At 61.5% G+C, this 57,671-nt stretch carries 39 protein-coding genes, 2 tRNA genes and 2 pseudogenes (2 of these 43 only partly in view); 13 read left to right on the forward strand and 30 right to left on the reverse strand.

Annotated features, from left to right (window positions below):
- From H3U90_RS01170 to H3U90_RS01210, 9 genes are all read right to left on the reverse strand, one after another.
- On the reverse strand, positions 1 to 131 hold the 5' end (the start) of the coding sequence (locus H3U90_RS01170; protein WP_198176714.1) for an MFS transporter. 1,066 nt of this gene lie to the left of the window's left edge; the window shows 131 of its 1,197 coding nt (coding positions 1-131); its start codon is at positions 129 to 131; the stop codon falls past the left edge of the window.
- Positions 132 to 218: 87 nt separating this feature from the next.
- The gene (locus H3U90_RS01175) at positions 219 to 1,649 is read right to left on the reverse strand and encodes an amidohydrolase (RefSeq protein ID WP_198176715.1); all 1,431 of its coding nucleotides are present in this window, start codon (positions 1,647 to 1,649) and stop codon (positions 219 to 221) included.
- Between the two features lie 166 nt (positions 1,650 to 1,815).
- Positions 1,816 to 2,610 carry an isoprenyl transferase gene (locus tag H3U90_RS01180; protein ID WP_198176716.1) on the reverse strand — a complete coding sequence of 265 codons (795 nt, stop codon included), beginning with the start codon at positions 2,608 to 2,610 and terminating at the stop codon, positions 1,816 to 1,818.
- Between the two features lie 3 nt (positions 2,611 to 2,613).
- Positions 2,614 to 3,336: a DNA repair protein RecO gene (gene recO, locus H3U90_RS01185; protein WP_198176717.1), complete on the reverse strand. Its 723-nt coding sequence runs from the start codon at positions 3,334 to 3,336 to the stop codon at positions 2,614 to 2,616.
- 15 nt (positions 3,337 to 3,351) lie between these two features.
- On the reverse strand, positions 3,352 to 5,004 hold the full coding sequence (locus H3U90_RS01190) for an alpha/beta hydrolase (protein ID WP_198177563.1): 1,653 nt from the start codon (positions 5,002 to 5,004) through the stop codon (positions 3,352 to 3,354).
- Positions 5,005 to 5,105: 101 nt separating this feature from the next.
- Positions 5,106 to 6,335, reverse strand: a complete 1,230-nt coding sequence (gene ispG / locus H3U90_RS01195) for a flavodoxin-dependent (E)-4-hydroxy-3-methylbut-2-enyl-diphosphate synthase (RefSeq protein WP_198176718.1) — start codon at positions 6,333 to 6,335, stop codon at positions 5,106 to 5,108.
- Complete coding sequence (gene dxr, locus H3U90_RS01200; protein WP_232340536.1) at positions 6,332 to 7,615, reverse strand: 1-deoxy-D-xylulose-5-phosphate reductoisomerase; 1,284 nt, start codon at positions 7,613 to 7,615, stop codon at positions 6,332 to 6,334. Before dxr ends, ispG begins: the two co-directional genes overlap by 4 nt.
- Positions 7,612 to 9,354, reverse strand: a complete 1,743-nt coding sequence (locus H3U90_RS01205) for a DivIVA domain-containing protein (RefSeq protein WP_198176719.1) — start codon at positions 9,352 to 9,354, stop codon at positions 7,612 to 7,614. The genes dxr and H3U90_RS01205 overlap by 4 nt, the downstream gene beginning before the upstream one ends.
- Positions 9,355 to 9,454: 100 nt before the next feature.
- A tRNA-Val gene (locus H3U90_RS01210) sits at positions 9,455 to 9,528 on the reverse strand.
- A 130-nt stretch (positions 9,529 to 9,658) separates the two neighbouring features.
- Here H3U90_RS01210 and H3U90_RS01215 point away from each other — a divergent pair.
- The gene (locus tag H3U90_RS01215; protein WP_198176720.1) at positions 9,659 to 11,203 is read left to right on the forward strand and encodes an MDR family MFS transporter; all 1,545 of its coding nucleotides are present in this window, start codon (positions 9,659 to 9,661) and stop codon (positions 11,201 to 11,203) included.
- A gap of 120 nt (positions 11,204 to 11,323) precedes the next feature.
- Here H3U90_RS01215 and H3U90_RS01220 read toward each other — a convergent pair whose 3' ends face one another.
- Together H3U90_RS01220 and H3U90_RS01225 are read right to left on the reverse strand one after the other, a co-directional pair.
- Positions 11,324 to 11,740 carry a DUF3052 domain-containing protein gene (locus H3U90_RS01220; protein WP_198176721.1) on the reverse strand — a complete coding sequence of 139 codons (417 nt, stop codon included), beginning with the start codon at positions 11,738 to 11,740 and terminating at the stop codon, positions 11,324 to 11,326.
- Positions 11,741 to 11,791: 51 nt separating this feature from the next.
- Positions 11,792 to 12,658 carry a S16 family serine protease gene (locus H3U90_RS01225; RefSeq protein ID WP_198176722.1) on the reverse strand — a complete coding sequence of 289 codons (867 nt, stop codon included), beginning with the start codon at positions 12,656 to 12,658 and terminating at the stop codon, positions 11,792 to 11,794.
- Between the two features lie 94 nt (positions 12,659 to 12,752).
- Between H3U90_RS01225 and H3U90_RS01230 the strand changes: the two genes are divergently transcribed.
- Complete coding sequence (locus H3U90_RS01230; protein ID WP_198176723.1) at positions 12,753 to 14,375, forward strand: zinc-dependent metalloprotease; 1,623 nt, start codon at positions 12,753 to 12,755, stop codon at positions 14,373 to 14,375.
- 46 nt (positions 14,376 to 14,421) lie between these two features.
- Here H3U90_RS01230 and H3U90_RS01235 read toward each other — a convergent pair whose 3' ends face one another.
- Positions 14,422 to 15,912 carry an ATP-dependent helicase gene (locus H3U90_RS01235; RefSeq protein ID WP_332460569.1) on the reverse strand — a complete coding sequence of 497 codons (1,491 nt, stop codon included), beginning with the start codon at positions 15,910 to 15,912 and terminating at the stop codon, positions 14,422 to 14,424.
- A gap of 103 nt (positions 15,913 to 16,015) precedes the next feature.
- On the opposite strand from H3U90_RS01235, the gene H3U90_RS01240 reads away from it, so the two are divergent.
- Positions 16,016 to 17,656 (forward strand): phosphotransferase family protein, encoded by a 1,641-nt coding sequence (locus tag H3U90_RS01240; RefSeq protein WP_198176724.1) that lies wholly within the window; start codon positions 16,016 to 16,018, stop codon positions 17,654 to 17,656.
- An 89-nt stretch (positions 17,657 to 17,745) separates the two neighbouring features.
- The gene (locus H3U90_RS01245; protein WP_045935149.1) at positions 17,746 to 17,985 is read left to right on the forward strand and encodes a DUF3107 domain-containing protein; all 240 of its coding nucleotides are present in this window, start codon (positions 17,746 to 17,748) and stop codon (positions 17,983 to 17,985) included.
- 64 nt (positions 17,986 to 18,049) lie between these two features.
- Here H3U90_RS01245 and H3U90_RS01250 read toward each other — a convergent pair whose 3' ends face one another.
- A complete protein-coding gene (locus tag H3U90_RS01250; RefSeq protein WP_198176725.1) occupies positions 18,050 to 18,937 on the reverse strand; it encodes a PHP domain-containing protein in 888 nt (295 codons plus the stop codon).
- A gap of 71 nt (positions 18,938 to 19,008) precedes the next feature.
- On the opposite strand from H3U90_RS01250, the gene H3U90_RS01255 reads away from it, so the two are divergent.
- Positions 19,009 to 19,617, forward strand: coding sequence for a vitamin K epoxide reductase family protein (locus H3U90_RS01255; protein WP_198176726.1), 609 nt, complete (start codon positions 19,009 to 19,011; stop codon positions 19,615 to 19,617).
- Here the strand turns inward: H3U90_RS01255 and dapF are convergent, their stop codons facing one another.
- The gene (gene dapF, locus H3U90_RS01260) at positions 19,618 to 20,583 is read right to left on the reverse strand and encodes a diaminopimelate epimerase (protein WP_198176727.1); all 966 of its coding nucleotides are present in this window, start codon (positions 20,581 to 20,583) and stop codon (positions 19,618 to 19,620) included. It lies immediately after the preceding gene.
- 67 nt (positions 20,584 to 20,650) lie between these two features.
- On the opposite strand from dapF, the gene murI reads away from it, so the two are divergent.
- Both murI and H3U90_RS01270 read left to right on the forward strand, forming a co-directional pair.
- A complete protein-coding gene (gene murI, locus H3U90_RS01265) occupies positions 20,651 to 21,436 on the forward strand; it encodes a glutamate racemase (RefSeq protein WP_198176728.1) in 786 nt (261 codons plus the stop codon).
- A gap of 68 nt (positions 21,437 to 21,504) precedes the next feature.
- Positions 21,505 to 22,356 carry a patatin-like phospholipase family protein gene (locus tag H3U90_RS01270; RefSeq protein WP_198176729.1) on the forward strand — a complete coding sequence of 284 codons (852 nt, stop codon included), beginning with the start codon at positions 21,505 to 21,507 and terminating at the stop codon, positions 22,354 to 22,356.
- Between the two features lie 8 nt (positions 22,357 to 22,364).
- On the opposite strand, the gene H3U90_RS01275 is transcribed toward H3U90_RS01270, so the two are convergent.
- Positions 22,365 to 23,333 (reverse strand): SPFH domain-containing protein, encoded by a 969-nt coding sequence (locus H3U90_RS01275; protein WP_198176730.1) that lies wholly within the window; start codon positions 23,331 to 23,333, stop codon positions 22,365 to 22,367.
- Between the two features lie 166 nt (positions 23,334 to 23,499).
- Here H3U90_RS01275 and H3U90_RS01280 point away from each other — a divergent pair, with 166 nt between their 5' ends.
- The gene (locus H3U90_RS01280) at positions 23,500 to 24,447 is read left to right on the forward strand and encodes an aldo/keto reductase (RefSeq protein ID WP_198176731.1); all 948 of its coding nucleotides are present in this window, start codon (positions 23,500 to 23,502) and stop codon (positions 24,445 to 24,447) included.
- Positions 24,448 to 24,569: 122 nt separating this feature from the next.
- Here the strand turns inward: H3U90_RS01280 and ileS are convergent, their stop codons facing one another.
- From ileS to H3U90_RS01310, 6 genes are all read right to left on the reverse strand, one after another.
- The gene (ileS, locus tag H3U90_RS01285) at positions 24,570 to 27,914 is read right to left on the reverse strand and encodes a mupirocin-resistant isoleucine--tRNA ligase (RefSeq protein WP_198176732.1); all 3,345 of its coding nucleotides are present in this window, start codon (positions 27,912 to 27,914) and stop codon (positions 24,570 to 24,572) included.
- A gap of 275 nt (positions 27,915 to 28,189) precedes the next feature.
- A complete protein-coding gene (locus H3U90_RS01290) occupies positions 28,190 to 29,464 on the reverse strand; it encodes a glutamate-cysteine ligase family protein (RefSeq protein WP_198176733.1) in 1,275 nt (424 codons plus the stop codon).
- Between the two features lie 70 nt (positions 29,465 to 29,534).
- Positions 29,535 to 31,835, reverse strand: a complete 2,301-nt coding sequence (locus tag H3U90_RS01295; protein ID WP_198176734.1) for a glycoside hydrolase family 3 N-terminal domain-containing protein — start codon at positions 31,833 to 31,835, stop codon at positions 29,535 to 29,537.
- Between the two features lie 59 nt (positions 31,836 to 31,894).
- Positions 31,895 to 34,009 (reverse strand): beta-galactosidase, encoded by a 2,115-nt coding sequence (locus H3U90_RS01300; RefSeq protein WP_269748678.1) that lies wholly within the window; start codon positions 34,007 to 34,009, stop codon positions 31,895 to 31,897.
- Positions 34,010 to 34,059: 50 nt separating this feature from the next.
- The gene (locus tag H3U90_RS01305; protein ID WP_232340535.1) at positions 34,060 to 35,415 is read right to left on the reverse strand and encodes a glycoside hydrolase family 30 protein; all 1,356 of its coding nucleotides are present in this window, start codon (positions 35,413 to 35,415) and stop codon (positions 34,060 to 34,062) included.
- A gap of 51 nt (positions 35,416 to 35,466) precedes the next feature.
- Complete coding sequence (locus tag H3U90_RS01310; protein ID WP_198176736.1) at positions 35,467 to 36,801, reverse strand: MFS transporter; 1,335 nt, start codon at positions 36,799 to 36,801, stop codon at positions 35,467 to 35,469.
- A 297-nt stretch (positions 36,802 to 37,098) separates the two neighbouring features.
- On the opposite strand from H3U90_RS01310, the gene H3U90_RS01315 reads away from it, so the two are divergent.
- Positions 37,099 to 37,716: a TetR/AcrR family transcriptional regulator gene (locus H3U90_RS01315; protein ID WP_198176737.1), complete on the forward strand. Its 618-nt coding sequence runs from the start codon at positions 37,099 to 37,101 to the stop codon at positions 37,714 to 37,716.
- 60 nt (positions 37,717 to 37,776) lie between these two features.
- Here H3U90_RS01315 and H3U90_RS01320 read toward each other — a convergent pair whose 3' ends face one another.
- From H3U90_RS01320 to H3U90_RS08430, 3 genes and pseudogenes are all read right to left on the reverse strand, one after another.
- Positions 37,777 to 38,421, reverse strand: a complete 645-nt coding sequence (locus H3U90_RS01320; protein ID WP_198176738.1) for a sugar O-acetyltransferase — start codon at positions 38,419 to 38,421, stop codon at positions 37,777 to 37,779.
- A gap of 85 nt (positions 38,422 to 38,506) precedes the next feature.
- Positions 38,507 to 42,802: pseudogene (locus H3U90_RS01325) on the reverse strand (acyl-CoA dehydratase activase-related protein); the annotation flags it as partial.
- A 288-nt stretch (positions 42,803 to 43,090) separates the two neighbouring features.
- Positions 43,091 to 43,954: pseudogene (locus tag H3U90_RS08430) on the reverse strand (BadF/BadG/BcrA/BcrD ATPase family protein); the annotation flags it as partial.
- Positions 43,955 to 44,450: 496 nt separating this feature from the next.
- Between H3U90_RS08430 and xseA the strand changes: the two are divergent.
- Positions 44,451 to 45,725, forward strand: coding sequence for an exodeoxyribonuclease VII large subunit (xseA, locus tag H3U90_RS01330; protein ID WP_198177567.1), 1,275 nt, complete (start codon positions 44,451 to 44,453; stop codon positions 45,723 to 45,725).
- A gap of 95 nt (positions 45,726 to 45,820) precedes the next feature.
- The gene (locus H3U90_RS01335; RefSeq protein WP_198176740.1) at positions 45,821 to 46,144 is read left to right on the forward strand and encodes an exodeoxyribonuclease VII small subunit; all 324 of its coding nucleotides are present in this window, start codon (positions 45,821 to 45,823) and stop codon (positions 46,142 to 46,144) included.
- A gap of 23 nt (positions 46,145 to 46,167) precedes the next feature.
- Here H3U90_RS01335 and H3U90_RS01340 read toward each other — a convergent pair whose 3' ends face one another.
- Positions 46,168 to 47,193 carry an endonuclease/exonuclease/phosphatase family protein gene (locus H3U90_RS01340; protein ID WP_198176741.1) on the reverse strand — a complete coding sequence of 342 codons (1,026 nt, stop codon included), beginning with the start codon at positions 47,191 to 47,193 and terminating at the stop codon, positions 46,168 to 46,170.
- Positions 47,194 to 47,389: 196 nt separating this feature from the next.
- Between H3U90_RS01340 and H3U90_RS01345 the strand changes: the two genes are divergently transcribed.
- Both H3U90_RS01345 and H3U90_RS01350 read left to right on the forward strand, forming a co-directional pair.
- Positions 47,390 to 47,462: transfer RNA gene (locus tag H3U90_RS01345), tRNA-Arg, on the forward strand.
- 165 nt (positions 47,463 to 47,627) lie between these two features.
- On the forward strand, positions 47,628 to 48,497 hold the full coding sequence (locus H3U90_RS01350) for a class I SAM-dependent methyltransferase (RefSeq protein WP_232340631.1): 870 nt from the start codon (positions 47,628 to 47,630) through the stop codon (positions 48,495 to 48,497).
- Between the two features lie 289 nt (positions 48,498 to 48,786).
- Here H3U90_RS01350 and H3U90_RS01355 read toward each other — a convergent pair whose 3' ends face one another.
- The 5 genes from H3U90_RS01355 to H3U90_RS01375 all read right to left on the reverse strand — a co-directional run.
- On the reverse strand, positions 48,787 to 49,641 hold the full coding sequence (locus tag H3U90_RS01355; RefSeq protein ID WP_198176743.1) for an AraC family transcriptional regulator: 855 nt from the start codon (positions 49,639 to 49,641) through the stop codon (positions 48,787 to 48,789).
- Between the two features lie 244 nt (positions 49,642 to 49,885).
- Positions 49,886 to 51,223: an ABC transporter substrate-binding protein gene (locus tag H3U90_RS01360; RefSeq protein ID WP_198176744.1), complete on the reverse strand. Its 1,338-nt coding sequence runs from the start codon at positions 51,221 to 51,223 to the stop codon at positions 49,886 to 49,888.
- Positions 51,224 to 51,358: 135 nt separating this feature from the next.
- Positions 51,359 to 52,333: a carbohydrate ABC transporter permease gene (locus tag H3U90_RS01365; protein ID WP_198176745.1), complete on the reverse strand. Its 975-nt coding sequence runs from the start codon at positions 52,331 to 52,333 to the stop codon at positions 51,359 to 51,361.
- Complete coding sequence (locus H3U90_RS01370) at positions 52,330 to 53,268, reverse strand: carbohydrate ABC transporter permease (protein ID WP_029677855.1); 939 nt, start codon at positions 53,266 to 53,268, stop codon at positions 52,330 to 52,332. Before H3U90_RS01370 ends, H3U90_RS01365 begins: the two co-directional genes overlap by 4 nt.
- A gap of 444 nt (positions 53,269 to 53,712) precedes the next feature.
- Positions 53,713 to 57,671 carry the 3' portion of a discoidin domain-containing protein gene (locus H3U90_RS01375; protein ID WP_198176746.1) on the reverse strand. Its footprint extends 595 nt past the window's final position, so the window shows 3,959 of its 4,554 coding nt (coding positions 596-4,554); its start codon lies off the right edge, out of view — the gene reads right to left on this strand; its stop codon occupies positions 53,713 to 53,715.

A 57,671-nucleotide genomic window follows, 5' to 3' on the forward strand; every position in this document is an offset into this window, starting at 1 on the left:
TGGAACTGCTCGGAGATGGGGATGATGGCGGTCGAGATCATGTTCTTGTCCATGTACACGATCGAGTAACCGGCCATCAGGGAAAAGATCAGCGTTCCGCTCGCCGTTTTTGAGGATTGCTTGATTGCCATTGGTCTGTCATCCTTCAGTAGAAACCGGCCGCCGCCGGGTAAGGTGATCCGCAGGGATCCCGGAGCAGGCGGCAGCCGAACAGTATGTCAGTGGGGCATCACATCGTCGGGGATGACGACCTTGTACTCCTGGCCGGCGAAGGTCTTGTCGAAGTCCTCCTTGGCGGCCTTGACCAGATCCGGGTCGGTAAACGCATCGTAGGCGGTCAGGGCCAGGGTCTTGCCCGCAGCCAGCAGACCCTTGTGGGCCACCGAGGACTTGCCGTTGGCCGCCCACTGCCAGGAGTGAGCAGAGGTGCCCTGGGGCTCGAACCCGCCGCTGAACTGGGCGGTGGGCGTCTGCCAGCTGACATCGCCGACGTCGGTGGATCCCGATGCCGTATCGGTGAAGACCAGTGGATACTTCTTCAGGGCCATGGTCGACTCGGCCATCTTCCTGACTTCCTCATCCGTCAGATCAGGGAAGGCCTCCTTGGTGCGGCTGAGCACCCGCTGCTTGCCGGCCTCGGGGACTGTGTCGGTGTAGCGGCGCTCATAGTCCAGCTCCTGCTGGTCCAAGGGCAGGGGGCCGACGAGGTCCAGGTTCCTGTCTACGGCCTCGGTCAGCGGATGGTTGGGAATGAAGTTGTAGCAGGCCGCGTCGAACTCCTCCTTGACCTCGGTCTCGGTCATCAGGGCCGCACCCTGGGCGATCTTCTCCACACGCTTGAACAGATCCTGTGCCTGGTCCATCCTGGGGGCGCGCACGAAGTAGTAGAGCCGGGCATGGGACTGCACCACGTTGGCCGACTCACCGCCTGCGTCGATGAAGGCGTAGTGCACGCGGGCCGCATCGATCATGTGCTCGCGCAGGAACTGCACGCCCACATTCATGAGCTCCGCGGCATCCAGGGCGCTCCGGCCCAACTCGGGAGCCGCAGCCGCGTGCGCCGGCACACCGGTGAAGTCGAAGTAGGCCTGCAGGACCGCCAGGCTGGAGGAACCCCAGGCCTGGGTCACATCCGAGGGATGCCAGGACAGGGCCAGATCCAGCCCGTCGAAGACCCCATCCCTGGCCATGAAGGCCTTGCCATAGCCCGACTCCTCAGCCGGGCAGCCGAAGACCTTGATGGTCCCCTTGAGGCCCTTCTCCTCCATGAAAGTCTTGATGCCCACGCCTGCCGCGACGGCCGCCATGCCCAGAATGTTGTGGCCGCAGCCTTGCCCGTTGCCGCCTTCGACCAAGGGCTTGTGCTCGCCCAGGTCGGCCACCTGGCTGAGACCTCCCAGTGCGTCGTATTCGCCGGTGATGCCGATCACCGGACGGCCCGAACCCCAGGTCGCCACGTAGGCATAGTCCATGTGGCCCACGCCCTTTTCGACCTCGAAGCCCTCCTGCTCCAGCACCTTGTAGTGCTGCTGGACCGACTCCTTCACGGCAAATCGGGTCTCGGGGGTACCCCAAATATGGTCGGCGGCCTCGATGAACTCCTGTGACTTGTCCTCGATGATCTGCATGATGCGTTGCTTGTCGTCCACGCCTGTCGACTCCTTCGTTTCGTTTGCTGCGCTGATTTCCACGGCGGACATGGCCTGCTCCGCTGTGATACGTCACAGACTACCTTTCATGGGTGTTACGAGAGTGTTCAGACCTGTGAATTTGGACTATTATGGTTAACCTCACAAAATTGGAAGCTCTGTCTTCTCAAGCTTGGTCCACTCCGCCGAAGCGCCTGTCCCGGTGGATGTAATCGTCGATGGCCCGCCAAAGCACCTCGCGCCCGCAGTCGGGGAAGAGCTCGGGTACGAAATCCAGCTCCGCATAGGCCGCCTGCCAGGGCAGGAAGTTGGAGGTGCGCTGTTCCCCCGAGGTGCGCAGGACCAGGTCGCAGTCCGGTATGTCTGGGTTGTAGAGGTGCTGGGCGATCATCTTTTCGGTGACCTTGGAGCCCTTGATATGCCCGGCCGCCACCTCCCGGGCGATATCGGTGGCTGCATCGGCCAGCTCAGCCCTGCCCCCGTAGTTGATGCAGAAGATCACATCGATCCTGGTGTTGTGCCGGGTGCGCTCCATGGCCGCCTCCAGCTCGTCGATGACCGACTTCCAGAGCCGGGGCCGACGGCCAGCCCAGCGCACGCGCACCCCCCAGTCATCCATTTGGGCCACCCTACGGTGGATGATGTCCCGGGAGAAGCCCATCAGAAAGCGGACCTCGGCCGGCGAGCGCTTCCAATTCTCCGTGGAGAAGGTATACAGGCTCAGGTATCGGACCCCGGCCTCGATGGCTCCGGCTATGGTGTCGAAGACCACCGGCTCGGCGGCCCGGTGACCCTGGGTGCGCTCCATGCCCCTCTGCTTGGCCCAGCGGCCATTGCCGTCCATGATCACACCCAGGTGTCGCGGGACTGAGCCCTCGGGGAAGTGCGGGATACGAGCGGGATCGGAGAAGGGGGCTGCAGGCACATCCAGGGAGGTGTAGTCGACGGGGTCAAAGCTCATGCTTCAAGAATCTAATAGCCTGAGGGACCTGATGGGCCGCTCCAGGTAATATTCGCCCCATTTCTCGACAAGACCGTCGCACAGGGGGGTGGAACCCTTGCCGTCCAGCTTGGACCAGTCCCCGGTGCTCAGCGCCCGGAAGCGTGTCATGGTGGCGGGATCCACCGCCACGGCGTCGGTAGGCCTGTCCCGACTGCAGACCACACCGCCGCCGGGCACCGAGAAATGGGTCAGCTGGTCGGTCCGGCCGCAGACGATGCAGGAATCCAGCCGGGGCCTCCAGCCCGCCAGCGCCAGGGAACGGAGCAGGTAGGAGGCACCGATGTCGCGGGGTCCATGCCGGTGACCTGCCAGGCTGGCCAGGGCGGAGACCAGCAGACGGTATTGCTCCGGGGCCGGCTCATGCTCGCCCACCACCAGTTTGTCGGCGGTCTCAAGCATGACGCCCCCGTTGGCGTAGAGGTCATAGTCGGCGCATATGGCATCCGCATAGGCGGCTATGCAGACGGCCTGGGAGACGATGTCCAGGTTGCGGCCACGGGAGATGAGCAGATCGTCACGCATGAATGGCTCCAGCCGGGCGCCGAAACGGGATTTGGTCCGTCGAACCCCCTTGGCCACGGCCCTGACCTTGCCGTGTCCCCTGGTCAGAATGGTGACGATCCGGTCGGCCTCGCCCAGTTTGACCGTTCTGAGGACCAGGCCCTCGTCACGATAGATGGCCACGACGGTCCCGTCCTTTCATTGGTAGATGAACAGGCCCCAGAAGGCGAAGATCAGCAGGACTCCGAACATGGCCAGGGTGGTGACGATGAAGAGGGCAATGCCAAAGCGGGTGGAGGCCAGAACAGGCCTGGGATCCAAGTTGCGCATCTGCTGACGCAAAGTGGGGCCGCCGGCCTTGCTTGTGCGGACCCGGTCGGGAAGCCGGTCCAATCCCCTCAGGGAGGCGACCTCGACCATGCGGGCGAAGGTGCGCGACCAGGCCCAGATGACCAGGGCGCAGACCACCTGGATGACCGGCCAGCTCCAGTAGCTGACCCCGGCCTGGTCGGGCACGCCGCCCCAGCCCAGGCGTACCACCGCCATGATGACCTGCCCCAGACCGGCTCCGAAAAGGACCAGGGTAGCCAGGGTGGTGCCGGTGATGGTGACCAGGGTGCCGCCGAAGCCATGGCTGAAGCCCAGGACCGGGTCCTTGCGTCGTCGCAGGCGGAACAATTTCATCAGACCGGCCACCAGGGCCATGACCAGGGCCGCCAGCAGAAGCACCAGGGTCAGCAGGTGCAGGACCAACATATAGATGGTCAGCGAGCGCCGCCCCCGCAGGTCAGTGGGCACGGCGATGGACTGGTGGATGGTGGCCCCACCCACGCTGGGGCTGGTCTGGTGCAGGCCATGGACCTGACCCACCGCCCAGTCGACCATGTCCTGCTGGTAGTGGTCGGCCAGGGGCGTGCCGGTCCGGGCTTCATCCCCCAGCCGCAGCACATGGTTGGAGACCGGGTAGGACCGCACAGTGACGTTCTCATTGCCCGAGGCATGAGCCTGGGAGAGCACGCGCTGCACCCCCTCCACCTGGGCGGTCATGACATCCTTGGCCCCGTAGGCCAGCAGGGTGGGAATGGCATAGGTGCTGCGGTCGGTGGGGTCGATGTCCAGATTGTTAAGGCCCAAGAGGGAGGCATCGGTGCTGAAGAGCCGACGGACCACCGACTGGTAGCCCTGGTTGGCCCCGGCGATGGCGAAGTCCTGGGCCACGAAGAAGCCCATGGCGTGGCGCGGGGAATAGACCATGGGGCTGAGCAGGATCTGGAAGGCGATCCGGTGGTCCATGGTCAGCAGCATGGCGGCGATCCAGGTGCTCTCGCTGGTGGCATAGATGCCCACCCTGGATGCATCCACATCATCCCGGTCGCGCAACAGGTTGGCAACCCGCTCGTAGGCCTTGGCCGAAGCCGGATAGTCCCGGTCGGCATCCGTGGTGGACCAGACCGGCTTGTCCAGCACGGCGGTGACGAAACCGGCAGAGGCCAGGGTCCGGGCCACGTCCCCGAAGGAGTTGTCACAGGTGCCGTAACCGGCGCCGTGCATGAAGACTACAGCCGGCCGATGGCCTGAAGCCTCCTTGGGGGTGCGGATCAGTATTCGGATGCGCTGGTGCTCCCCAGTTGAGGGCCGTTCCACGTTCAGTTCCTGGTGACGGGATTCGACCTGGTACTGCCCCACGGTATCCCGGTCGACCCCGGCAGGCCAGTCGAAGGTGACTGCGGTGTCCGGAGTCAGGGTGGGAAAATTCTGATCCACTGGTTCGTATTTCCAGGGAACGGCCGTCAGGTGGGAGACAGAGGCCAGCAGGCCCATGAGGATGATGAAGACGGGCAGGCTGGTCATTAGCCGCCTGACCCTGCTCCACCCGCTTACAGGGAGGGAACGCTCAACCTCTTGGGACACGTCGGTCATTGTAGCCGGTGGCGGGGATGGCGCTTACGCCCTCAGCTGGCACGGCCGGTGACCGGGACCACCATGGGTCCTGCCTCCGGCAGGGTTTCACCCTGGGCCGCCGCCTTGGCATCCATCTGGGCGGCGATTTCCTTGGCCCGCTCCAGCAGTGTGGGGACGATCTGGTCCTCCGGCACGGTCTGCACCACCTTGCCCTTGACGATGATCTGGCCCTTGCCGTTGCCCGAAGCCACCCCCAGGTCGGCCTCCCTGGCCTCCCCCGGTCCGTTGACGATGCAGCCCATGACGGCCACCCGGATGGGTGCGGTGATGTCCTTGAGGCCCTCGGTGACTTCCTTGGCCAGCTCGATCACATCCACCTGGGCCCTGCCGCAGGAGGGGCAGGAGATGATGTCGAAGTGGCGCTGACGCAACCCCAGATATTCCAGAATCTTGCAGCCCACCTTGACCTCCTCCACAGGAGGTGCGGACAGGGAGACCCGGATGGTGTCGCCGATGCCCTCGGCCAATAGCGCGCCGAAGGCCAGGCAGGATTTGATGGTTCCCTGCCAGGAGGGCCCGGCCTCGGTCACGCCCAGGTGCAGGGGCCAGTCGCCCTTGGAGGCCAGGAGCCTGTAGGTCTGGACCGTGGTGACGGGGTCGTGGTGCTTGACGGAGATCTTGAAGTCGTGAAAACCCACGTCCTCGAACATATGGGCCTCTTTCAAGGCCGAGGCGACCAGGGCCTCCGGGGTGGGACCGCCGTAGCGGGCGTAGATGTCCTTGTCCAGGCTGCCGGCGTTGACCCCGATGCGCAAGGAGATGCCCGCGTCTGTGGCGGCCTTGCAGATCTCGGGGCCGACCTGGTCGAACTTGCGGATGTTGCCCGGGTTGACCCTGACGGCTGCGCAACCCGCATCGATGGCCTGGAAGACGTACTTGCTCTGGAAGTGGATGTCTGCGATCACCGGGATCGGCGACTTCTTCGCAATGATGGGAAGCGCGTCGGCATCATCCTGGCTGGGCACAGCCACCCGAATGATGTCGCAGCCGGCAGCGGCCAGCTCGGCGATCTGCTGCAGGGTGGCATTGATGTCAGCGGTGACCGTGTTGGTCATGGACTGCACCGAAATGGGGGCTCCCCCGCCGACCGGCACAGGCCCCACCATGATCCGACGGGAGCGGCGACGAGGATGCAGCGGACTCTGGCTGATGGCCTGCTCCCCTGTCTTGCGGAACCCCTGGGAGGATGCTGACTGTTCGGTCTTGGGAATGCTACTCACGCTGTCATGTCTATCAAAGCATCAGCCCTTTGGCGTGCCTCATGCTCGACTTGCTCCATTACCTCCACGGATGTGAATGTTCCCGGAAGATGCTTTTCCATGGCATCCATGACCGACCGGATGGTTTCGACGATGTCCAGATAGGGCAGCCGGTGATCCAAAAAGGCCCTGACCGCCTGCTCGTTGGCGGCATTGAAGACCGCAGTCATGGGCTCGCAGCTGCCCAGAGCCCGCCTGGCCAGGTTGACCGCCGGGAAAGCCTCGTCATCCAGGGGCTCGAAAGTCCAGGTGCTGGCCTTGGACCAGTCACAGGCCGCAGCCACATTGTCAAGACGGACTGGTGCCGAAAGGCCCAGGGCGATGGGCAGACGCATGTCAGGAGGCGAAGCCTGACTTATGGTGGCCCCATCCTGGAACTGGACCATGGAGTGGACCACGGACTGGGGGTGGACCACCACGGTGATCCGCTCGGGATCAATCCTGAAGAGTCTGCTGGCCTCGATGACCTCCAAACCCTTGTTGACCATGGTGGAGGAGTTGATGGTGACCACCGGACCCATGGACCAGGTCGGATGGTTCAGGGCCTGCTCAGGGGTGACCTGACGCATGGCCTGACGGCTCCAACCCCGGAAAGGACCTCCTGAGGCGGTGACCACCAGACGGGCCACCTCTCCATGCTGTCCCGAACGCAGGGACTGCCAGATGGCCGAATGTTCGGAGTCGACCGGGTTGATCTGGCCCGGCCTTATCTCGGCGTCAAAGAGCAGATGGCCGCCGGCCACCACAGACTCCTTGTTGGCCAGAGCCAGCTGGGATCCGGCCTGCAGGGCCGCAATGGATGGACGCAGACCGACTGATCCGGTGATGCCGTTGAGGACCAGATCGCTGCCGGAGCCGGCCAGAGCCTGGACCGCATCCATGCCTGCCTCTATCCGAATGCCGGTCGACCCCAGGGCCTTGAGAGCCTGCTGCAGGGCCGGAACCCGGGTCTTGTCGGCCAGAGCCAGACGAGTCACGCCAAAGTCACGGGCCTGTCGGGCCAGAAGTTCGACATGGGCACCGCCAGCGGCTAACCCGGTCACCTGGAAACGATCCCTATGACGACTGATCAGATCAAGGGCCTGGGTGCCGATGGATCCTGTGGATCCCAGGATGACCAGACTACGAGACTGGTCGGCATCATCCCTGGGCGACCAATCCGTCAAGGTGCGCTCACACCCGACCGACAAACCGCCCTGCCTGCCTTCACTGCCTGTATTCATTGCTGTCAGATGACTCATCGACCGCCTTTATCCTGCTCCCCCTCGTCGCCGAAGGCCGGGAAGGAAATATCGGGGATGTCCAGATCCATTTTGGGCAGATCCTGGTTGAGCAGGGAGGCCAGATAGGAATCCGGGTCCTGGTCCTGCTTGCTCCCCTGCATGTTTTGTGAGTACCGAGGCTTGGCCCAGTCGGGTGTATCCGTGCTGCTCCCGGCTGTTTCAGCCCAGGGACGCTCCTGGGCCTCGGGCACTGCTGGTGCCGGTTCCTCATAGCTGCCAAGTGGTCCGCCTGCGCCCAGAGGACCATCGACGAAGGGCGAGGAGATGATCGAGGTGGATCCCGGCGTAGACGTGCCGTCAGTATCAGCCCCTGTCGTCGAGGCAGACACCGGCGGTTCCGGCCTTGTGGAGGGGACGAAAGCATTCCCTGCCGATGTAGGCGGGGCGGAGGCTACGGGTGCCGAAGGGGTCGGTTGGAATGCAGCGGGTTCAGGAGTCTGTGGTGCAGTGGAAGGCGAAGAAGTCGTCACCGGGTTGAAGGGGGCGGCTTGCGCAGCCGACGCGGATGCCGCTGACGTTGCACTGGCAGGCACAGGATTGTGGCTGATTGGCGCAGAGACCGGCTGTGCAACCGCAGGCGGCACGGAGACAGGCATGACCGATTCCTGTTGACCGGAGACGAATGGATTGGCAGGGGCGGGATCGGCAGAGGCGACGGGGGCTCCGCCGCTCATGCCTGCTGATGAGGCAGGCGTAGCTGCCGCAGATGCCGCCGTGGCTGCCCCAACGCCTTCCTGGGCCAGTCGCTGGTTGACCGCCGAAGCCAGAGCACTCAGAGAACTGTTGGGCTGCGCCGTCGGAGCTGTAGGCGTCGTCTGCGTGCTGCTTGTCGGAGCCTCGAAGATGGCCCGCTCCGCCTGGTGCAGTTGAGCGAAATCGTCTTGACTGCCCTGGGCGCTCGCGACAGCGGAGGCATTGGGGATGCTCCAGGCGGGTGCCTGGCTCTGTCCAATCAGCGGCTGAACACCCGAAGCTGAGGGGTCCTGCACGGCTGGCTGCGACTGCACAGGAACAGCAGCGGACGCCGTTGCATTGGCGCTGGCTCTCTTGGCCCTCTCGCTGACCCTGGCAAAGGACTCCAACTGCTCCAGAAGCTCGACGGCCTTGGCCAGGAAGAAGTCCACCTGGCGCTCGTCATAACCCTTGGGCCCCCGCCGCTGGGTGAAGATGACGTTGGAGACGCGGTCAGCCGTGATGTCGGTGTTCTTCGACTTGCCCGAATCCGTCTTCCGCCCCTCCTGGAGGTTGAGCTGGTCAGAGGTCTTGTTGAGGACTTGCTCAATCAGCCGTTCCACCTGCTTGCAGTCGTATGAGGGCATGCCGGGATCCCCACGCTTGAAGACACTGCCCGATGGTCTGCCGGCATGAGTGGTCAGCTCCGATTGCAGACTGACCATTCTGGTCGTCCAACCATCCACGCCCACCCGGGCTATCTCCAGACTGGTCTGCCTGTCGGAAATCACCCTTTCCAGCCGTGAGAGGGCAGCGTCCACCTGGGTGATGATATAGCCGTTCTTGCACAGATCAAAGGAGGCGTTGGCTATCTCCTCCTGGGTCAGATCAGGGTCCTGGCTCTCATAAAGTGAGTGAGCCCGCTCCAGGAAGGCGTCCACCTGCTTGGTGTCATATCCCCACTTGCGCTTGCCCGAGCGCGCGATGGTCGCCTCGGTTCCACGGGCATCAGGCTTAGCTGACATCAGGCATCGACCTCCTGACCTTTCTTGCCAACGATCGTCGTGCATCGATTCTACGTGAGCGCTAAGACGCGACTTCGGGCACGCCCCCTAAAAACCCCTGTGGTCCCGCCCGGACTCGAACCGGGGACATCCACCGTGTAAAGGTGGCGCTCTAACCAACTGAGCCACGGGACCAGCACACTACCTTAGCAGAATACACGGTGACAAGGCTGCACGGTGCGGCTATAATCCACTAGGAATTCGCGGGCCTTGTCCGCAAAAGAAGAGAAACACACCATATTCACCATATAAGAGGGGGTTCGGATTGTCACAGACAGTCGATACAGGCAGTGGCAGGAAGACCAACCGCACCCTGGTGACGGTGGCGGTCTTCATCGCCACTTTCATGACGGCCATCGAGGGGACCATCGTCTCCACCGCCATGCCCACCATCATCGGGGACCTGCATGGGCTGTCCATCATGAACTGGGTCTACTCCATCTATCTGCTCATGACGGCGGTCACCACGCCCATCTACGGCAAGCTTTCGGACCGCTTCGGCCGCAAGCCCCTGCTGACCATCGGCCTGCTGGTCTTCGTAATAGGGTCCACCCTGTGCGCACTCTCCCAGTCCATGCCCCAGCTGATCGGCGCCCGTTTTCTGCAGGGCCTGGGGGCAGGCGCCATCCAGCCGCTGACCTACACGGTCCTGGCCGACATCTACCCCCTGGACAAGCGGGCGGGCATGATCGGCCTGAACGGCTCGGCCTGGGGCATCGCCTCCATCATCGCCCCCCTCTTGGGAGGCTTCATCGTCCAGCAGATAAGCTGGCACTGGGTCTTCGCCATCAACGTGCCCATCGGGCTGCTGGTCATCATCATGATCCAGATCTTCCTGAGCGAGCATATCCAGGCGCGTGAAACCCGCGTCGACTACATCGGCATCGGGCTGCTCAGCGTCTGCCTGATCTGCCTGATGCTCTGCCTGCAGAGCCTGGGATCGGCTGGCGATACGCGGATCACCCTGGTCCTGGCTGCGGCCACCGTGGTCACCTTTGCCCTGCTTCTTCATGTGGAGGGTCGCCAGGAGGATCCCATCCTGCCCCTGCGCCTCTTCCGCATCAGGACCTTCGTCATTCAGAACATCTGCATGCTCCTGGTGGCCGGATTCCTCATGGGCTTCGACACCTACATGCCCATCTGGATGCAGTCTGTTCTGGGGATGAACCCCTCCCTGGGCGGCTTTGTGGTCACCCCCTCCTCGATTCTTTGGCTCCTGGGCGCCTACCTGGCCGGACCGCTGACCATGCACCACCCGCCGCACCGGGCCACCAACATCGGTCTGGCCTTCATCCTGACGGCCTGCATCTGCTACATAGCCGTCCCCCAGGCCACCGCCTACTGGGTCTTCCTGGTCATCTCCGCCGTGGTCGGCTTCGGTTTCGGCCTGACCATCACCACCTCGACCATCACCGCTCAGAGCGTGGTGCCAGCCGGCGATGTAGGCGCCTCGACCAGCTTCAACACTCTGGCCCGTTCCCTGGGGCAGACCCTGATGGTCTCCATCTTCGGCATCGTCATGAACACGGTCATCGCCCGCGAGGTGCCCCAGCATAAGGGACTGACCGAGGACATGATGAACAGCATGATCAACCCGGCTACGGCAGGGAGCATCCCCTCACGCCTGTTGGGCCCGGCCCGCACCATCGTCTTCGACGGCCTGCATTGGATCTTCCTGGTGGGCCTGGTCATCCTGATCGTGGCCTTGGTGGCCAACCTCTGCGACATCCGCTCGCGCACCCTGCTGGCCGAATACCAGAACAAGGCCACGACGGTGGCTCCTGCCATTGCTGAGAAGGGCGAGCAGTAAAGGCCGCTGGTCGGAAGGATTCCTCCGGGAACTCCTCTTGAACGACAAGGAGGTGGTGGGGCATCGGTTGACCCTGATGCCCCACCACCTCCTTGATTGGCGCTTATGCAACCAGAAGTCTCACTTGCCCTTGCCGAAAGCCCGCAGCTGGGTGGCGTTCCAATCCTTGCTGACGGTGGTGGGCATCAGGGCGTTCATGCCCGCGGTCTTGGCCGCGTTGGAGACAACCCCCGGCGCCGAAGCTCCGGGCCTGCCGGGTTTGGGGGTCAGCACCCAGAAAGGTGCGCCCTCGTTGACCATGGCCGAGGCATCCATGATGGTATCCGCCAGATCGTCCTCGGCATCCCCGTCCCGCCACCAGATGATGACCCCATCCACGGCTGCGTCATAGTCCTCGTCCACCAGCTCTTCGCCGGTCAGATCCTCGATCCTGGTCCGGATTCCGTCATCGACATCATCGTCCCACATCCATTCCTGAACGATATCTCCGGGATGAAAACCGAACTCTTCCGCTGTATAGGTTGTAGTCTCAGCCACGGCTTCAGCATAACAAGACTGCCGGAATTCACCAATTGAACCGGCCTTGTCTTACCTGCCTTTGGCGGCCGTGCAGCGTGGCAGCCCATCCCCCTGGCCATGGCCGATGGCCACCAGGGCCTTGTAGGCCTCATCCAAGGTGGATACCCGCACATCGCGCAGCCCCTGTGGCACATGGCCTGCAACCTGGGGGCAGTTGGCCGCCGGGGCCAGGAACCAGGTGGCGCCGTCCCGCCTGGCGCCCAGCATCTTCAACTGGATGCCGCCAATGGCACCGACCCGTCCCTTCTGATCCATGGTGCCGGTTCCGGCGATGGTCAGACCGCCGGTCTCCTGCTCCGGGGTGATCTTGTCGATGGCCCCCAGAGTGTACATGAGTCCGGCCGAAGGACCTCCGATGTCGGCCACCCTCATGCTGAATCGCAGGCCTGATACGTCATATCCACGAGCCTTGAGGAAGGCCAGAGCCTGGGCCGAGGCAGCCTTCTGGGAACCGTGCATATCGCCCTGCTCCTGACGCTTGTATTCCTCCACGCTCTGTCCGGGAGGGACCACGGCCTCCTGGGGAAGCACCGTGGCGTGGGGGTCGACCCAGCCCACCAAGGCATCCAGATTTGAGGCCGGATAGCCGGGGATTCCGCGTGCATTGACCGTGGTCATCAGCAGACGGCCCTTGTCATGGTGGACCTGACCGCCCCTGACCCTGATGACCGGTGAGCCTTTTGAACTTCCCAGCACGTCCTGGGTGGGTCCGGGCGTCTCGATGGTATAAGGCGAAGGGAGGAAAAGAACCAAGATGGCCAGAATGACCAGAAGACCGCCGACCAGCATTTTGCGGGTGGGTCCGCCAAGCTTCCCGATTTGCCTTTCGGGTGCGCCTGTGGCGCAGTGATCCGATTTCCCGTGCGGAAGTGTCATAGCTCCAATATTATGGTTGATGAAGACGATAATCCCGGCAGACGTCAACCTTGATGGCGGACGACCTGCCTTGGCGAGGACTGGAATCAAAGCAATGGACGAGAATGCAATCCACCAATGGCTCATCGAGTGCTTCGGCCCGGTGCAGGGCGAGCTGGCCTGGAGTCAGTTCTCACAGCTGCCTGAGTCCATCCGCTCCCAGATGGCGGCCCAGGGAGCCGATCAGCTGCCCAAACCCTCCGAGGTCCAGGCTCTGATCCAGGCCTTCACGGCCGGGGGGCTGAACACCCCTGCCGATATGCAGGCCCAGGCTGACCAGGGTCCCATCAACGTTGCACTGGCCAAGAACATCGCCCTGGGACGCACCAGGGCCGACCAGTCCGATACCACAATCACAGCCGAGGACAGCGACCGGGTGGCCCGAGTCATGAGCGAAGCCAACCTCTGGCTGGACACCGTCTGCGCCTTCGACCCCGCCCCGGGCCAGACCGAAGCCCTGACCCGCGCCGGATGGATCGAGGGCAGCATAGACGCCTGGGTCCAGTTCGCCTCGCCGGTGGCCCAGGCGGTCAGCGAAGCCCTGACCTCCGTCATAAGCCAACGTTTCCAAGGCTTCGATCAGGGCGAGATCTCGGGAATGTTCGCCGGACCTGTGCCCATTCCCCTGCCCGACAACCTCAAGGATCCGACCACCCTGTTGAGGCTGCTGGGGAACACCTCCTTTGCCATGCAGCTGGGGCAGGCCGCCGGAGAGCTGGCCAAGGAGGTCCGCGGAGGATTCGACCAGGGCATACCGTTGCTGAAAAACCCCGCCGGAGCCCTCATTCCACAGAACATCAAGGCCTACGCCAAATCCTTGGAGCTGGATCTGGACGAGGTCACCCGCTACATGGCCCTCAAGGAGGCCGCCCACGCCCGGCTCTACGCCGCCGTCCCCTGGCTGATGCCGCGCTTCGAGGCACTGATCGGCAAGTACGCCCGGGGAGTATCCATCGACCTGGATGCCGTGGAGGACCAACTGCGCGACGCTGAGCAAATCAACCCCGAATCCATCGCCGGTGCCATCAACCTCAGCAACGTAGGCATCGAAGACACCCCTGAGCAGAAGGAGGCCCTGCACAGCCTGGGCGACCTGCTGGCCCTGGTCGACGGCTGGGTGGATTGCGTGGTCTGGAACGCCGGCATGGCCCACCTGCCCCATCTGGAGCAGCTGCGGGAGATGACCCGACGCGAGCGTGCCGTGGGAGGGCCGGCCGAGCAGACCTTCGAGTCCCTGCTGGGCCTGCATCTCCATCCCAAGCGGTTGCGCGAGGCCGCCGAACTTTGGGGGCGCATCACCGCTGAAGAGGGCGTCCAGGGCCGTGACGACCACTGGTCCCATCCGGATCTGCTGCCCTCCCTGCCTGTCAAAGCGGAAGCCGACGAGGGTGGAGCATCGACCTCTGCGGAGGGGCAATCCGAGCAGAAGGCCGACACTCCCGCCACATCGGTGGACTGGGATGCCGAGCTGGACAAACTGCTGAACGCCGAGGAAACGGATTCCTCTGCCGATCCGACCACCCCTGCAGACTCCGACGTTTCCAATGACCAGGAGCATACAGATCACGAAGCTCCGGGCAACCAGAAGAGCGCCGGCAACGATTCCAAGGACACCGATGACGGTCGCCCGGATCAGAACGACTCAGACAAGGGTGATTCGGACAGCTACCAAGCGTGAATCGCATCCCCTCTGTCCCGAGTTCCCAGGGCCCGGGTGATAGCACTCAGCGGTGAATGAACCGGCTGGGGGCGCGTCGGACGAAGGCGCTGCCGTCCTTGTGCTCCGCGTAGGAAAGGTGGAGGGTGTCCTCGGCACGGGTCACCCCTACGTACATGAGGCGGCGCTCCTCCTCCAGGGCATCCCCCTCGGGCGGTGAACCAAAAGGAATCAGCCCCTCGGCACAGCCCACGATGAAGACATGGGCGAACTCCAACCCCTTGGCGGCATGAATGGTGGAGACCGTGACCCTTCCCTGACCCATGCCGCCCTCCAGCTGCTCCAGCACCTCCTGCTTGCTCAGATCGACCGACTGGTTCTGCCATCCTGACTCAGTGCGGACCCGGTAGCCGATCCCGCGTTCGTGCAGGGCACGGCAAATCAGGGTCTGTTGGGCGTTGATCCGCGTCAGAATCGCAAATCGACCGGGCCGTGCACCCTTCCGGATCATGGAGGATATCCGGGAGGCCACGGCCCCAGCTTCATCAGCATCGTCCTCATAACGTGTCATCGCGACTCTGCTGCCCTCCTGACGGGCCGAGGTCAGCTTCAGATAGTCGTCCCGTACTGGCGAGCGCGCCAGAATGCCGTTGGCGTAGTGAACCACCCTTCCCGTGGACCGGTAGTCGGTGGAAAGGTCCAGGTCGGCCTTGATGCCGGGGAATTCCTGGGGGAAGTTCAGCAGGTAGTAGGAAGTGGCCCCGGCGAAAGAGTAGATGGTCTGGGCCGGGTCCCCCACCACACACAGGTTCTGCCTGCCGTTGAGCCAGAGCTTGAGCAACCGGTGCTGCAGGGGCGAGACATCCTGGTACTCGTCCACGGTCAGCCAGCCGATTCGGTCTCTAATGTCGGCAGCAGCCTGGCCGCCTTCCTGCAATATGTGACAGACCAGCAGAAGAATATCGTTGAAGTCCATCTGATTATGGGCGGCCTTGGAGTTCTCGAAGACCGTGTACAGGTCGGCCATCCGATCAGCCTCCAGACCGGCAGGCGGCAGACGGTGGCTGGCCGCGCAGACCCGAACGTAGTCCTGGGGAGCGATCAGCCCCACCTTGGCCCAGTTGATCTCCGCAGTCAGGTCCCTGACCTGGCCCGGGTCGGCCTCCTGCCCGCAGACCCGCTGGTAGGAGGAGGACACCAGGGGCCCCACATCCTCGATCAGATCAGGAGGATAGGTTTCGCTGACCTGGGGCCAAACCCGCCTGAGCTGATGCAGGGCCGCCGAGTGAAAGGTCGCCGCCTGCAGGGAGGCCGACACGCCAAGCTTGGTCAGCCGATCGCGCATTTCTGCCGCGGCACGCACCGAGAAGGTCACTGCCAAGGTTCTGGAGGGCTCCCAGCTGCCGCTGGCGCAGGCATAGGCCATCCGTCGGGTGATGGTCCTGGTCTTGCCAGCCCCGGCCCCCGCGACGATCCGCACAGGCCCTTCAAGCACTGTAGCCGCCTGCCGCTGGGCGGGATCCAGACCCTCCAGCAATCGTTCCTCATCCTCATGCACACCCCCATTGTGTCAAAGGCCGGTACCGAAAGCAGCGGCGGCGTGCCCATGTGGTCAAGTGGACAACCGTATTCACAACGGTCCTTGTATTATCCTTGAGAATGTGACTGAACGAACGAAGCTGACCCTGGCCGCCCTGGCGTCGGCTGCCATGCCCGAGGTGCCCATGACCGGCGCGCGGGACTGCGACCAGCTCAGCAGTCTGGATCGTGCACAGGGCGTGGACTGCGCCGTGGTCCAGGACGCGACCGGCAACGTCTACGACGTCTGGGCCACCAGCTCGGAAGCCGGCAAGCGTCGGCTGGCCGCTCGGGTCAAGGCGGCTCAGGCCCTGGCCGACGCCAAGGAGATGGCGGCCATGGGCTTCCGAGTCGAGCGCATCCTGGCCTACCAGCCCGGCGAGAGGGCGGACAGTCCGACCGGCACCACAGCTGTTGCCGTCATGACCCACTGCCCAGGCCGAATCCGCCCCCTCCACCTGCTGACCATGAACGAATGCACCGCCGCAGGTACAGCCATCGGCGCCATCCATCGGGTTCGCCCTGATTTTCTGAAGACCCACGGCTATCCGGCCTTCTCCACCGCCCAAATCGCGGCCCAACTGCGGGGATGGATCAAGCGGCTGCGCATGGACGGCCATGTGCCCAAGGAAATCACCAATTCGTGGGCATCCATCGTATCGACCGACGGACTCTGGTCCTTTGAAACCTGCACCGTGCACGGAGGCTTCTCGGACGGCGATCTGCTCTATACAGGCTCCGGACTCAGCGGCGTCTACGGCTGGCAGGATATGCAGATCAACGATCCTGCCCGTGACCTGGCCTGGATTTTCGCCAAGCTGGACGGGTCCCGCCGCAATGCAGTCATCGCAGCCTATGGCAGGATGATGGGGGCTCGGCTGGACGACCTGATCATGCTTCGGGCCAATCTCTGGCTGCAGATGGAGCAGGTGGGCGACTTCATCACCGCCCTGGATCATGCGGACAACGAGCGCATCATCCAATTCAAGGCCCAGGTGGAGCGTCTGGCCCAACAGCTGGGCGACCACGAGCAGGATCAACGCGCCCGTCGGCAGCAGAATACGCCCAGTCCGTCACCCGCTGGCGCACCCTCCACAATCACCGTGGGCACCCTGCTGGGCGACGATAATGCTGAAGACCCCTCTGCTTCCAAGGTACAGGAGAACCCGGCACCGGAGCCGGACCCCGCCTCGACGAATGCCTCGGATGAGAACTCGGCCACCATCGCCATCAACAGGGTGGAAATGGCCGACCTGGCTCTGGCCCAGACCGCCATGGACCACTCCGATGCCAGGAACAAACCCATCAGACAGTCCCGGAGCACAGACACAGACGCCGACGATCAATCCAAGCCACCGACTGTTCCTCCCCTTGCCCAGGAGGAGGCATCAGGCCTGAGCGATCACTTCCGCGGCATCGGCAACCCAGCCACCAGTGACGAGGATGCGGATGGCGAAACGAATCCAAAGGCTGCGGTAAGCGGCTCGTCCGCAGACCCGTCCGGAGACGACCAGCCCTCGAACACCCCTGTGCCGGGAGAAGCCGCTCCCCAGCCGCATGATGCCCCACCAGCTCAAGCCCTGGCAAGCGATCAGGCAGAGACCATCATCCTTCCCAGAAAACCCCAGCCCGAGCAGACCCCCACGCTCACTGCGGATGGGCAGGCATCGGCATCCCCGTCGGAAACCGTGTCTTCCCAGGAGGAACATCAGGGAGACGCTTAGAGCGTAATCACCTGGGTCAGCGAATAATGAGACCGGAAGATCCGCGGACCGGCAGGTCTGGGCGACGGAGAACAACCTTGGAGGTAGCAATGGATATCGAATTCGGCATCAAGAATGTGGCCCGCACGGTCAACTTCAGCACCAATGCCAAGGCGGACGAGGTGGCTGCCCACATCACCCAGGCCCTGAACGAGGGCGGACCCATCGACCTGGTGGACGACAAGGGTCGGCACATCATTGTCCCCAAGGAGTCCCTGGGCTACGCAGTGGTCGGTTCCGACACCACCCATCCGGTGGGCTTCGGTGCCCTGGGAGGCTCCGCCGACTGAGGCTGTGATCGCCTGACGGGGGCGGCCGGATCCTTGTGGTCCGACCGCCCCCCATCCATATCGGTTAACCCTTCCAGGCCACAGGACGGCTCCCCCGGGCCCTGGCCACGATTCGGGCCACCACGTCGCCACTGGTGCTGTTCTCCCCCATGCGATTGGGCTTGCCTTGGCCGTGCCAATCCGATCCTCCGGTGACCAGCAACCCCCAGCGTTGGGCCAGGGCCAGCAGCCGTCGACGCTGCTCAGGCGGATTGTCCCGATGCCAGACCTCCAGGCCTCCCAGACCCTCCCTGGCCAACGCGGCGATCTGTTGGTCGGAGAGCAGGACGGGATTGCGGCTGACGGCACCGGGGTGGGCGATGACCAGGACGCCGCCTGCATGGTTGACCGCTTCAAGCACCTGATGGGTGGTCGGCGAGGGCGTAGGCAGGTAGTAAGCGCTTCCGGAGGAGCAGACCCCGGCGAAGGCCTGACTCCGGTCGGCATAGACACCGGCCTTGACCAGGGCATCGGCGATATGCGGACGCCCCACCGTGGTCTTCGACCCCTCCTTGACCTGGTCCAGCACATCCTGCCAGGTGATCGGATAATCCCGGGAGATCAGCTCCACCATGGTCCTGGTCCTGGTCAGCCTGGCCTCCCTGGTCTTGGCGAAGAGCCCGGCGATGACCGGATCCTCCGGATCATAGAGGTAGGCCAGCATGTGGACCGAGACACTGCCGTCCTGAGCTGTGATTTCGGTGCCCGGCAGCAGGGGCATCCCCAGCTCTTGTGCCGCCTGTCGGGCCTCATCCCAGCCGGCATTGGTGTCATGGTCGGTGATGGCCAGACCTTCCAAACCCAACTGCTGCGCCTGCTCGACCATCCCCCGGGGCGTCACGGTTCCGTCGGAGAACACAGTGTGGCAGTGCAGGTCCCAGCCGGAGACCGTGGCAGTATCCTCATGCGTCATGCCTCCATCCTAAACTCGTGAACGCGTTCCCGTCTCAGAGAACCTTCCCGACCATTGAGGTGATGGACCCCATGAGCGAACCGACCTCTTCAGCCCCTTCCAGCTATCTGATTGCCGCCTTGGCCTCACTCGCAGCGCTCTACGCCAGCCTGGTCCTGTCAGCGGAAACCCTTCAGCTGGCACGTCACCCCCAGGGCCAGCTCAGCTGTGACATCAACTCGGTGGTCTCCTGCTCTGCCGTGGCCCAGTCCCCCCAGGCCGAGCTGATTCGCCTGGGCACGCTGCCGGTCCCCAATGCCTTTCTGGGGCTGATTGCCGAGTCCGTCTTCCTGACGCTGGCCGTGGTGGGCCTGTGCCGGATCAGGATGCCCGCGCTGTTGGCGGCTGGGACCTGGCTGGCCTCGGTCGCCGCCCTGGCCTATGCGCTCTGGCTGTTCACCCAGTCGCTCTTCGTCATCCACGCCCTCTGCCCTTGGTGCCTGGTCATGACCTTCGCCACCAGCCTGCAATTCATGGCCTTCAGCCACGCCACGGTGACCCAGCAGGGTCTTCCGCGCAAGAGGTCGGGATGGCTGCAGATCTACTACCAGCGGCACTTCGATCTGATGGTCGACCTAATCTGGCTGGTCGCATTGGCAACCATCGTCCTGGCTGTGGAGGGATCCGCCCTCTTCGGCTGATCAGCAGCCGGGAACATGCTCCAGGGTCAGACGGGCGACCATTCTGGCCGGTCCTGTCAGCCAGACATCCTGCGAATCCACGTCCACTCTCAGACGGCCCCCACCCACCTGGATGGTCCAGTGATCGACCCCGGTCAGGGCTCGTAGCAGCACGCCGCTGGCGCACAGACCAGTCCCGCAGGACAGGGTCTCCCCGACGCCACGCTCATAGACCCTCATCGTGGCCCGCCCGCTGCCATGCTCATCATCCAGGGCATCCAGACGCAGAAACTCCACATTCTGCCCTTCATCCAACCCAGGCCTGACCCGCGGCGGGATCGACAGGTCCAGATCACCCAGGGCAGGCAGATCAGCCCTGGCCAGCAGGTCGGTCACCGTCCCGGGCAGCCCACCGGCCTCCGATTCAGCAGCGACCGAGTTCAGAACGACTGCGTGAGGATTGCCCATATCCACCATGGTGCCTGGAGCAGAGCCACCCAGTGCCCCGCCGTCGACCAGCTGGTCCCCTACCGGTCCCATCCGCCAGGCCCCGACCTTGACCTTGAACACATGCTCGCCATCGTTCTTCATCGGACTGCGCGACACGATTCGCTTGACCCCGGCCCGGGTCCCCAGCAGGAAGGAGGAGCCCTCCATGGTCGGGGTCAGCCCCTGCTTCTGGGCGAAGAGCGTGACGGCCCGCGTCCCGTTGCCACACATCTGGGCCAAGGAACCGTCCGCGTTACGGTAGTCCATGAACCACTGGCAGCCGAAACGGTCGCAGGTATCCACCTGCTCCTGGCTCAGGTCGCTGACATCGGCCGGATGGGTCAGCCGGATGACCCCGTCGGCTCCGACCCCGAAATGCCGGTCGCACAGCCATCGCACCTGGTCGGCCGTGGGCTCCAGATCCCCCCGGGGATCGGCGTAGACCACGAAATCGTTGCCGGTGGCTTGCATTTTGTATACAGTCCGGGGAATACTCATGCTTGTAGCGTACGGCCCTTCGGCGACAGGCTAGGCTGGTTTTTCGGCTGCGAAAGGAGCGGATCACATGGCATCAGATGCACCAATCGGGATCTTCGACTCCGGGCTCGGCGGTCTGAGCGTCACCGCAGCCATCCGTAACCTCCTTCCTCAGGAAAATCTGCTCTATTTCGGCGATTCCGCATACGCCCCCTACGGCACCAAGGAACCGGCCCAGATCGCCCAGCGCTGCCAGCTCATCGGCGACCGGTTCATGGACCAGGGTGTCAAGGCCTTGGTCATCGCCTGCAACACCGCCACCAGCGTCTGTGTGGATCAGATGCGCCAACGCTACCCGATCCCGGTGATCGGCATGGAGCCGGCCCTGAAACTGGCCTGCACGCGCGGCGGAGGCCGACCCCAGCGGGTTCTGGTCACCGCCACCCCGCTGACCTTGAAGGAGGCCAAGTTCTCGCGCCTGATGGCACGGTTCTCCGGCAGGCACACCATTCTGACCCAGCCCTGCCCAGACCTGGTGACCATCGTGGAGTCTGACAGGCTGAATGACCAGGCCCTGGTCGACGCCACCCTGCATCGTTATTTGGACCCCTATGATTTGCAGAATTTGGATGCTTTGGTTCTGGGCTGCACCCACTTCGTCTTCTTCCGCCAGTCCATCGCCCGCATCTGCCCGCCGGACCTGGCACTGATCGACGGCAACCCTGGGACGGCCCGCCACCTGAAGGATCTGCTGACCCAAGCCGATGCCCTCAACCCGGGTCCCGGCCCCGGCAGAGTACAGATCGCCAACTCTGACACCTCACCAGCCATGCTGGATCTGTCCAAGCGGCTGCTGGCCTCCTGCCGCCCCTGAACGGCTTGTCCAATGTTCACGCATAAGCTGTCATCAAGCGCGAATATCTGTCAGGAATCGAGGTGCCCATGGCACGCAAAAGAACAGCCGTCATCGACGTAGGCGGCGGCTACAGGTCCATCTTCGGCGCCGGCGTCTTCGACCGCTGCATGGAGCAGGGCATCACCTTCGATCACTGCTACGGGGTCTCGGCCGGCAGTGCCAATCTGGCTTCATTCCTGTCGGGTCAGCTCAGGCGCTGCTACCGCTTCTACACTGTGTATTCCTCCCGCAAGGAGTACGCGAGCGTGAGCAACTTCCTGACCAAGCACACCTTCGTCGACCTGGACTACGTCTATGGCAAACTGTCGGCCCACGACGGGGAATGCCCGCTGGATTACCAGGCTCTGAAGGCCAACCCGGCCCTGTTCACCGTAGTGGCCTGCAGGGCCACCGACGGATCCACCGTCTACTTCGACAAGTCCGACCTGGCCCAGGACAACTATGACGTCCTCAAGGCCTCTTCCACTGTGCCAGTAGCCAATAAGCCCTATATAATCGATTGCGTGCCCTATCTGGACGGTGGCATCGCCGATCCAGTCCCGGTCCGCAAGGCCATGGACGAGGGCTATGAACGCATCGTCCTGGTCCTGACACGCCAGAGGGATATTCTGCGCGAACAGAAGAAGGATGTCCTGCCGGCCCGAATCCTGGCCAGGACCTATCCGGCGGCTGGCGAGCGGCTCATGGAGCGCTATCGCACCTACAACGACGAGGTGGCCCTGGCCAAGCAAGCCGAGAAGGAGGGCCAGGTACTCATCCTGGCCCCGGACAGCCTGTGCGGGCTGACCACGCTGAGCAAGTCACTCAAGGGACTCAACGCCATGTACGACAAGGGCTATCGGGCTGCCGAGGCTATAGCCGACTTCCTGGAAAGCTGAACAAGACCTTACAGAACCGGTGTCCCGGTCCCGCCCTCTGTACCCGCATTCCTGCGGCCGTGCCGGGGATCCGCACTGCCCTGGGTGCTCTGGGCGGTCATCAGCGCTGCGGTCATCTGGTTGAAGAGCTCGTTATACCCGCCGGGGGTTGACGCAGGCAGGACCAGGGTCTTGGCATTGCCGGACTCCGCCAGCGAGCGCATCACATCCAGATACTGATTGAAGAGCACCACATTGTTGACGGCATCGATATCCATGCCCACGGCCCGCAGGCTGTTGATCTGGTCCACAATGCCGTTGGCGATCTCCCGCCGGTAGTTGGCCTGGCCCTCGCCCTGCATCCTGGTCTTCTCCGCATCGGCCCTGGCCTGGGTCTCGATTTCGATCCGACGGGCCTCGGCACGCTCCTTGGTGGCCTCCTTCTCGCGCTGGGCAGCGTTGATGGAGTCCATGGCCTGCTTGACCTGGGTGGAGGGGTCGATGGCGGTGACCAGGGTCTTGATGACCGAGAAACCAAAGCGCTGCATCTCCTGGCCCACGGTCTTCTGCACGTCGGAGGCGATGTCGTCCTTGCGGGCGAAGGCATCGTCCAGGCTCAGGGCAGGAATGGCCGACCTGAGGGCGTCCTCCATGTAGGAGCGCAGCTGGCCCGCCGGGTCGACCAGCTCGTAGTAGGCCGTGGACACGTTGGCCGCCTCCACCCGGAACTGTGCGGAGACCTCCACGGTGACGAAGACGTTGTCCTTGGTCTTGGTCTCCAGCTTGACGTTCAACTGGTTGACCCTCAGGTTGGTCTTGGCGGCTATACGGTCAACCAGGGGGATCTTGGCGTGGATGCCCGCCAGCGCCACCCGGTGGTACTTGCCGAAGCGCTCGATGACGTCCGCCTGCTGCTGGGGCACTACGAAAATCCCCAGGAGGAAGATGATCAGCGCCAGAACCAGCACGGCGATCACGATGGCGATGCCTAGATGCATGAGTGTTCTCCTTCGAGCTTAAACCCTTGGATGCCGGACCTGGAAACCGCACCATTCCGGCCTTTCCTCTCATCACCATACATGAAGGACCCGTCTGAATAATCGGTCGGGGCGCACAAGCCGTAATAGACTCGGCTTAACAAGCCTTCAACCCGAAAGGATGAACATGGCAAAACTACGCGGCATCGACGCCGAAATCTTCCCCCTGGTCCTGGGTGGCAACACCTTCGGATGGACCAGCGATGAATCCACGTCTGACCAGGTCCTGGACGCCTACACGGCAGCCGGAGGCAACCTGATCGACACAGCTGACGTCTATTCGGCCTGGGCCCCCGGCCACTCCGGCGGCGAGTCCGAGATCGTCCTGGGCCGCTGGCTGGCCAAGAACGGCAACCGCAACAAGGTCCTGGTGGCTACCAAAGTCAGCCAGCACCCCCAGTACTCAGGTCTTTCGGCCAAGAACATCGAAGCCGCCGCCGATGCCTCCCTGCTCAGGCTGGGCCTGGATGTGATCGACCTCTACTATGCCCACTTCGACGACAGCTCCACCCCCCTGGAGGAAACTGCGGCAGCCTTCGACAAGCTGGTCAAGGAGGGCAAGGTCCGGGCCATCGGTCTGTCCAACTACACCCCGGACCGGATCCGCGAGTGGTTCAGCATCGCACGCAAGGAGGGCCTGACCCTGCCGGTGGCCCTGGAGCCCCAGTACAACCTGGTCTACCGCAAGGACTATGAGGGTGGCCTCATGCAGGTCGCCAAGGACGAGGATCTGGCGGTCTTCCCCTACTTCTCGCTGGCTTCGGGCTTCCTGACAGGCAAGTACCGGACCATGGACGACCTCAAGGGGAAGAAGCGCGAGGGCATGGTCAAGGACTTCTTTACACAGGAGGGACTGGACGTGGTCGCCGCCATGGACGGCATCGCCAAGGCCCACGGGGTCGAACTGGCAACCGTCGCCCTGGCCTGGCTCAACCACAGGCCTGGGATTGCAGCCCCGATCGCCTCTGCACGCACCCCCGAGCAGCTGCCTGCCCTCCTGGCTGCCGCCCATCTGGAACTGAGCGACCAGGATATGCAGACCCTGGATCAGGTCAGCGACAAGGTCAAGGGCTGATCTGCAAGCTTCGTTGCCAGCAGCAGGGCCGATTTTGACGCAATCGGCCTTCCCAGCAGACAAATCGAATGAAAAGGGCTCCCGCCCAATACAGGATGGGAGCCCTTTTATGCGACTACGGGTCAGGCCTTGACCAGGTCGACCCGGGGTTGGTCCAGATCGCCGGCGTTGACGGTCAGGCTGGTGGCCAATGTCTCGTGGGCGATCAGGTCGTTGAACTGCTGGGCCTTGGGGGCATCCTCGGCAGGCAGGGTCAGGGTCAGCCGAATCCGGTCGGCAATGTCCAGCCCGGCGGTCTTCCGGGCATCCTGAACCTGGCGGATCAGATCCCTAGCGTAGCCCTCGGCCAGGAGGTCGTCGTCCAGCTGGGTGTCGAGGATGACGAAGCCGCCGGTGGGCAGGGCTGCGGAGGCTGACCGGTCGGCCTGGGAGCCGTCCTCCTGCTCGATCCGGTTGTCCAGCTCGTATTCGCCCGGCTCCAGGGCCACCGGTCCGTCGGGGGTGGTGACGACCACATGGCCATCCTGCTCTGACCAGTCGCCCTGCTTGGAGGCCCGGATGACGAACTGGACCTGCTTGCCCAGTCGGGGTCCGGCAGCCCGGGCATTGACCTTGAGATCGTGGATGATCCGCAGACCGTGCTGACCGGCCTGGTCCAGGGTGCAGAACTCCACATCCTTGATGTTGAGCTCGGACTTGAGCACGTCCACATAGGGACGGGCCGCGTCGGGGTCACGGACCACCACGGTCAGCCGGGACAAGGGCTGGCGGACGCGGATCTGCTCGGCCTTGCGCAGGGCCAGGGTGGCCGAAACCACCTCACGGACCTTCTCCATGGCAGCTACCAGGGCAGGATCGTCACGCAGGACCAGCCCAAGTTCGGTCTCCTGCCCGGTGGTCTCATCGGCCAGGAAGGGCCAGTCGGCCAGATGGACCGACTCGCCGCCTGTCAGCCCCCGCCAGATCTGCTCGGCCTCCATGGGCGCCAAGGGGGCCAAAACGCGGGCGAAGGCCTCCAGGACCGTGTAGAGGGTGTCGAAGGCCTGGTGATCCTCGCCCCAGAAGCGGTCGCGGTTGTTGCGGATGTACCAGTTGGTCAGCACATCGATAAAGTCGGTCACCGCATCACAGGCCTCCGAGATGGCGAAGTCGTCCAGGGCCTTCTGCACCGACTGGATCAGCCGCCGGGTCCGTGCCAGCAGGAAGCGGTCCATCTCCGGCAGGTCGGCCACACGCTCCGGCGTCAGCGCCTGGGCCTGGTAGCCGGCACCCTTGTTGGCCGCGTTGGCGTAGAGCGTGTAGAAGTAGTAGGAGCTCCAGACCGGCAGCATGACCTGACGGACGGTGTCGCGGATGCCATCGGCGGTGACGACCAGGTTGCCGCCGCGCAGGATGGAAGAGCTCATCAGGAACCAGCGCATGGCGTCGGATCCGTACTTGTCGAAGACCTCGTTCACATCCGGATAGTTGCGCAGGTGCTTGCTCATCTTCTGGCCGTCGGAGCCCAGGACGATGCCGTGGCAGATCACGTTCTTGAAGGCCGGCCGGTCGAAGAGGGCCGTGGACATGATGTGCATGGTGTAGAACCAGCCGCGGGTCTGGCCGATGTACTCCACCACAAAATCACAGGGATCCCTGTCCTCGAAGTACTGCTTATTCTCGAAGGGGTAGTGGAACTGGGCGAAGGGCATGGATCCCGACTCGAACCAGCAGTCCAGCACATCGGTGATCCTGTGCATGGTGGACTTGCCGGTCGGGTCGTCCGGGTTGGGCCTGGTCAGTTGGTCGATCCAGGGCCGATGCATGTTGATCTGTCCCTTGTCATCGGTCGGGTAGCGGCCGAAGTCCTGCTTGAGCTCATCCAGGGACCCGTAGACATCCACCCGGGGGTACTTGGGATCGTCCGAGACCCAGACCGGGATGGGCGAGCCCCAGAACCTGTTGCGGGAGATGGACCAGTCACGGGCGTTGGCCAGCCACTTGCCGAACTGGCCGTCCTTGACGTTTCCGGGGATCCAGTTGATCTGCTGGTTGAGTTCCAGCAGACGGTCCTTGATCTTCGTCACGGAGACGAACCAGCTGGAGACCGGCTTGTAGATCAGCGGGGTGCCGCAACGCCAGCAGTGGGGGTAGGAGTGGACGTAGCTCTTCTCCTGGAAGAGGATGGCCCGGTGCTCGGCTGGGATCTGTGCCAGGGGGCCGTCGCCTGCGCGCAGGTTGCGCACGATGGGCATGTTGGCCTCGAAGGCCTGCAGGCCCTGGTAGTCGGGGCACTGCTCGGTGAAGACGGCGCCGGCATCGAGGACGTCCACGCTGCGGATGCCCTTGGCGTTCAGGGTGTTCATATCGTCCTCGCCATAGGGAGCCTGGTGGACCAGGCCGGTGCCTTCCACGGTGTCGACGTAGTCGGCCGTATAGATGGTATAGGCGTTGGGACCGGGGGTGCCGCCCTCGGATTCGGCCTGCTCCCCGGCGAAGTAGGGGAAGACCGGCCAGTACCGCCGGCCCTCCATCTGGGAGCCCTTGAGGGTACGGACCACCTGGTAGTCCTCCCCCAGCTGCTTGGCGTAGTCGCCCAGACGGGCCGTGGCGATGTAGAAGCGCTTGCCGGCGAAGGGCCCGGACACCGGGCTGACCTCGGAGTACTCGATGTCGGCGCCGACCACGATGGCCAGGTTGGTGGGGACGGTCCAGGGGGTGGTGGTCCAGAAGACCGCATAGGCGTCCTCGTCCCTGAGCTTTACGGCCACGGAGACGGTGGTGTCCTGCCGGTCCTGATAGACATCGGCATCCATGCGCAGCTCATGGTTGGACAGCGGGGTCTGGTCCTTCCAGCAGTAGGGCAGCACCCGGTAGCCCTCGTAGGCCAGACCCTTCTCATAGAGGGTCTTGAAGGCCCACATGACCGACTCCATGTAGGAGACGTCCAGGGTCTTGTAGCCGTGGTCGAAGTCCACCCAGCGGGCCTGACGGTGGACGTAGTCCTTCCACTCGCTGGTGTACTTGAGCACCGAGGCGCGGCAGGCATCATTGAACTTCTCGATGCCCATCTGCTCGATCTGATCCACGCTGTCGATGCCCAGCTCGCGCTGGGCCTCCAGTTCGGCGGGCAGGCCGTGGGTGTCCCAGCCGAAGACCCTCTTGACCTTGTGGCCCTTCATGGTCTGGTAGCGGGGAATGACATCCTTGACATAGCCGGTCAGCAGGTGCCCGTAGTGGGGCAGGCCGTTGGCGAAGGGCGGGCCGTCGAAGAAGACGAACTCATTGTCGGCATGGTCGCCGGACGGTCGGCGGTCCACCGACTTGTTGAAGGTGTCGTCGTGATCCCAGTAGTCCAGGACGGACTCCTCCATATGGGGGAAGGAGGGATTGGGCGTCACCTTGGCCAGAGCCGGGTCCACCACCGCCTTGGGATAGACTTCGCCGTCCCGATTTGTCGCATCTGAGGTATCAGTGGTCTGATTCACCGTTCACGCTCCTCGCTGGTCGTTCATGTCGCCATGTCGAGGACGAGGGACCCATGGGGCCCACCGCGGTACCACCTCGCTTGCCCGGCCAATGACCCGCGCCGGACCGCTTGAACTGGGCTGTGCGGGCCCACCCGTCGGTTCTACTGAGGACCGCCGCAGGCGATCCCGTTCTTCCGAGGGCTCCCCGCTGATGACGGATCAAGGCCCATTGGTGACCAGATTATACCATCCTCAGGAAACCGGACCCGCCCGTTCGCATAACGAAACAGTCGTCAGGACTGGAAGAGATCGGGATGACGTGGATCGCCCGGAAGATCATCCAGAGTGTCCTCGGCACCTAGCGCCTGCCGCCAGAAGTCCAGGGAACGGCCATAGGGGCTGGCCTGGCCCCCGCGAACCTGCAGGTCGGCCTTGGCCTGGAGCACATCCTCCTCGCTCACCCCGTCCAAGAGGCCGACAAGTCCGGCGAATTGATCCGGGTCGTAGAAGATGCCACCGATAACGTCCATAAGTCGGCTGGCACGTTCCATGGGCAGGGAGTCCCAGTGCCTGAGCTCGATGTAGTTCTTCAGACGGACATCATTGAAGTGGGTGGTCAGGATGTGCGCTATCTCGGCATCGTTGAGCCGGCGGTCAGGATAGATCTCCCCGGCGTTTTCGTGCCAGGCGATGAAGACCTGCTGCCCATGCGGCCCCTCCACCTCCGGTGTGTGGGAGACATCGGCCACCATGAGCGGGGTGGAGAGCATGTCCACGGCATAGTCCTCCCAGCAGAAGCCGTCCTCGAACAGCCCGGGAATCAGGCCTGTGCGCTGGGTGTCGAGCCAATCCCAGATCCGCTGACGCCGCAGGGGCATGCGGTTGGGCTTGCCCTCAAAGATTGGGGTGTTGCGGAAAAAGTAGGCCAAAACGGGGCCGATAGCCGTGCCCAGACGGATCTTGGCGATGGCATCGTCCTCATCCTGGTAGTCGATGCTGATCTGGGTGGACGCCGTGCTGCGCATCATCATGGGACCGCACTGTCCGATGCGACCCAGGTAGGTGTTCATGACCGCATAACGTTCCTTGGGATTGACCCCTACATCCGCGTAGGACCCAGCCGGACGGTACCCGTACTCGACCAGCCGGAACCCCAGCCGCTCGGCAATGGGGTCGACCTCGGCACGGAAGCGACGGTAGAGGTCTTCGAATTCTCGGCTGTCACGTACCACACCAAGGGAGCACTCCACCTGGCTCCCGGGCTCCAGGGAGACCACGCAACCCGGCCTGCTCAGCCCGACCAGGTGACCGTCCTCCCGGTATTCCTTATCGCCGTCGTAGCAGGGCTCCAAGGCCGACAGCAGGGCTTCGATGCCCCGCTCCCCCTCATAGGGAACCGGGGCATCGGACCCGTCGTTACGAACCGGCAGATGCTCGACCTCAATGCCGAACCGCCACTTGGACCGCGGTTTTGAACCTCGTGTGAAGTAGTCGACCAGGCTGGCCACATGCCGCGGATTGGGGACCGTCAACAGGTGCGCATACCCAGCGCCTACGCTTTTCCTCATGCTGTCATGGTAAGAGCGGGCGAGGGCTCTGGGCAACCAACACGCGAGGAGTTCCGCTGTCGGATGGTGGTCAGCATACGGTCACCGTCACGGCCTGCAGGTCAGCCCTGCGTGAGGAGGACCCCACCAGCACCTGGAACTGACCGGGCTCGACCCTGCGTTCGCAGTCGGCATCGACCAGGGCCCACTCGGACACCGGTAGATCGAAGACCACCTTCCGGGTCTGCCCTGGATCCAGCTGAACCCTTTGGAAGGCCTTGAGCTCCCGATCAGCCCAGCTGACTGAGGTCACCAGGTCGCTGATATAGGCCTGGACGACCTCGGTGCCTGAGCGCCGGCCGGTGTTGGTCAGATCCACGGTCACCCTGACCGTATCCTCGGGTCCGACGGTATCCGGCCCATCGACCCCAGGCTTTCCGTAGGCAAAGGTGGTGTAGCCCATACCCTGGCCGAAGGCGAAGGCCGGATCCTGGGTCAGATCGGCATAGCGGTCACCATGCTGGCCCCGGATCTGGTTGTAGTAGACCGGCAGCTGCCCGGCATGCCTGGGGAAGGTGATGGGCAGCCTGCCTGTGGGCTCAACCTTGCCGGTGAGAATCCTGGCCAGGGCACGACCGCCCTGCATACCAGGATCGGGCTGCCAGATCAGGGCCCTGGCAGCCCGTGCGGACGGAGGCAGGATCAGCGGCTTGGAGGACATAAGCACGATGACCATGGGCTTGCCCGTCTGCGCCAGGGCATCCAGCAGATCGCGCTGAGGACCGTAGAGTTCCAGGGTGGCAGTCGAACGGCCCTCGCCCACCAGCTGGACCACGTCGCCGACCACGGCCACCACCAGGTCGCTTTGCCTGGCCAGGTCTACGGCCCTGTCGAAGCGGCCCTGATCGATCCTGGCCGGGGCCGCCACCTTGGGCCTGGGCTGGCCATCGGGGAAGAGCGGACCCGCAGGGTCGTCGACCAGACGGAGCACATCGACGCCCTGCTCGCAGTCGAGCCGCCAGTTTGCAGGCAGCTCCTGGCGCAGACCGTCGGCCACTGTCGAGATCATCTCCCGAGGCTGGTCCTTGATCCAGTCGCATTGACCCGAACCGCCAGCCCAGTCCCCCAGCTGGTTCTGGGCATCGTCAATCAGCGGACCCACCAGGGCGATGCTATGCGCTGAATCATCGCCAGGGCGGCCATCGGCATCAACCCCGCCGAACAGGGGCAGGATGCCGTCGTTCTTCAAAAGGACTGCCGACTCCTGGGCCACCTGGAGGTTGAGCTCCTGGTGCTCCTTAGAGTTGATGATCGTCTTCTGGGCTTGGGGGTCGGGCAGACGCGGATCCTCGAAGAGCCCCATGCGGAATTTCAGGGCCAGGATGTGCTTGACCGCCCGGTCAAGGTCCTCCTCGTGCAGAAGCCCGGCATCCAGTGCATCCAAGGCCCCCTGGTAGAAGCCGGGCGTGGTCATGATCAGGTCATTGCCGGCCTTGACGGCGGCTGCAGCGGCCCTGGTGTAGTCGGGCTGCACCTTCTGCTCCCAGACCATCCGGCCCACATTGTCCCAGTCGGTGATCAGGGTGCCCTGGTAGCCCCACTCCCCACGAAGCACGTCGTTGAGCAGCCAGTTGTTGATGGTGACCGGTACCCCGTCGATGGACTCGTAGCCCAACATGAAGGTGGCCACACCCTCCTTGGCCAGGCGCTCGAAAGGCGGCAGGAACCAGGAGAGCAGCTTGCGGTGCGAGAGGTCGGCCTCGGAGGCATCGCGCCCGCCCTGGGTCTCGGAGTAGCCGGCGAAGTGCTTGGCCGTGGCCAGCACGGCATCCTTGGGCAGGGTCCCGGTCATGGCTGATCCTCCCTGGTAGCCGCGCACCATGGCCGAGGCCATCTCGCCGATCAGGAAGGGGTCCTCGCCGAAGGTCTCATCCACCCGGCCCCAGCGGGTGTCCCTGGCGATGCAGAGCACCGGCGAAAAGGTCCAGTGGACGCCTGTTGTGGCGACCTCCTGGGCTGTGGCCCGCCCCATCCGCTGAACCAGTTCAGGGTCGAAGGAGGCTGCCATGCCCAGCTGCTCGGGAAAAATGGTGGCCCCGCGGAAGAAGGAATGGCCATGGATGCAGTCGTCGCCAATCAGCAGGGGAATGCCCAGACGGGTGCGATGAACGGCCTTGTCAGCCTTGATCATGTTCTGCGGAGATACATGCAACAGTGACCCGGCGTGCTGATCCACCACCTCCTTGTCCACTCCCGAGCGGGCATCAAGCTGCATCATCTGGCCCACCTTCTCCTCACGGGTCATGCGGCCCACCAGGTCGGCCACTCGCTCATCCACACTTAGGTCGGGATTGCGGTAGGGCAGGTCCTCCGTCAACTTTCTTGATGCCATCTGGGCACCTTCCTTTCTTCATATCCGGTCAGTCTGAAGCCGATCAGACTGAAGCCGGTCTATCGAACGATGATCGCCAGGTCCCAGGGTCCAATGGTCATTGATTGGCCCTGGTCGACATGAGCCTGAGGATCAGCCTGCCCGTCGGCCACCAGCAGATGCCCCCCATAGGGCGCGTCCAGCCTGACCTCCTTGGATGAATAATTGAGCAGGTAGGCGACCTGCTCCCCCAGGGCATTGATGCCCTCCCGCACGGTGACCAGGCCAGCCAGGTCCCGGGCGGGGCCGCCCAGGCCAGCCGCATCCGCCGCATCCGAAAGCAACATTCGCATGCCCTGAGCCGACGGCAGGGTGCCGATCCACTCCGCGCTGCCGTGGCCGTAATCATGACGGGTCACAGCCGCATACCGCCCCCAGACCGGGTGGTCATAGGAGGCCAGGACCTGAGTGCCTGGTCTCGGATTCAGCAGCTCAATCAGCCCCTGGCAGGCAGGTCCAGCCTGGTCGGCCCCATGCAGATCCAGGGTCAGACCCCTGCCGGGACGGGTGAACTGGTTGTAGTCGATGCCGAACACGTCGGTCAACAGGTGCGGAGCCTTGTCATGCCAGACCTTGAGGTTCTCGTCCGCCACAAAGGAGCGCAGCGTGGCCACCAGGTGACCTCCCTGATGGACATAGTCGGCCAGGGCCTTCAGCGTATCCTCATTGGTGCTGTAGAGGGCAGGAGCCAGGACCATGGCATAGCGGCCCAGCTGGGACCGGTCAGCCTTGTCGCTGATGAAATCGCACTCGATGTTGAGTTCGAAGAGGGCATCGTAGACACGTCTGACCACATCATTGTAGGAGATCTGCCCCTGCTGACGAGGGAAGCCGGTCTCCAGGGAGAACCAGTCCAGGGCGGTCAGGGAGTCGTTGCCCACCATGATGGCGACCTTGTTGCGCTTTTGAAGGTTGATCAGACGCTCCCCCACACCCTTCTGCACTACCTGCCTGCCGAACCGGCCGGCCTCCTCATAGGTGGGGTTGGGCTCCATGTCCTGCGAAAGCAGACCCTTCCAGTAGGTCTCGAAGGAGTTGTGGATGGAATGCCAATGCCAGTACATGACCCCGTCAGCCCCCGAGGCCAGATGGCTGTATGCCTGCAGCCGCAGCTGGCCCGGGTAGGGCAGCCATCCGTTCTGCCCCTGGGCCTCGGTTTCCAGGACCAGGTAGTTGGTTCCACCTTTCAGGCTGCGGGTCATATCCCCGCCGAAGGCGATCTCCTTGCCGGTCAGGTCATCCTCGGTGGGGTGGTAGATGTCCACCCCGGCCACATCCAGGCACTCGGCCGCCTCGAAGTGATCGACGGCTGGCTGGACGCCGTATGACCAGCCCGGACCCCAATCGAAATCGAAGTTGTGGGTGACGAACTGGTCCTCGCGGGCATATTCGCGCACGATGCCAGCCTGCCAGGCCAGGTAGCGGCTGACCTGGCTGCGGCGGAAGCGGTCGAAGGCCGACCCCAGGGATGCGTTGATGGTCCCGGTCAGATCGGGAAAGTCCTCCCAGGAGTCGATCCTGTTGGACCAGTAGTCCAGGCCGAAGGCCGCATTGAGACGGTCCAGATCATCGTCAAAGCGCCGCCGCAGATCCTTGACGAAGAGCCGCTGCATGTCGGGCGATACGCAGTCGTAGTACTTGGTCTCGTTGTCGACCTGGTAGCCGATCACCTGGGGGTTGTCCGCCACATAGCTTATCAGCCTGCGGATGACGCGCTCGCCATAGTACCGGTAGGAAGGGTTGACAATGTCCATGATCTGGCGGGCGCCATACTGGTTGTGGCCCTTAGGGGTATCCGCCAGAACATCCGGGTGCATGGCGACCAGCCAGGAGGGGACGGCATAGGTGGGCGTGCCCACGATGACCTGGATGCCGAAGCGTCCAGCAGCATCCAGCACCCGGTCCACATGGCTGAAGTCGAATACGCCCGGCTGGGGCTCCAGGGTGCTCCAGGTGGATTCGGCGATACGAATGGTGGTGATGCCGGCGGACTTCATCATGGACATGTCCTTGTCCACCCGCTCATAGGGCATATATTCGTCGTAGTAGGCGCATCCGAAGATGAGCCTGTCCGGCAGACGCGTGCCGCCTGACGAAGCTGAGTGGTCCTTGGTTCGGACTGCCTTGTCTGACATGATGAACTCCAATCTTAATCTACGGGACTCAATTCATAGGACGAAGGTGTTCATAGGACGAAGGTGTTGAAGGATCGTGGCTCCAGGGTCACTTGGAAACCTTGGCTCCCTTCGTTATCTTCTCCCGGCCCGCAGAAGGAGAAGGGCATGGCGCGGTCCAGGGCGTTCTGGGCAACGACGACGATCGACCCATCCGGGTTTTCGAAGGCTGTGGCCATGGAGCTGAAATGGCCGCGAGTATCCAGCAGGCGAGCGCCCGGGCGCACATAGTGCGAGTAGTGGCGCATGACGTAGTACTCGGGGTTCCGCCTGACCTGGCCGGTGCTGGTGTCGACGGTGAAGAGGGAGTTCTGCCGCCAGCCCCAGGTGGATATGCCTTGGCCCAGGACCATGTTCCAGTAGGTGTAGCAGGTGGCTCCGGCCCGAAGATACCGGTTGACCAGCGAGAAGACGTATTCGGCGTATTCCCAGGTGTTGCCGCCCATGCCGCATTCGGACTCGGTCTGCTCCAACTCGATCTCTGGCCAGGACTGGTGGGTGCGCTCGATATCATGCTGGCCGGCCCACTGGTAACCGATGCCGGCGATGTACCTGCGGCAGTCCTCGTCGAAGAGGATGTTGTCCACGTACCGGTTGTAGTTCTCCAGGATCATGCCTTCGGGACCGAATTTCATATCCTCGGGACCATTGAGCGTCCCCAGGAAGATGGCCGTGTCCGGCGCCTCCTTGGCGAAGAGGGGACCCAGATAGTCGCGGATGAAGATGCGCATGTCCTCGCTGGACCAGAGGCAGGATGGGAACTTCTGGTCCGCAAAGACCTCGTTCTGCACATGCAGCTGGTCGATGTGGATGCCGCGGCGGTCGTACTCGCGCACATACCGCAGAAGATAACCTGCATAAGCAGACAGGTTGCGCTCGCTCATGTCGATTCGCCCGAAATTGTAGACCTTGGGCCGTTTCATCCAGGTGGGCGGACTCCAAGGGCTGGCGAACAGGCCCATGTCCGGTTGATACTTCCGGGCCTTTCGGATGTATGGAATCAGGGTCTGTTCGTCGTGGTCGACGCTGAAATGCTCCAGGTCATAGTCGCCGTCGGTCTCGTCGTAGCTGTACCAACCCGCGGCGAAGTCGTTGGCACCCACCGGGGTCCTGTTGAAGGTCAGATTCAGCTCGTCCGGACTGAAGAGCTCACGGATGACCCCCTCACGTTTCTCCTCCCCCAGCTCCTGCAAGGGCAACCACCCCAGCTCATTGAAGCAGCCGCCAAACCCTCGCAGCGTCTGCAACTTACCGCCGGTGCATTCCAGATCGGGCGACGACTCCAGAGTCGAAAGTGCCAGGGGTTGTTCCTGCATGGCTTGCTCGCGAGTGGTTGCCACCCAGATTGGTTCTGCATTCCTGTTCATTGATTTTCTGCTCCTTTGCATGGTTTTCCTGTATGTCCACAGAGGCCAGTGTCACTTGACGTTTCTGATCGTCAGGATAAAGACGCATCCCAGCAGGGCGAAGGCGATGGCCGTCGGGAAGGCCGCCGCATAGCCCCAGTTCAGCGTGATGAAGGACATGACCAAAGGACCGGTCATCTGCCCCAGCGTGGTGGCCAGGTTGAGAATGCCCAGATCCTTGCCGGCCTCCTCCTTGCTGGGCAAAACATCGACGTTGAGCGCCTGGTCGACGGAAGAATAGACCCCGTAGCCGAACCCGGCAATACCGGCGTACAGGTACATGCCCATGACCGTGGGGCTGATCCAGGGCATGGCGATGCCAATGGCAAAGAGGACGGAGGCGATGACCACCGGCACCTTGCGCCGCCCGATCAGGTCGGAAACGGGCCCCGAGACCAACGAGCCCAGCAGGGAAACCACCATGGTGATGACGGACATGACCGAAATGGTTGCTGCTGCCTGTGTCACGGTTTGGCCCACATACTTTTCGATGATGTAGAGCTGATAGGCGGAGATCATCTGATAGCTCAGCAGCATGCAGAGTCTTCCGACGAAGGCCTTATAGAAGTCGTGGGCTCCATGGAAGCGCGGAGGCCGGAAAGACTTGAGCACGTCCATGAGGGTGCCCTCATCCTTGGGCAGGTAAGCAGCCGAGCCTTCCCTGGGCATGATCAGAACGGCCACAACACCACCCAGGAACATGAGTACGCCGGCGAGAACGAAGCCAGTGAACATATGGGTCACCAGAGCAGCACCGATCAGAGAACCGATGGGCGAACCGATGGTGGAGCCTGCCCCGTAGAAGGCGGACAGGGTCCCGCGTACACCGGATGGCACGCGGTCGGACAGGATGGCCACCATAGGGGCGATCATGCAGTTCAGGCCGAACATGCAAAGGCAATAGACGATGGTCAGCAGGACCGGGTTGGTGGTCATTCCGGTCAGGAACAGGGTCACACCACCCAGGACTGCGCCGCCCAGGACCCATGGGGTTCGACGCCCGTACCGGGAGCGGCTGCGATCGGAGAAGTTCCCAAAAAGCAGGTTGGAGACCAGCGAAGCCACGGCCGTACAAGCATTGACTATGCCCATCAGCGCCTCGGGAGCGATGCCTGAAACCTGCTTGAGATGCTCGGGAAGCAGCACGATGCTGACAATTCCCAGGCCCGACATCCACAGAATGCCGAAGGCCAGGAAGCTCGCCCCAAAACGAAACAGGGTCTTTTTCGGAACCGGCTTGCCGGTCTCGGGCGATAAGAGTGGATCCCGCTGGGCTGCAGCCAGGGCGGCCTTATGCGCCTGCAGAAGTTCGGAATCGTCCGATGCCGGGGTTGTTGAGTCGCTCATGGTGTCGACCTCTTTCAACTAGTCTTCTCTGACACGTCCAATGTGTGGCAGACAACCATATCTACCAACCATTAGATAATCATATATCTAGCAGGCATTCGATACCTTTGTCAAGTCATTGACCCAATGCGGGGCCGTGAATGGCCAGGACTTCTTTGCTCTATACCCCACCGGGTCGGAACCTGTTGAGCCTAAGGCCGTCACTGTCACGAATCCGGCCCCATGTACCATGAGTATCAAACGACCGACAGCACCCAGGCGCTCAGGGACAGCGAAAAGGAGCCACAAGACCAGACAATGGCGAGCCGAACCAGAAAATCACCTGAGGTGAGACGGGCGGAAATCACACAAGCCGCCGCCCATCTCATCAGCCAGCATGGATACAACGGCATATCCCTCAAAGATGTCGCTGACATGGTGGGGATGTCACAGCCGGGCGTCCTCCATTATGTTGGCAGCAAGGAAGGGTTGCTATCCCTCCTGGTCACGGACATTTATGACGTCAATGGCACCCCGGAGGAATTCATGCAGACAGGCCTGCCCGGGTCCGACCCCGATCATCCGCATCTTCCGGCCTATTTCGACTATCTGGTCGCCCACAACGCGGGGCGGCCCGAACTCACCCAGCTATATACGGTCCTGGAAACCGAGGCCATCTCCACCAACCATCCCTTGCACGATTACTTCATCCGCAGGCCGACAGAGGTCTGGAAGCACTATTCCAAATTCCCCTGGCTGCTTCCTGATGGCATAGAGTGGGCGGCAGACATGCCAGGCAAGGTGAGAATGAGTCTGGAAGTCATGGACGGCATACAGATACGGCTGCTGCGTGAGCCGAAAATCGACTACATCCGGGAATGGAGCCGGTTCAAGGCGCTGATCTTCCCCTCCCCACTCTGGGATGGGTACTGCTGATCAAACCCACGACCGCAGGAGTCAAGCCGACAAAGTGATACCGGGCACCGGCCAGCCCGACTAGTCCATCCTGAAGGGCCTGGCATCATAAGGCGCCTGATACCGGCGATCCCTCCAGAAGTATTCATAATCGTGGTCATTGATTGGACGGACGACCTTGCAGGGGTGGCCGTAGGCGACCACGTCGGAGGGGATGTCCTTGGTGACCAGGGACCCCGCCCCGATGACAGTGTTGTCTCCGATGGTCACTCCCGGCATGACGATGGCGCCTGCTCCAATCCACACATTCCTGCCGATGCTGACCGGAACCGTGAACTGGGGTGTTCCATAGGCTCGTATATCGGGGCGAATGGTGTGCCCGGTGGTGACGATGGTGACATTGGGACCGAACATGGTGTGGCCGCCTATGTCAACGCGTCCGTCGTCAACCAGAACCAGGTTGAAGTTGGCGTAGCATTTGCTCCCCCAGTAGGTGTTGCAGGCCCAGTTGGCCCGTATCGGCCCCTCAATCCAGCTGCCTTGGCCGAATGAGCCGAACATCTTCTTGCAGAGGTCCTGCTTCTTCTCCACCTGGCTGGGACGGCAGGCGTTGAACTCGAAGACCAGATCCTGCTGGGCGTCCTGGACCTGCTTCATTTCGGGTGTATCGGCAATGTAGATCTGGTCGGTGTCCAGCAGAGCCTTGATCTCCTCACGGCTGGTCATGGGAACCCCCTCTTTCCTTGATCCTCGTGGTTCAGCAATTCCGAGGCCGGCGCATTGGTTCCAAACACCGGCCTCGGCCTGGCGGCTACAGGCTCTCCAGAACCTTCTCCTCGTCCTGGACGGGTGCTGCCTGCCCCGCATCCAGGCCGGTCGATTCCGCCGGCTGGGATTCCACGGCTGCCTTGTGGTCCTGGCCGAGCTTTTCCTGGTCGCCCGGCTTCTTGGCAGCGGCGATCATCAGCTTGATCCTGTTGAGCTGGTTGGCCTCAGAGGCGCCGGGATCGTAGTCGATCGAGACGATGTTGGCCTCGGGGTAGGTCCTGCGGATCTTGCCGAACATGCCACGCCCGGTCACGTGGTTGGGCAGGCAGGCGAAGGGCTGTGCGCAGACGATGTTGGGCGCGCCGGACTGGATCAGTTCGATGATCTCACCGGTCAGGAGCCAACCCTCTCCGGCCTGAACACCCAGGGAGGTGACCGATGCGGCCTTCTCCCTCAGATCGCTGATGTGGGCGGGAATGTCGAACTTCCCATGGGAGGCCTTGAAGCCGGCGATCATGGGGGCACGGTAGACATCCGCAGCCTTGAGGACGATCTTCTTGACACCCACCTGGCCGCCGGTGCCCAGCATCTCCTCGTTCCATTCAGCGTTGGAGATGCCGTTGACCATGAAGTCGCAGACACCGGGGAGCACGGCTTCGCATCCCTGACTCTCAATCAGGTCGACCACGTGGTTGTTGGCATCGGGATGGTACTTGACCAAGATCTCCCCGACTACGCCCACCCGTGGCTTGCGGGGGATATTGCGCAGGGGCAGCTGGTCGAAGGCCCGGATCATCCGCTTCATCAGCGTGCCATAGGGCAGATAGCCATGGCCATAGACCTTCTTGGCGGTCTTGGAGTACCCGTGGTGCTCGATGGTCTCCTTGCAGATCGTGTCCCAGAGCTTGTAGAGCTTGTTGGCTGAGCCGGGCTCCTGCTCGTAGGGGCGGACCCTGAGCAGGCACTCGATCATGGCGTCGCCCAAGTAGAAGGCCTTGACGGCGCGGTGCAGCAGAGCCGGAGTTACCTGAAGGCCGGGATTGGCCCGGAATCCTTGAACGCTCAGGGTGATGATCGGGACGTAGCCATAGCCTGCATCAGCCATGGCCTTGCGCAGAAGGCCGTAGTAGTTGGTGGCCCTGCACATGCCACCGGTCTGGGTGACGATGACCGCACACTTGTGCGGGTCGAACCTGCCGGACAGGAAGGCGTTGACCAGCTGCCCCACCACGATGATGGCAGGGAAGCAGGCATCGTTGTTGACGTATTTGACGCCGGTGTTGATGTCTTCGGCCGTGGCATGCTTCAGGAGCTCGAAGTGGTAGTCGGCGCTGGAGAAGACCGCCTCCAGAAGGGAGAAGTGGACGGGGGACATCTGCGGTGCCACCACTGTGAATTTGTGCCCCATCTCCTTGGTGAATCGATGTTCTGTGGCGTACTTGGACAGGGTCGGCTTGGCGGCAGCCCCGCTGGCCTGGACATCCTTGCCCTTGTTGTCGGCTTCCGGCTCCTGTTGCCTTGATGCCATGGTCTCCCGGATGGGCCTGATGCCCATGGGATGAAGACCTATCAGACCCTGATCGCTCTTATCGTGCAGGGCCACGAACCGTGCCAGAGCCACAATGTCGGCCTTGCGCCGGGAGAGGTTGATCTTCTGCGCGTTGGTGGGCCGGAATCCATCGGATTTCGACTTGTCGGACGCATTCACTCCCGCCGCTTCACTATCGCTGGCAGACTCTTGAGATTCGTGAGAATCGGATGAATCCTCCACCCGAACAAGGTCAGGCAACGGGGCAGCATCCTCGACCGCGACCTTAGCAGGCGCCTGCTCCATAAGGGAGGCTTCCTTCTGGTCTTCGCTGTCCCCCTGGGCCAGATCCCGCTGATGGCGTTCGTCCATGGCGGCCTTCAGCGAGCGCAGACGGATCTTGGCTGCACCCAGGTTGGAGACCTCATCGATCTTCAGCTGCGTGTAGACATCTCCCTTATCGGCCAGAATCTCCTGGACCTGGTCGGTGGTGATGGCATCCACCCCGCATCCGAAGCTGACCAGCTGGACCAGCTGCAGGTCGGGATACTCGGAGACGAACCTGGCTGCTGAATAGAGCCTGGAGTGGTAGGCCCACTGGTCGGTCACCCTCAGAGGCATCTTCTGATGATCGTCGCCGAATCCCGGCACGGTCTTCCTGAACTTGGCGGCCGTGGGGTTGTTCGAAGCCAGGGCCCGCTCCCCCGCCGCCGGAATGATATAGTCGCTCAGCTTGGGCAGTTTATGCACGTCCAGCTCGCAGATCGAGTCCTCGGAGAGCACGGCCATGCCCAGGGAGCAGATGGTCTCGGGAATGCCGTGGTTGACCTCGGGGTCCACATGGTAGGGGCGTCCCGACAGGACCACGCCCTTGACTCCATACTCCTGCATGTAGGCCAAAGCACGAAGCCCCTCCTGGCGGACATCCTCCTTGAACCGGGCATCCTCACGGTAGGCCTCCTGGACAGCGGTCCGGGCCTCCTCCTCGCTGACCTTGGCCCAATCGAAGACCTTGACGATCCGCTCGACCATCTTCTCCTTGTTGGACAGGTTGAAGTAAGGCCTCATGAAGCGGACGCCGTTCTCCTTGAGCTCGGCCATGTTGGCCTCGATCACCACCGGGTAGTTGGCCACGATGGGGCAGTTGTAGTGGTTGTCCGTATCGGGAACCAGTTCCTGCTCATAGGTGACGCAGGGGTAGAAGATGGTCTTGATGCCCTTGTCGACCAGGGAGTGGATGTGCCCATGGACCAGCTTGGCCGGGTAGCATATGTTCTCGGAGGCGATGGACTCCATCCCACTCTCGAAGAGCTCATGGTTGGAACGCCCGGAAATCATGACACGGAAGCCCAATGAGGTCAGCAGGGTAAACCAGAAGGGGTAGTCCTCATACATGTTGAGCACACGGGGAATGCCGATATCGCCCCTGGTGGCCTTGTCGGGGGTCAGACGACGGTAGGCGAAGGCCCGCTTGTACTTGAAGTCGTAGAGGTTGGGACGGTCGGAGCGCTTCCTGTTCTTGTCTCCGCCACGCTCGCAGCGGTTCCCGGTCACGTAGCGGCCGCCGTCCTCGAATTCGGTGATGGTCAGCTTGCAGTGGTTCTGGCAGAGCTTGCAGACATCGTGGGTCGTGGTCATGGAGAGGTTGTCCAGATCATCCCCCGCCAGGATGGAGCTGACCACATGGCCGTCCCGCACCTTCAGGTCGGGCAGGGTCGTCTTGAAGCCCTGGTCGTTCTTGGAGGCAATCTTGTTGACGGCGACCGGTGACACCTTTGACTGGGTGGAAGTCGGAGCCCTGTTGGGCGTGGTCGGCGTGCTGCCCACGGACTTCGCCCCGTCGACCACGTGAGAGCTTGCCGCGACGATATCCTCGACCTCTTCATTCTGCGGGCAGTGCATGCGGGCCGTCAGCGCGGCGCCGTAGGCTCCCATGAGCCCGGCGATGTTGGGCCTGGTCACCTTGCGGCCGGTCAGGAGTTCGAAGGCCCGCAGAACGGCATCGTTGAGGAAGGTGCCTCCCTGGACCACGACCACCGGCCCCAGGGCGTTGGCGTCACGCAGCTTGATGACCTTGTAGAGGGCGTTCCTGACCACCGAGTAGCAGAGCCCGGCGGCGATGTCCTCCGGGGAGGCGCCCTCCTTCTGAGCCTGCTTGACCGAGGAGTTCATAAAGACCGTGCAGCGGGAGCCCAGATCGGTCGGGGCCTCGGAGGCCAGCGCCTGCTTGGTGAAGTCCTGGATGCTGATGCCCATGGACTGGGCGAAGGTCTGCAGGAAGGACCCGCAGCCTGCCGAGCAGGCCTCATTGACGCAAATCGAATCGATGACCCCGTCGTTGACGGCGATGTACTTCATATCCTGCCCGCCGATGTCGATGACCGAGGTGACGCCGGGGCTGATCTCCTCGGCGGCCCGGTAGTGGGCCATGGTCTCGACCACACCCTCGTCAACATGCAGACCAGCCTTGACCAGACCCTCACCATATCCGGTTGCGCAGGCACGGGCGATGTAGGCGCCCTCCGGCAGGGACTTCCTGACCTCCTTGACGATGTTGGCGGCGGCGATCAGCGGGCTGTCCTTATGCACTCCGTAGGTGGACCAGACGATGGTCTTGTCATCGTTGATCAGGACGGCCTTGATGGTGGTGCTGCCCGCATCGATGCCCAGGAAATGCGGCCCCTCGGCTCCGGACAGATCCCCGGTGGGGATGACCTGGGCACCATGCCGGTCATTGAACTCCTTGCGCTCGTCTTCGTCCAGGAAGAGCGGCCGTATCGTTCTGGCCGTGGAAGGCATGTTCTCCAGGCCCTTCAGGGCGGAGAGGACACCATCCAAGGAAGTCAGATCAAAGTTCATGTCCTGATTTCGGCTGGCATCCGTGGCGGCCTCAGCCGCCGGAACCTTGTTCCCACCGTCCACCAAGGTGGTGGTGCGGCCATCCTGCATGGCATCCTGCAGAGCCATCTTGTCCAGGTTCGAAGCCTTCTCGGACCTCGCCTTGTCGACTTCAGCCCGGTCCAGCCCCCAGGCCGGGCCGAAGGGGTCGTTTACATCGGTCTCTGGCGAGTAGTCGGTCTTGACCTGCTCGGCCTTGTCCTGGTCGTCCTGGTCGTGGCGGCCAGCCATGATGGCGGCGCCATAGGCCACATAGAGGTGCGCGTTCTCGGGAATGATGTAGCGGCTGACCCTGTCCTGGAGGATCCGTTTGAAGGCTTCCCTCAGCTCACTCATAAAGAAGAGGGGCCCACCCAAAAAGATCACGTTGCCACGGATGGGACGTCCGCAGGCCAGACCTGAAATGGTCTGTGTGGCAACGGCGTTGAAGATGGATGCAGCCAGATCCTCCTTGGCGGCTCCGTCGTTGATCAGGGGCTGCAGGTCGGACTTGGCGAAGACCCCGCAACGCGATGCGATGGGATAAATGGTCTTGTATTTGGAGGCCATATCGTTCAGGCCTGAAGCATCGGTATTGAGCAGGGTGGCCATCTGGTCAATGAAGGCTCCGGTCCCGCCTGCGCAGGATCCGTTCATCCGCTGCTCCGGGGTGGGCTTCAGATAGGTGATCTTGGCATCCTCGCCGCCCAGCTCGATGATCACGTCCCCTTCGGGATAGGTGGCGTTGATGGCCTCGGTCTCGGCGATGACCTCCTGGGCAAACTCAGCCTGAAGCTGGCTGGCAAGCTCCAACCCGCCCGAGCCGGTGATCACCAGGCTGATGGGGTTGCCGGCCAGGCCAACCCGTGACAGGGAAAGCCTGATGTCGGTGACCAGTTCCGCCACGCACTGTCGCACATTGGCGTGGTGGCGGCGATAGTCGCTGAAAAGCGCCTGATCCAGCCTGTCTCCTCTGCCAAGAACCACGGCCTTGACTGTGGTGGAACCAATGTCCAAACCCACACGCAGGAGATCCCGCGGTCCTGTGCCCTTATATCGACCCGCTATGTCGATGCCATCAGACATGAAACAACCTCAATCCGTGAGACCGCCGCATGATGGGCTCGAAAAGCAGACACCACATCATATCCGGCTTACTTTATTTATGCTACCGCCAGAGCGTGAATAACTTCCGCGATATGAGGGAAACAAGACTGTCTCCTTTGACACAGCCGCTGGGAAAACCGCCTCTGCTGCAGGCAAGCCGCAGACGAGGGCAGTTGCCTCAAGGCGTTGTTCCAACCCTTCTCCTCCACACTTTCACCTCAATCACGGCCTCCTGGCAAGCGGGAGAAATGACACTGTGCCCTCGGCGAAATCGGCTTAGGAACAATCAAGAGAGGGCCTGCAGAGGACATGGAATTGTCCCCGTATTGAGAGACCCTGAAAGGACGTTTCCTTTGCTGACCAACCCGCATACCGTCCTGTACAGGCCATGCCGGATGGGTTGGTCAGGCTGGTGGAACCGATGGTCAGGAGGCATCAGGTGCGAGCATACATGGGTTCGAACATGCGCGGGTCGATGGGTACGCCGGCTGGCTCAGCCCCATCCGGACTGGCCCCCAGGCCCTTGGATCAACTGCCCCGCCTGGCACGCGATACCACCGAGGAAGATCCATGGCCGGTCAGCGTGCTCAGCCAGAAGTACCACGACGCAGTGGCCCGCTGGCCCGGAGCCTGGGTGGAGGGTCAGATCGTGGAGATCAACACCCGCCGGACTGGTTCGGCATACCTGACCCTGCGTGACAACTTCGAGGACATCTCCATCAACGTCATGGGCTTCCGCGCCTTCGCCACCCAGGCCAGGGAATTCCGCCAGGGCGACCGGGTGGTGGTGCACGGGCGGCCCGACCTGTGGATCAAACAGACCCGTCTGAGCTTCATGGCCGACAGGATCAAGCGTGTGGGCACCGGAGACTTGAAGGAGCAGATCGACCAGCTCAGGCGTAAGCTCAAGGGCGAGGGCCTCTTCGATGCGGAAAACAAGGTTCCCCTGCCCGAATTCCCCCGGCGCATCGGCCTGATCTGCGCACCCAAGGCCAGGGCCGAGGGGGATGTGATCACCAACGCCCGTCTGCGCTGGCCCACCATCGAATTCTCCGTGGTGCACGCCCACGTCCAGGGTCCTCAGTGCCCGCGCGAGGTGGTCGAGGCCATCCAGAAGCTGGATGCTGATCCTGCTGTGGATGTGATCATCGTGGCCAGGGGCGGCGGCAGCTTCGAGGACCTGCTGGGCTTCTCGGACGAGTCCGTGGTCCGGGCCACGGCAGCCTGCGTCACCCCCATCGTCTCGGCCATCGGCCACGAGGACGACTGGACCCTGATAGACCTGGCGGCGGATCTGCGCGCCTCAACCCCCACCGACGCAGCCAAGCGGGTGGTGCCCGACCTGGTCGAGCAGGAGGGCATCATCCAAGAGGCCCGGATGCGCATAAACGCGCGCATCGAGAATATGGTCGAAGGCGAGACACGGCTGATCGAGGGATACGCCAACCGCCCCAGCCTGACCAAGCCGCAGACCATGCTGGACAAGCCCCAGCGGCTGGTCGATGAGTCCCTGGTTCGCCTGGACATCGCCCTTCGGCGGATCGTGGACGACGCATCCCTGACCGTGGAGAAGCTCCAGTCCTCGCTGACCGCCCTCTCTCCCCAGTCCACGCTGGACCGCGGATACGCAGTCGTGCAGACCCTGGACGGGAAGGTGGTCGTCAGTCCCCAGCAGGTCCATACCGATCAGGATCTGACCCTGACCGTCAAAGAAGGCCGGATCGAGACCAGGGTCGTCAGCGGGCAGTGACCGATCCTACGCGGTCAGCCACATATAATCATCAGCGATAATCATCCTTATTAATTAAAAATTTGATAACGCACCAGATAAGAAGAGGAGCAGGCATGAGCGACACCGACGAGGCGCAGACCAAGGAGCAGGGTGAGGAAGAGCCGGTACTGGCTTCGGCCTTGAGCCAGAAGGAACGCGATACCATCGCCAAACTGCCCTATGAGCAGGCCCGGGATCAGCTAATCCAGGCGGTTCAGGCACTGGAGGCCGGCGGCCTGGACCTGGATGCCTCCATGCGTCAGTGGGAGATTGGCGAGGCCCTCGCCAAGCGCGCCCAGGAGCTGCTGGGCCAGGTGCGGGCCAAACTCGATGCGGCCCAGCAGGAGCAGGCCAGCGCCGGGGCCCAGGCTGGCACCCAGTCCAACCTGGATGCCTGAAGTCCCCTACTCCGACATCTCTTCTACTCCACCATCACTGTGGCCAGCAGAGCTGCATGATCCGATCCCGCTATGGGTACGGCCTGCAGCCGATTGGCCCTGATGTCACGGTCCACCACAACATGATCGATGGCCGCCAACCTGGGCAAGGGGGCCCTGTCGGCCGGCCAGGTCATGCTCATGCCATGTCCGGCCTGACGCGCCCCGTCGCTGAACCGCTCCCCCAGCATGTCTCGGAATACCGCATGGTCATAGGTGGCGTTGAAGTCGCCCATCAGCACGTATCGCGTGTGCTCGTGCTTTCGCAGTTTCCCCAGGTCGGACACGCTGCGTCGCCAGGCGTTCCAACTGCCCGGTTGCGGCGAGGTGGTATGGACCGAGACGAATCTGACACTGGTCTTGCCCCTGCCGAAGTCGATGCTGGCCGCCGGCATCATGGAGGAACGGGAACCCACGTCGTCCTTTGAGGGTGACTGCATTGGCGCAGCCGTCCAAAGACCATTGGCGTATTCCTTCGAAGATGTGGAAAGCTGCTCGTGGGGCAGGTAGCGGTCGATACCGGCCTTGTGCAGACGGTCCACAAAACCCTCGCTGACCTCCTGCAGAGCAAGCACCTCGACCCGGTTGTCGCTTACGGTCTTGACCACCTGATTGGCATCGGCCTGACCCTTGTAGACGTTCAGCGTCATGACCCGGGCCACATCATCGTACCTGTCGGAATGCTCAAGAGCCATGAGCTGATCGGCTCGCCCGTTGAGCTGGGACCCTTCTTGATAGAAGGGATACTGCCAGTAGACATTCATGGCCAAGGCGGCGATAAGAACCAAAGCCGTAAACCATCTTGAAGCCATCAGAGCCAGGACCAGGGCCAGCAGGCCCAAGAGGATGAACCAGGGCGTCAGAGCGGCCAGGTCCGGCAGGTATGGGATCGATGACAGCCATGCCGGGCAGGCACGCGCCGCTAGGGCCACCAAACTGACCAGGGCAAGCAGCCTGGCTGTCCACCCAAAGACATGCCTTACTACGAAGGACTGTCTGAATCTCGCCATGGTCTCCTCCAGCAAATCATCGCCGACCCGGTCCCCCTTCCGAGGAATGCACAGTCAGCTCGGCCGTTGAGCAATTGTAAACCACGACCGTATGGCGGGCAGGTATATCAACCTAACTTCTCCAGGAAGAGCACGGTGCCAGCCCGCACAGCAGCGACCTGCCCAAGTCCCACCTCGTGGTACAGTAGTTTCCGTTGCCCCGGTAGCTCAGGGGATAGAGCACTTCTCTCCTAAAGAAGGTGTCGTGCGTTCGAATCGCATCCGGGGCACCCTGTATTTGCCAACGAAGTAAATATTCAGGATAATAAAGAGTTGCATATTCGCACATGACTGACGAGTCTGCGCAAATATGCACTTGAAAACCTGCTCTGGATACTGTCCGGCTCGATCACTGTTGATAAGCCTAATCAGAAAGGAATACCGTGCCTCATCAAATGCACCAGAAAGAGGATGTAGAGGATAATCTCCTCAACTGGAATGACAGGGCGGTTGTGCATGCCAACGGTGGCTATGGAGACCTTGACGCATTTGCGGATGACCCATCGGCCCTGTCGTCAGTAACCCTGCGAGATCTGGAGGTCTTGAAGCCCCATCTGCCCGAACACAGCATCAAAGGGCTGCGCCTTTTGCATCTGCAATGCCATATAGGCTCTGATACCATCTCGTGGTGGCGCTTGGGAGCACGAGATGTATATGGACTGGATTTCTCTCCCACCTCGCTGGATTATGCCAGGAAACTGTCTGAACGGGCCGGCGCATCCATAACCTATGTTCAAAGTGATGCTCGTTGCGCTGCCGATGCCATGCCCGAGCAGAAAGGCTCATTCGATGTAATCGTCACCAGTTGCGGAACCATCACCTGGCTTCCCGATTTGAAGGACTGGGCTCGTTCAATCGCCTCTCTTCTAGCAGACGGTGGAATATTCATGATCCGCGACAACCATCCACTGCTTTTCGCCTTGAACAATGAGGGCATGTCGATAGTTCAAGATTATTTTGGCGGAACAGAAACGACCTACGAGACGGATCAAAGCTACACGTCAGCAACCGACTCGCTCGAAGATGGGACAAAACCCCAAATTACCCACACCACCAATCACAATTGGGCTCATGACTTCCAGGAAATAAGCGGCGCTCTTCTGGATGCCGGACTGACTATAGAGGCCATCGGCGAGCATAATGTGGACGACTGGCAGTCACTGCCAATGCTTGAGTACAGTCCAGACCTCCAGGGATGGATCATGCCCCACGATCAGCCTCAAATCCCCCTGACCTTCTCGATGGTAGCCAGAAAGAAAGCCTGACCGAGCAAGTACGAGCGTGGTTTTGTTGAGACATGGCCTGACTTGGTCCGGCGGCCCGTTCAACAGATTGGCTGCTGTTAATTCCGTTGCAGCATAAGTTGCGCAACGGAATTAACAGCAGCATTCCATACCGAATTACGATAACGCATTATCGTTCACCTTCGATCCCGCCAATGTCGAGAGACAGATCCGTGGAAGGCCGAGATGTAAGAATGCGCAAAACGCGCATTTTAGAAATGCGTTTATGCAGGTAAGCCGCTGGCGCCGACAGCCCAATCACTCCTGTCAGTCATCCGCCCTGCTTGAGTCTGCGATACTTCATGGGTGTCATGCCCGTGCTTTTCTTGAAGGAGGCGCACAATGAGGATTCGGATGTGAAACCGCACTGCTGGCAAATCTGTCGTATGGACATCCCGGTGTTTACCAGCAAATACTGCACTGCATGAATCCGGGAATCCACCAGGTAGGCATGGGGTGTGATGCCGGTCTCCTGCTTGAACAACCGAATGAAGTGGTACTCGCTCAGAAAGACCCGTTTGGCCAGCTCGGAGACGGTGAGCGGCTCATACAAGTGGGAGGACACGTAGGCGATCGTGTCCTCAACCACCTCCTCCTGCTTTCGTTTGAAGGAGCGCGGCTGCTCATCGGCAAACTCGGTGAGCAGATCGGTGATGTATTTGGACATCCTCGCTTCCGAATAGCCGTTCTCCGCCGTCATTAAAGAAGTGATGGTCCGCATCCGCTCCAAGGCGTAGGTCTCGGAGGAGAGCATGAAGATGTTGCTCAGCTTCCTGATGATGTAGTCGTAGTAGGGCCGGGCCATGATGCCGTCGAAGTGGAGCCATTGGGCGGTCGTCGGGACATCGGTGCCGTAGGCATGGTGTGCGTAGCAGTTGACCAGCGCAAATCGGCCCTCCTCGGCTACGAAGGACCCTTCAGGCAGGTCCAGTGTCAGCCTGCCGCTATCGATATGAATGATCAGATAGCTGTCAAAGGATCGTCGCTCCAACCTGTAACCGGGTTCATATGAGAATTTGCCCACCCGTAGCGGATAGAAAAATGTTGTTCGCGCGATAGCCGAAGGGGTGTGAATCAAAAAGTCAGAGGCATTGACATCGATGCCGTGTTCAGCAGGCTTCGCCACGATATATCCTCCTTTCCGCACAAACCACATTCCCCACGAATCATGACAGCCGCTCCTGGCTGGCCACCGTCAAACGATGCCAGGAATACACGCATGCAACCGGCAGCCTCAACCTTACGCATGAAGCCACGAGACAATACATGCATCAAGCCATAGGACGTCGTCCTTGCTGATACAGCAAGGCCGTTGCCTCATACCCAAACAATACAAGGCAACGGCGGTGTTTCCATTTACTTTATGAAGATCAATGTACGTTGAAGCCCTGCTGCTTACCGTATTCCTTCAGGTGCTTCTGCCAGGCATCCACACCCTGCTTCAGAGTGATCTTCTTGTCGGTGTAGGCGGAACCGACGTCGTCAGCGAATACGGTCCGCGCATAGACCTCGAAGGGCAGCGTGGCGTGGCCAGGAATCACATCGCTTGCCGCCTTGGCCAGAACCTCGTTATACTTCTGACCGCCGAAGTATTCGATGTCATCGCCCTTGGTGTTCTTGACGGTGGTGGCCTCCTTGAACTTCTTCGATTCGGTGGTCTTCACATCGTCGGGGAATGAACCGCCTGCCACGCGAGCGTCAATGCTGGCCTGGTTCCGCGAGATGAAATCAATGTACTTATAGGCTGCATCGGTCTTCTTGCTTGAATCCATAATCGCCAGCGACGAACCGCCATGGTTGGAGTTGACCGCAGATCCATCCTGGGTGGGCATGGTAGTGACCCTCCACTTGCCAGCTTGGTCGGGTGCCACGTTGACCAGCGTAGTTGGAATCCAGCAGCCGATCAGCGCAGAGGCGAGCTTGCCATTGTTCAGGCTCTTGTTCCAGTCCTCGGTCCAGATGACGGTCTTGGTGTCGACCAAATCCTCGTCGATCATCTTCTGCCACCACTTGATGAAACTCTGAGTCCCCTTGTCGGAATCGAGGTTGATGGACAGATCCTTGCCGTCTGCGGACAGCTTGTAAGGATGCCCGTTGGCCTGCCATATCATGGCGTCGAAGAAGCCCGCGTCACCGGAATCGGCAGCGATGTAGGAACCCACCGCCCGAATCTTCTTAGCAGCCTCGTAATACTGATCCCAGGTCTTGATCTGGGTCGCATCAACGCCAGCCTTGTCAAACACATCCTTGTTGTAGAAGAAGGCCATGGCTCCAGAACCAAAGGGCAGTCCGTAGGGCTTTTTGTTGACCAGAACCGAATTCCAAGTGCCGGGATTGTAGAACTTCGAGTAGCCCTTGGTCCTGTCACTCAGATCAGTCAGCCGATCATTGATGGCATACTGGCTCAGGGCATAAAGTTCGATTTGCGCCACATCGGGTGCCCCCTTGCCTGCCTGGAAGGCGTTGTCAAGCGCCGTGTACTGCTCCTTGGCTGTCCCGGCGTTCTGCAGCTTGATCTTGATGTTCGGGTACTTCTTCTCGAACTCCTTGGTTGCGGCCTTCAAGGTGGGCTCCCATGCCCAGACGTTCAGCTCCACATTCTCGTCGCCACTGCTCTGCTTGCTACCGCCGCAGGCGGTGACGCCGAGAAACATGGCCAGCACGCCGGCACAAGCCACTAGGCGCTTCAACCCTTTTGCATGTTTCATTACATCACTCTTTTCTCTTAGTGCTTTCCATCAGCTTTTATTGGGATGAATCCTTGCCGTATGACAGACGAGAGACTCCCTTCCCGGCCACTCACCTTGCGATGGCTTAAGTGACCGCAATTTTCAAAAATTCATTTATTCCTTGACTGCTCCTGCAGCCAGTCCGGACTGCCAGTACCGTTGGAGAATCAGGAAAGCGATCATCAGAGGAACGACAGTGATCAGCGATCCGGTGATGACGAGATTCTGTATGGCGTGACCGCCGGCAGTGTTGGCCTGGTTCTTCCATTGGTTCAGCCCGATGGTCAGGGGGTACCAATTGGCATCCTTCAGCATGATCAGGGGCAGGAAGTAGTTATTCCAGGTGGCCACTATGGCGAACAGGGCCGTGGTTACGATTCCGGGAGCCAGCAGGGGCAGACTGATGGTCAGGAAGGTTCTGAACTCCCCTGCACCGTCAACCCTGGCCGCCTCCAGGAGCTCTGTGGGAACAGCCTGCTCGGAGAATATCCACATGAGGTACAGGCCAAAGGGACTGATAAGGCTGGGCAGGATCATGGCCCAGGGCGTATTGGTCAAGCCCATCTTGGCGAACAGAAGAAACTGCGGAACAGCCAGGGCAATGCCGGGCACACTGATGGAACCCAGCACGACCGCGAAGACTGCCTTGCGGCCAGGAAAAGCGAACTTGGCCAAGGCGTATCCGCCCATGATGGCCAGTACGGTTGCGCCACCCGCTCCCACAACCACGTAGAGCAGCGTGTTCAAGAGCCAACGTCCGAATATGCCGTCCTCATAGGTGAAGACCGTGGTTATGTTGTCCCAAAGCGCGAAGGTGTGACCAAACCAAAGACCGAAGGTCGAGGTGAAGTCGGACTGCGTCTTAGTGGCGTTGACGATCAGGTAGGCGAATGGAAACAGGCAGTATAGCGCGAAGATGCCGGTAACCAGCGTCAGGGTCATCGAGCGACGAGGGTTCGCGGGATTGGAGAATCCGTTTTTTGCGGCGCGCTTGCGTTCCGCCCTTTCATCCCTGGCTACTCGCTTGGCACGTCTGCGTTCACGCGCCCGAATCGCTGAAGGCGACTCATCCAAAATGTCAGAGGTCATTTCATCTGCTCCTTCAGACTGTTCAGCTGGACCGCATACGCGATCGCCATGGTGATCACCGCCATGACAATGGCCAAGGCCGCGGCATAATTCGACTGGTTGCCCGCGAAGCTCAGACTGTAGGCGTACATATTCGGCGTGTAGTAGCTGGTAATGGTGTTCCCAGGCACCATGTTCTGCATGATCGAGGGTTCATTGAACAGCTGGAAGGAGCCGATGATGCTGAAAATCACGGTGATGGCCAGACTTCCACGCAACTCCGGCATCTTGATCCGCCTGACGATCTGCCATTCGCTGGCCCCGTCGATTGCCGCCGCCTCATAGAGCGAATGCGGAATCGTAGACAGGGAGGAATAGAAGATCAGCATGTTGTAGCCGGTGTATTCCCAGGTCACGATGTTGCCGATAGATACCAGAAGAATATTGGAAGCCAGCAGGTCCAGATGCAAGCCGGTCCATGAATTGAAAGAGCCGACCAGTCCATACTTGGCCCCGTACATGAATCCCCAGATCAGCGTGGACACGACGGCAGGAACGGCATAAGGCAGGAAGGTGGAAATTCGGAAGAACTTGGTTCCGTGCAATCTCATGGAGTCAATCGCCAGAGCCAACAGGGCTGCCAGAAAGAGGCAGAGCGGCGCCTGGATCAGGGTAAAAGCACTGACACGGCCGACCGAACTCCAGAAATGACCATCTGCGAACAAACGTTTGTAATTGCTGAGCCCGGCGAAAACCGTGCCCCCGACCATCCGTTTTTCAAAGAAAGAAATATAAATTGCGTAGATGATCGGGATGATGAACACCAGCAGGAAAGCCACAGCGAAAGGCCCCATGAACTTCCAACCGCGCCAATCCCGTCTGTGCTTGTTGACGGTGCTCGACTGCTGATTGTTCGCGACATCAGCTGGCCCTGCCGCCGATTTGGAAAATGTCATTATTCTCCTTTGAGATGTCTGATTGCGTGAACCCAACCCCCTACTGTCAACAACGACGAAGAAGAACTGGGTCAACAACCCGGAATCGAGGGAACGGACGCCCCTGCAACTGGCCGTTGAGCATCGAGATGTCAGAAACTGTCAGCCATTCAGACAACTCTGTTGAATGTAGATGTTTTGCTGTAAAAGGTCACGATTGTTTTTCATATGCACACATCCTTGTGCCTCTTTTCATTACGTTGATAGTACAATCATTAACGTACTTTCAGTCTATAAACAAATAGAACGCTCCGTACATGAAAACTGCTATCTAATATCGAAATATTGCTTTCACTGTAAGGGGTTTGTCGTCTGACTACCTGAAAGCGGTTCCGGTTCGCCAATTGCAACTTTGGTGAACCAGAACCGCACAGGGTGTTGGAAGACAAGACGCCCGCGGTACCCTTATCGTCTGCTTGACAGGTACCGCCTGCCGAGCAATGCCGCGAACGACGTCAGCGCCAGAGCTCCGACCAGCAGGGCTACCGAGATTATGGAGGCTCCTGAATGCGCGAGAACCGCATGTGAAGGTCCACCGAGCGGAGAATGATTCCCGTACACACCGCCAGCGCCTGTACCGGACGCATTCCGCCCGGCGGCGTTTACCCAAATACTGAAGCTGGCGTTCACTCCACGGTAGGCCACGACAACGGTCTTTTTGCCGGCCACAGTAGAGTCAAAGCCCGTCACCGACAGTTCGGGATCGTCCAAGGCCAAAGACCTGACTTCGACGCGATCCTTATCCTTGGAGATGTACACAGCGCTGACCGCCAATCCGCTTGGGTCAAACCGCTCGCCGATGGCATAGCTGGTCTTCGTTGGCGGGACGACCTGCAAACCCTGCAAATCGTAGGATCGGTAGCGGACCGAGTAGACCCTGGAGCGCGAACCGTCAGCAGAGGTGACGGTAATCAGGCTCTTGCCTCCAATCCCGGTTCTTTCATCAGTCCGAACCACCTTGGCTGCGTTGTCCCTGCTAAAGGCCTGCAAGACCGGGTTGCTTTCGGAGCCAACCGGCAAATCGACTACATAATCATTGCGATCGGACGAGAAATCTGTAATGGTTTGTCCGTCCAAGCGCAGATCAGCCAGGTTGGCATCATTGCCTGGCTCAGGCTCGAAGGCCGAAATACTCTCCGTGCCGTTTACCTCAATCTCGGCCACGTTGATATACGTTTTGGTGTCCTGGAGACTGTTGACAAGCCGCACCGCCTTTGCCTGGACAGGGCTGGCCAGGGTGAAGGTCACCGTAGGCGCATCGGCTTCTGTGGAGGCATCAGTACCACCGGCCTGGGGAAGATACCATCCCGTCTTTGTTTCCAGCCGGTGCCAGTTGTCGGATTGATCGCAATATTCCAAGGTCTGCGACTTTGGCCAGGATGCTCGCCCATCCCAGTGGAAGACGGTCTTGACCTGGCTGATAGTCCGGATTTTGTCGAAGTTGAAGGTGGCTGTCGGATCGACATCCGAAGATGCCGACTGGGTGGACCACCCCGAGGCGACATGTCCGTCAATGGCTTTTCCAGCCGTATCACCATCCTGGACGTTGACTGAGAAGTGGGTGCCGGCGCCCCAAGCCAGATTTCTGACCGGGCCTACCCATGGACGGGCCCAGGCTTCGATTTCCGCCGCATCCATCCAGGCGTTGTCTACCGTGTTGACGATGCGGACCTTGCTGGCCCCTACCATCCCTGCTGCCTGGAAGGTCACGGTCTGACCAGGCTGCGGGTTGTTGACGACCTTCCCCAGCGGCTTCCAGTTGGCACCATTGTTGGTGTATTCAGCCTTGGCCGACACCGGCGGATGATCCTTGTATGTGATGGCCACCCGATCCAGCTGACGCACTTGCCCGAAGTCAAGATTGGCAGTTGGGCTATGGCGGTAGTTGCCGGCCGAATTCCATGTCGCCCAGGCTTCCTCCCGCATATTGCCATCAGTGAGTTTCCTCCACTGATCCTCCTTGCCATACTCAACGTCCTGGTCGGTAACGGTCAGGTTGTAGCTGACATCAGCCACATTCTGTGGTTTGGCCGCCTCCAGGTAAAGGCTGAAAGACAGGGGCAGGGAACGCTCTCCGCCTATGGCCAGGGTACCTTTCACAGGCACCACATCACCCTCGTGCGCCCGGTCCAGCTTTCCTTGAAGATCAGCCCAATCCCAGCTGACAGCATGAGGATCGACCTTGATAGACGGCGAAGCCTTGACATGGGCGTAAACTGTGGTGGATTCCATCGCCTTGCGGGCCTCCTGGGCATCTAAACCGAAGAGGATAGTAGCGGATGCAGGATCAGTCACGGTAAGATCACCCACGAAAACCGATGCCTGGCAAGGGAATGTATTGCCAAAGAAATCAGTGGCAACACCTTGAACCTGATAGGTTCCCTCTCTACCTACATCAACGGCCTCTGTTTTCCAGACCACAGGTACTGGCTCCCCCTGACCCCAGGAATAATAGGGAATCACGGTTTGAGGCATGGCCACGGATCCGCCAAGTGGCACCTGGACCGTGGTCTTCTCGGCGCCTGTCGGCTCCGTAGACCGGAAGTACCATCCTTGGTTGTCAGCACCGGTCGATTCTGCCACAGCGATCGTGGCACCCGCATCAGTCCGCTGGCCAGTCACGTCCAAGGCAACCTTATCTGCCTGGTTGACCAGGCTGAAGGTCTTGCCGTTTTCCGTATTGAGCATCCAGATGAACCGTGCATCGGTACCGATGGATGCCCTGGTACCCGCCCGCATCCGGCCGTCCGCGCAAAGGAACCTGCTCCCGTCTGCAGAAGAGATCAGGTACCGAGGCAACTTGGGACTGCCGGCAGAGGACTCGACGCTGTGGACGGTGAAAGCCTGGGCTCGTCCCTGATCCGGATTCTTGGCCATACCTTCAAGCATGAGAAGACCATCGGAGGACGCGGTGAGCATCTTTCCTGACTGCTGCCCTTGAAGCTGAATCGTGCTGCCATCCTTGACCTGGGCCTGCGGGGAGACCCCGGATACGCCGGTGAGCTGTATGGAGGCGATGGAACGAGCCGGCAATTTGACTGTGGCCGTCTTGGCTGCCGCATCGATGGTGACTCCATGCGGCTGCTCCTTATTGGAGTACTTGTTCATATAGCTCATATCAGCCGTGTATATATCCTGCTGATGATCAGGTTCGGTGGTCAGGAAGAGCTTTCCGCTCGCGTCGGAATCGATGCTCCCGTAGTTTGACAGATCGATGACCAGCGTCTGCGGCTGATTGCTGCCGTTACGGTGTATCACCGTCTGGGTCTTGCCATCTGCCGAGCTGGCGGTCATATTGTCCTTGGTGGCGTTATTGGCGGTGATGAAATCCCCTGGATGAATGAATTTGGTGTAGGCGCGAACAGCATTGTACTTCGCGTTGACCACGATCCGGCAGGGGCGAATTCCCGAGGTCTGGCCTCCATTGTTGTCCACTTCCCTGCGAGAGTAGAGCTTGCCGTCAACGCCGGCGACCGAGCAATCATAATCGAGAAAGACAGTGCCCCAATTGGTGTCCTCCCCCTTGGGATTGGCACTGTTGCCATTCATATCCTTGTCACCAGTGGCCACGTTGTAAAGGTCCTCGCCGATCTGCCAGAAGGTGTAATCCCTGGACTGCAAGGCGTAGACATCGGCGTTGATCTTACCGGCCATGCCCAAGGCATTGTCGAAACCATAGGGATTGAAGCCTCCGGATTGCCAGGAGCCATCCACCTCGCTCATGGACAAGGCTTTGCCATCCCCCTGGGCAATGTCCCGGGCAGCCCGCTGGCGGTTGGTGCCATACCCGTGGGTGTTGTACTGGCCGATGGCATCCCTGACATCCTGCGGATAGCGATGGTAGGAATCGACAAACTGGCCTGAATCCGTCGCATCGGTAGCTGAAACCAAAGTCTGCTGCAGGCCTTCTGCATCCAGAGCCGATCTGAGCGCGCGTATGGCATTGCCAGCTGTCCCAGTATCGACATGCATACCCTCCTGGGGCTTTTTGACCTCGGTGGTATACGGCGTGACAGCCTTGTTCTTACCCTGGTAATACCGATTCCAGTATCGGTCGATCAGAGCCCTGTCCTCGGCTGGCCAGGCATCCGAAGCCCGGCCTCGCGGCGAACTCCAGTATCCGGTCTCCGACTCGTTGAGAGGCTCGACCGTATTGATCCCAACCCGGTTCCCATTGTCAGCCTTGAGCTGTGACAGATGCCGGGTTACCGCAGCCAGATACTGAGCGAATTTGTCCGCATCCGCAAGGTTGTTGGCATTCCCGCTATCGCCCCCGCTCACATACCCGCTTTCCGTCATGAACCAGGGAGCCGCGTTTGCTGCAGCTTCGACATGGTCGATGTCATGGTTCTGAGCTCCCCTTT

This window comes from Bifidobacterium sp. W8103 (assembly GCF_016100775.1).
GTDB lineage: Bacteria > Actinomycetota > Actinomycetes > Actinomycetales > Bifidobacteriaceae > Bombiscardovia > Bombiscardovia choladohabitans.

Bases quoted from the DNA above. Each gene is read 5' to 3' on its own strand.
- H3U90_RS01340 (WP_198176741.1), bottom strand. From the start codon at position 47,193: ATGGCGAGATTCAGACAGTCCTTCGTAGTAAGGCATGTCTTTGGGTGG.
- H3U90_RS01250 (WP_198176725.1), bottom strand. From the start codon at position 18,937: ATGACGCATGAGGATACTGCCACGGTCTCCGGCTGGGACCTGCACTGC.
- H3U90_RS01360 (WP_198176744.1), bottom strand. From the start codon at position 51,223: ATGAAACATGCAAAAGGGTTGAAGCGCCTAGTGGCTTGTGCCGGCGTG.
- H3U90_RS01350 (WP_232340631.1), top strand. From the start codon at position 47,628: ATGCACCAGAAAGAGGATGTAGAGGATAATCTCCTCAACTGGAATGAC.
- dapF (WP_198176727.1), bottom strand. From the start codon at position 20,583: ATGAGTATTCCCCGGACTGTATACAAAATGCAAGCCACCGGCAACGAT.
- H3U90_RS01365 (WP_198176745.1), bottom strand. From the start codon at position 52,333: ATGACCTCTGACATTTTGGATGAGTCGCCTTCAGCGATTCGGGCGCGT.
- H3U90_RS01290 (WP_198176733.1), bottom strand. From the start codon at position 29,464: ATGAGGAAAAGCGTAGGCGCTGGGTATGCGCACCTGTTGACGGTCCCC.
- H3U90_RS01310 (WP_198176736.1), bottom strand. From the start codon at position 36,801: ATGAGCGACTCAACAACCCCGGCATCGGACGATTCCGAACTTCTGCAG.
- H3U90_RS01275 (WP_198176730.1), bottom strand. From the start codon at position 23,333: ATGCATCTAGGCATCGCCATCGTGATCGCCGTGCTGGTTCTGGCGCTG.
- H3U90_RS01230 (WP_198176723.1), top strand. From the start codon at position 12,753: ATGGACGAGAATGCAATCCACCAATGGCTCATCGAGTGCTTCGGCCCG.
- H3U90_RS01315 (WP_198176737.1), top strand. From the start codon at position 37,099: ATGGCGAGCCGAACCAGAAAATCACCTGAGGTGAGACGGGCGGAAATC.
- H3U90_RS01295 (WP_198176734.1), bottom strand. From the start codon at position 31,835: ATGGCATCAAGAAAGTTGACGGAGGACCTGCCCTACCGCAATCCCGAC.
- H3U90_RS01335 (WP_198176740.1), top strand. From the start codon at position 45,821: ATGAGCGACACCGACGAGGCGCAGACCAAGGAGCAGGGTGAGGAAGAG.
- H3U90_RS01190 (WP_198177563.1), bottom strand. From the start codon at position 5,004: ATGACCAGCCTGCCCGTCTTCATCATCCTCATGGGCCTGCTGGCCTCT.
- xseA (WP_198177567.1), top strand. From the start codon at position 44,451: ATGGGTACGCCGGCTGGCTCAGCCCCATCCGGACTGGCCCCCAGGCCC.
- H3U90_RS01370 (WP_029677855.1), bottom strand. From the start codon at position 53,268: ATGACATTTTCCAAATCGGCGGCAGGGCCAGCTGATGTCGCGAACAAT.
- dxr (WP_232340536.1), bottom strand. From the start codon at position 7,615: ATGAGTCATCTGACAGCAATGAATACAGGCAGTGAAGGCAGGCAGGGC.
- H3U90_RS01255 (WP_198176726.1), top strand. From the start codon at position 19,009: ATGAGCGAACCGACCTCTTCAGCCCCTTCCAGCTATCTGATTGCCGCC.
- H3U90_RS01305 (WP_232340535.1), bottom strand. From the start codon at position 35,415: ATGAACAGGAATGCAGAACCAATCTGGGTGGCAACCACTCGCGAGCAA.
- H3U90_RS01225 (WP_198176722.1), bottom strand. From the start codon at position 12,658: ATGACACTTCCGCACGGGAAATCGGATCACTGCGCCACAGGCGCACCC.
- H3U90_RS01245 (WP_045935149.1), top strand. From the start codon at position 17,746: ATGGATATCGAATTCGGCATCAAGAATGTGGCCCGCACGGTCAACTTC.
- H3U90_RS01320 (WP_198176738.1), bottom strand. From the start codon at position 38,421: ATGACCAGCCGTGAGGAGATCAAGGCTCTGCTGGACACCGACCAGATC.
- H3U90_RS01270 (WP_198176729.1), top strand. From the start codon at position 21,505: ATGGCACGCAAAAGAACAGCCGTCATCGACGTAGGCGGCGGCTACAGG.
- H3U90_RS01280 (WP_198176731.1), top strand. From the start codon at position 23,500: ATGGCAAAACTACGCGGCATCGACGCCGAAATCTTCCCCCTGGTCCTG.
- H3U90_RS01180 (WP_198176716.1), bottom strand. From the start codon at position 2,610: ATGAGCTTTGACCCCGTCGACTACACCTCCCTGGATGTGCCTGCAGCC.
- H3U90_RS01205 (WP_198176719.1), bottom strand. From the start codon at position 9,354: ATGTCAGCTAAGCCTGATGCCCGTGGAACCGAGGCGACCATCGCGCGC.
- murI (WP_198176728.1), top strand. From the start codon at position 20,651: ATGGCATCAGATGCACCAATCGGGATCTTCGACTCCGGGCTCGGCGGT.
- H3U90_RS01300 (WP_269748678.1), bottom strand. From the start codon at position 34,009: ATGTCAGACAAGGCAGTCCGAACCAAGGACCACTCAGCTTCGTCAGGC.